The 55,553-nt window shown below is 49.1% G+C and carries 56 protein-coding genes, 1 pseudogene and 1 other annotated feature; of the genes and pseudogenes, 28 read left to right on the forward strand and 29 right to left on the reverse strand.

Features of this window, described 5'->3' with window-relative positions:
- Positions 1-223 precede the first annotated feature (223 nt).
- Genes BS639_RS15265 through BS639_RS24725 form a run of 8 tightly spaced genes read left to right on the forward strand, consistent with a single transcriptional unit; the run spans position 224 to position 4,357 of the window.
- Positions 224-1,072 carry a PrgH/EprH family type III secretion apparatus protein gene (locus BS639_RS15265; protein ID WP_158086935.1) on the forward strand — a complete coding sequence of 283 codons (849 nt, stop codon included), beginning with the start codon at positions 224-226 and terminating at the stop codon, positions 1,070-1,072.
- 11 nt (positions 1,073-1,083) lie between these two features.
- Entirely contained in the window at positions 1,084-1,344 is a 261-nt protein-coding gene (gene sctF / locus BS639_RS15270) for a type III secretion system needle filament subunit SctF (RefSeq protein WP_084983523.1), read from the forward strand.
- Between the two features lie 27 nt (positions 1,345-1,371).
- Complete coding sequence (gene sctI, locus BS639_RS15275) at positions 1,372-1,671, forward strand: type III secretion system inner rod subunit SctI (RefSeq protein ID WP_084983524.1); 300 nt, start codon at positions 1,372-1,374, stop codon at positions 1,669-1,671.
- Positions 1,668-2,390, forward strand: a complete 723-nt coding sequence (locus BS639_RS15280) for an EscJ/YscJ/HrcJ family type III secretion inner membrane ring protein (RefSeq protein ID WP_084983525.1) — start codon at positions 1,668-1,670, stop codon at positions 2,388-2,390. The genes sctI and BS639_RS15280 overlap by 4 nt, the downstream gene beginning before the upstream one ends.
- Positions 2,383-2,943 (forward strand): type III secretion apparatus protein OrgA/MxiK, encoded by a 561-nt coding sequence (locus BS639_RS15285; protein WP_158086936.1) that lies wholly within the window; start codon positions 2,383-2,385, stop codon positions 2,941-2,943. Before BS639_RS15280 ends, BS639_RS15285 begins: the two co-directional genes overlap by 8 nt.
- Complete coding sequence (locus BS639_RS15290) at positions 2,918-3,589, forward strand: hypothetical protein (RefSeq protein WP_139804117.1); 672 nt, start codon at positions 2,918-2,920, stop codon at positions 3,587-3,589. Before BS639_RS15285 ends, BS639_RS15290 begins: the two co-directional genes overlap by 26 nt.
- 25 nt (positions 3,590-3,614) lie before the next feature.
- On the forward strand, positions 3,615-3,830 hold the full coding sequence (locus BS639_RS15295; protein WP_084983528.1) for a hypothetical protein: 216 nt from the start codon (positions 3,615-3,617) through the stop codon (positions 3,828-3,830).
- A complete protein-coding gene (locus BS639_RS24725; protein ID WP_139804118.1) occupies positions 3,824-4,357 on the forward strand; it encodes a hypothetical protein in 534 nt (177 codons plus the stop codon). The genes BS639_RS15295 and BS639_RS24725 overlap by 7 nt, the downstream gene beginning before the upstream one ends.
- Before the next feature lie 98 nt (positions 4,358-4,455).
- Here BS639_RS24725 and BS639_RS15300 read toward each other — a convergent pair whose 3' ends face one another.
- The gene (locus BS639_RS15300) at positions 4,456-6,063 is read right to left on the reverse strand and encodes a hypothetical protein (protein WP_084983529.1); all 1,608 of its coding nucleotides are present in this window, start codon (positions 6,061-6,063) and stop codon (positions 4,456-4,458) included.
- A 91-nt stretch (positions 6,064-6,154) separates the two neighbouring features.
- Positions 6,155-7,588 carry an aminotransferase-like domain-containing protein gene (locus BS639_RS15305; protein ID WP_084983530.1) on the reverse strand — a complete coding sequence of 478 codons (1,434 nt, stop codon included), beginning with the start codon at positions 7,586-7,588 and terminating at the stop codon, positions 6,155-6,157.
- 331 nt (positions 7,589-7,919) lie between these two features.
- Here BS639_RS15305 and spy point away from each other — a divergent pair, with 331 nt between their 5' ends.
- The 4 genes from spy (at position 7,920) to BS639_RS15325 (ending at position 11,823) form a co-directional block, all read left to right on the forward strand.
- Entirely contained in the window at positions 7,920-8,420 is a 501-nt protein-coding gene (spy, locus tag BS639_RS15310; protein ID WP_084983531.1) for an ATP-independent periplasmic protein-refolding chaperone Spy, read from the forward strand.
- A 320-nt stretch (positions 8,421-8,740) separates the two neighbouring features.
- Positions 8,741-10,810, forward strand: coding sequence for a carbon starvation CstA family protein (locus BS639_RS15315; RefSeq protein ID WP_084983532.1), 2,070 nt, complete (start codon positions 8,741-8,743; stop codon positions 10,808-10,810).
- Positions 10,803-11,108 (forward strand): YbdD/YjiX family protein, encoded by a 306-nt coding sequence (locus BS639_RS15320; protein WP_084983533.1) that lies wholly within the window; start codon positions 10,803-10,805, stop codon positions 11,106-11,108. The genes BS639_RS15315 and BS639_RS15320 overlap by 8 nt, the downstream gene beginning before the upstream one ends.
- A gap of 130 nt (positions 11,109-11,238) precedes the next feature.
- Positions 11,239-11,823 (forward strand): GNAT family N-acetyltransferase, encoded by a 585-nt coding sequence (locus BS639_RS15325; protein WP_084983557.1) that lies wholly within the window; start codon positions 11,239-11,241, stop codon positions 11,821-11,823.
- A gap of 10 nt (positions 11,824-11,833) precedes the next feature.
- Here the strand turns inward: BS639_RS15325 and kdgT are convergent, their stop codons facing one another.
- Together kdgT and araD are read right to left on the reverse strand one after the other, a co-directional pair.
- Positions 11,834-12,832: a 2-keto-3-deoxygluconate transporter gene (gene kdgT / locus BS639_RS15330; RefSeq protein ID WP_084983534.1), complete on the reverse strand. Its 999-nt coding sequence runs from the start codon at positions 12,830-12,832 to the stop codon at positions 11,834-11,836.
- Positions 12,833-13,097: 265 nt separating this feature from the next.
- Positions 13,098-13,793: an L-ribulose-5-phosphate 4-epimerase gene (araD, locus tag BS639_RS15335; RefSeq protein ID WP_084983535.1), complete on the reverse strand. Its 696-nt coding sequence runs from the start codon at positions 13,791-13,793 to the stop codon at positions 13,098-13,100.
- Between the two features lie 346 nt (positions 13,794-14,139).
- Between araD and osmB the strand changes: the two genes are divergently transcribed.
- Complete coding sequence (osmB, locus tag BS639_RS15340; RefSeq protein ID WP_055770580.1) at positions 14,140-14,361, forward strand: osmotically-inducible lipoprotein OsmB; 222 nt, start codon at positions 14,140-14,142, stop codon at positions 14,359-14,361.
- Positions 14,362-14,606: 245 nt separating this feature from the next.
- Here the strand turns inward: osmB and yciH are convergent, their stop codons facing one another.
- Together yciH and pyrF are read right to left on the reverse strand one after the other, a co-directional pair.
- A complete protein-coding gene (yciH, locus tag BS639_RS15345) occupies positions 14,607-14,936 on the reverse strand; it encodes a stress response translation initiation inhibitor YciH (RefSeq protein ID WP_055770576.1) in 330 nt (109 codons plus the stop codon).
- Positions 14,937-14,949: 13 nt separating this feature from the next.
- On the reverse strand, positions 14,950-15,678 hold the full coding sequence (gene pyrF, locus BS639_RS15350) for an orotidine-5'-phosphate decarboxylase (RefSeq protein WP_084983536.1): 729 nt from the start codon (positions 15,676-15,678) through the stop codon (positions 14,950-14,952).
- A 211-nt stretch (positions 15,679-15,889) separates the two neighbouring features.
- Between pyrF and BS639_RS15355 the strand changes: the two genes are divergently transcribed.
- Complete coding sequence (locus BS639_RS15355; protein ID WP_055770570.1) at positions 15,890-16,195, forward strand: hypothetical protein; 306 nt, start codon at positions 15,890-15,892, stop codon at positions 16,193-16,195.
- A gap of 17 nt (positions 16,196-16,212) precedes the next feature.
- On the opposite strand, the gene lapB is transcribed toward BS639_RS15355, so the two are convergent.
- The 3 genes from lapB to pgpB all read right to left on the reverse strand — a co-directional run bounded on the left by lapB (position 16,213) and on the right by pgpB (position 18,717).
- The gene (lapB, locus tag BS639_RS15360; protein ID WP_055770561.1) at positions 16,213-17,382 is read right to left on the reverse strand and encodes a lipopolysaccharide assembly protein LapB; all 1,170 of its coding nucleotides are present in this window, start codon (positions 17,380-17,382) and stop codon (positions 16,213-16,215) included.
- A 6-nt stretch (positions 17,383-17,388) separates the two neighbouring features.
- Positions 17,389-17,697, reverse strand: coding sequence for a LapA family protein (locus BS639_RS15365; protein ID WP_084983537.1), 309 nt, complete (start codon positions 17,695-17,697; stop codon positions 17,389-17,391).
- 258 nt (positions 17,698-17,955) lie between these two features.
- Positions 17,956-18,717, reverse strand: a complete 762-nt coding sequence (gene pgpB, locus BS639_RS15370; protein ID WP_084983538.1) for a phosphatidylglycerophosphatase B — start codon at positions 18,715-18,717, stop codon at positions 17,956-17,958.
- Between the two features lie 208 nt (positions 18,718-18,925).
- On the opposite strand from pgpB, the gene ribA reads away from it, so the two are divergent.
- Positions 18,926-19,516: a GTP cyclohydrolase II gene (ribA, locus tag BS639_RS15375; protein ID WP_055770552.1), complete on the forward strand. Its 591-nt coding sequence runs from the start codon at positions 18,926-18,928 to the stop codon at positions 19,514-19,516.
- A gap of 86 nt (positions 19,517-19,602) precedes the next feature.
- Here ribA and acnA read toward each other — a convergent pair whose 3' ends face one another.
- The 3 genes from acnA to topA form a co-directional block, all read right to left on the reverse strand.
- On the reverse strand, positions 19,603-22,278 hold the full coding sequence (gene acnA / locus BS639_RS15380; protein WP_084983539.1) for an aconitate hydratase AcnA: 2,676 nt from the start codon (positions 22,276-22,278) through the stop codon (positions 19,603-19,605).
- A 271-nt stretch (positions 22,279-22,549) separates the two neighbouring features.
- A complete protein-coding gene (gene cysB / locus BS639_RS15385) occupies positions 22,550-23,524 on the reverse strand; it encodes an HTH-type transcriptional regulator CysB (protein WP_055770546.1) in 975 nt (324 codons plus the stop codon).
- A 329-nt stretch (positions 23,525-23,853) separates the two neighbouring features.
- Entirely contained in the window at positions 23,854-26,451 is a 2,598-nt protein-coding gene (gene topA / locus BS639_RS15390) for a type I DNA topoisomerase (RefSeq protein WP_055770543.1), read from the reverse strand.
- Positions 26,452-26,884: 433 nt separating this feature from the next.
- On the opposite strand from topA, the gene BS639_RS15395 reads away from it, so the two are divergent.
- Positions 26,885-27,136 carry a YciN family protein gene (locus BS639_RS15395; RefSeq protein ID WP_055772396.1) on the forward strand — a complete coding sequence of 84 codons (252 nt, stop codon included), beginning with the start codon at positions 26,885-26,887 and terminating at the stop codon, positions 27,134-27,136.
- Positions 27,137-27,228: 92 nt separating this feature from the next.
- Here BS639_RS15395 and sohB read toward each other — a convergent pair whose 3' ends face one another.
- Entirely contained in the window at positions 27,229-28,272 is a 1,044-nt protein-coding gene (gene sohB / locus BS639_RS15400; RefSeq protein WP_084983540.1) for a protease SohB, read from the reverse strand.
- Positions 28,273-28,639: 367 nt separating this feature from the next.
- Here sohB and BS639_RS15405 point away from each other — a divergent pair, with 367 nt between their 5' ends.
- Both BS639_RS15405 and cobO read left to right on the forward strand, forming a co-directional pair.
- Positions 28,640-29,401: a YciK family oxidoreductase gene (locus BS639_RS15405; RefSeq protein WP_084983541.1), complete on the forward strand. Its 762-nt coding sequence runs from the start codon at positions 28,640-28,642 to the stop codon at positions 29,399-29,401.
- Between the two features lie 14 nt (positions 29,402-29,415).
- Positions 29,416-30,006: a cob(I)yrinic acid a,c-diamide adenosyltransferase gene (cobO, locus tag BS639_RS15410; protein WP_084983542.1), complete on the forward strand. Its 591-nt coding sequence runs from the start codon at positions 29,416-29,418 to the stop codon at positions 30,004-30,006.
- A gap of 75 nt (positions 30,007-30,081) precedes the next feature.
- Here cobO and rluB read toward each other — a convergent pair whose 3' ends face one another.
- The 13 genes from rluB to BS639_RS15475 all read right to left on the reverse strand — a co-directional run bounded on the left by rluB (position 30,082) and on the right by BS639_RS15475 (position 42,357).
- Entirely contained in the window at positions 30,082-30,957 is an 876-nt protein-coding gene (rluB, locus tag BS639_RS15415; protein WP_173882102.1) for a 23S rRNA pseudouridine(2605) synthase RluB, read from the reverse strand.
- A gap of 562 nt (positions 30,958-31,519) precedes the next feature.
- Positions 31,520-32,269 (reverse strand): histidine utilization repressor, encoded by a 750-nt coding sequence (gene hutC / locus BS639_RS15420; protein ID WP_084983543.1) that lies wholly within the window; start codon positions 32,267-32,269, stop codon positions 31,520-31,522.
- Between the two features lie 59 nt (positions 32,270-32,328).
- On the reverse strand, positions 32,329-33,099 hold the full coding sequence (locus tag BS639_RS15425) for an enoyl-CoA hydratase-related protein (protein ID WP_084983544.1): 771 nt from the start codon (positions 33,097-33,099) through the stop codon (positions 32,329-32,331).
- Positions 33,096-33,989 carry a 3-hydroxyacyl-CoA dehydrogenase family protein gene (locus BS639_RS15430; RefSeq protein WP_084983545.1) on the reverse strand — a complete coding sequence of 298 codons (894 nt, stop codon included), beginning with the start codon at positions 33,987-33,989 and terminating at the stop codon, positions 33,096-33,098. The genes BS639_RS15425 and BS639_RS15430 overlap by 4 nt, the downstream gene beginning before the upstream one ends.
- 15 nt (positions 33,990-34,004) lie before the next feature.
- Complete coding sequence (locus BS639_RS15435; RefSeq protein WP_084983546.1) at positions 34,005-35,207, reverse strand: CaiB/BaiF CoA transferase family protein; 1,203 nt, start codon at positions 35,205-35,207, stop codon at positions 34,005-34,007.
- The gene (locus tag BS639_RS15440; RefSeq protein WP_084983547.1) at positions 35,204-36,748 is read right to left on the reverse strand and encodes an HAL/PAL/TAL family ammonia-lyase; all 1,545 of its coding nucleotides are present in this window, start codon (positions 36,746-36,748) and stop codon (positions 35,204-35,206) included. The genes BS639_RS15435 and BS639_RS15440 overlap by 4 nt, the downstream gene beginning before the upstream one ends.
- Positions 36,745-37,629, reverse strand: coding sequence for an ABC transporter substrate-binding protein (locus BS639_RS15445; RefSeq protein WP_084983548.1), 885 nt, complete (start codon positions 37,627-37,629; stop codon positions 36,745-36,747). Before BS639_RS15445 ends, BS639_RS15440 begins: the two co-directional genes overlap by 4 nt.
- 34 nt (positions 37,630-37,663) lie before the next feature.
- Complete coding sequence (locus BS639_RS15450; RefSeq protein ID WP_055770511.1) at positions 37,664-38,371, reverse strand: ABC transporter permease; 708 nt, start codon at positions 38,369-38,371, stop codon at positions 37,664-37,666.
- Positions 38,368-39,018, reverse strand: coding sequence for an ABC transporter permease (locus BS639_RS15455; protein WP_084983549.1), 651 nt, complete (start codon positions 39,016-39,018; stop codon positions 38,368-38,370). Before BS639_RS15455 ends, BS639_RS15450 begins: the two co-directional genes overlap by 4 nt.
- Positions 39,019-39,022: 4 nt before the next feature.
- Positions 39,023-40,117, reverse strand: a complete 1,095-nt coding sequence (locus tag BS639_RS15460) for an ABC transporter ATP-binding protein (protein WP_084983550.1) — start codon at positions 40,115-40,117, stop codon at positions 39,023-39,025.
- 342 nt (positions 40,118-40,459) lie between these two features.
- Positions 40,460-41,080 carry an L-threonylcarbamoyladenylate synthase gene (locus BS639_RS15465; protein WP_055770501.1) on the reverse strand — a complete coding sequence of 207 codons (621 nt, stop codon included), beginning with the start codon at positions 41,078-41,080 and terminating at the stop codon, positions 40,460-40,462.
- A 44-nt stretch (positions 41,081-41,124) separates the two neighbouring features.
- A complete protein-coding gene (rnm, locus tag BS639_RS15470) occupies positions 41,125-41,994 on the reverse strand; it encodes an RNase RNM (RefSeq protein ID WP_084983551.1) in 870 nt (289 codons plus the stop codon).
- A 156-nt stretch (positions 41,995-42,150) separates the two neighbouring features.
- Complete coding sequence (locus BS639_RS15475) at positions 42,151-42,357, reverse strand: hypothetical protein (RefSeq protein WP_055770495.1); 207 nt, start codon at positions 42,355-42,357, stop codon at positions 42,151-42,153.
- Positions 42,233-42,334 (forward strand) — a sequence feature (Trp leader region). Its footprint overlaps the gene before it by 102 nt.
- On the opposite strand from BS639_RS15475, the gene BS639_RS15480 reads away from it, so the two are divergent.
- The 6 genes and pseudogenes from BS639_RS15480 to BS639_RS15510 all read left to right on the forward strand — a co-directional run bounded on the left by BS639_RS15480 (position 42,356) and on the right by BS639_RS15510 (position 49,473).
- Positions 42,356-43,918, forward strand: a complete 1,563-nt coding sequence (locus BS639_RS15480) for an anthranilate synthase component 1 (RefSeq protein WP_084983552.1) — start codon at positions 42,356-42,358, stop codon at positions 43,916-43,918. The two genes, BS639_RS15475 and BS639_RS15480, sit on opposite strands and share 2 nt — an antisense overlap.
- Position 43,919: 1 nt before the next feature.
- Positions 43,920-45,523 (forward strand): annotated as a pseudogene (trpD, locus tag BS639_RS25125) (bifunctional anthranilate synthase glutamate amidotransferase component TrpG/anthranilate phosphoribosyltransferase TrpD).
- A 3-nt stretch (positions 45,524-45,526) separates the two neighbouring features.
- Entirely contained in the window at positions 45,527-46,891 is a 1,365-nt protein-coding gene (trpCF, locus tag BS639_RS15495) for a bifunctional indole-3-glycerol-phosphate synthase TrpC/phosphoribosylanthranilate isomerase TrpF (protein WP_084983554.1), read from the forward strand.
- Positions 46,892-46,914: 23 nt separating this feature from the next.
- Positions 46,915-48,105 carry a tryptophan synthase subunit beta gene (trpB, locus tag BS639_RS15500; RefSeq protein ID WP_055770478.1) on the forward strand — a complete coding sequence of 397 codons (1,191 nt, stop codon included), beginning with the start codon at positions 46,915-46,917 and terminating at the stop codon, positions 48,103-48,105.
- The gene (trpA, locus tag BS639_RS15505) at positions 48,105-48,911 is read left to right on the forward strand and encodes a tryptophan synthase subunit alpha (protein ID WP_084983555.1); all 807 of its coding nucleotides are present in this window, start codon (positions 48,105-48,107) and stop codon (positions 48,909-48,911) included. The genes trpB and trpA overlap by 1 nt, the downstream gene beginning before the upstream one ends.
- 247 nt (positions 48,912-49,158) lie before the next feature.
- The gene (locus BS639_RS15510; RefSeq protein ID WP_055770465.1) at positions 49,159-49,473 is read left to right on the forward strand and encodes a BON domain-containing protein; all 315 of its coding nucleotides are present in this window, start codon (positions 49,159-49,161) and stop codon (positions 49,471-49,473) included.
- 94 nt (positions 49,474-49,567) lie between these two features.
- Here the strand turns inward: BS639_RS15510 and ompW are convergent, their stop codons facing one another.
- The gene (gene ompW, locus BS639_RS15515; RefSeq protein WP_055770463.1) at positions 49,568-50,203 is read right to left on the reverse strand and encodes an outer membrane protein OmpW; all 636 of its coding nucleotides are present in this window, start codon (positions 50,201-50,203) and stop codon (positions 49,568-49,570) included.
- A gap of 282 nt (positions 50,204-50,485) precedes the next feature.
- Between ompW and BS639_RS15520 the strand changes: the two genes are divergently transcribed.
- On the forward strand, positions 50,486-50,851 hold the full coding sequence (locus BS639_RS15520) for a YkgJ family cysteine cluster protein (protein ID WP_055770460.1): 366 nt from the start codon (positions 50,486-50,488) through the stop codon (positions 50,849-50,851).
- A 63-nt stretch (positions 50,852-50,914) separates the two neighbouring features.
- Here the strand turns inward: BS639_RS15520 and BS639_RS15525 are convergent, their stop codons facing one another.
- Positions 50,915-51,967, reverse strand: a complete 1,053-nt coding sequence (locus tag BS639_RS15525; protein ID WP_228779620.1) for a glycosyltransferase family 9 protein — start codon at positions 51,965-51,967, stop codon at positions 50,915-50,917.
- A gap of 288 nt (positions 51,968-52,255) precedes the next feature.
- On the opposite strand from BS639_RS15525, the gene BS639_RS15530 reads away from it, so the two are divergent.
- From BS639_RS15530 to yciA, 3 genes are all read left to right on the forward strand, one after another.
- Complete coding sequence (locus BS639_RS15530; protein ID WP_055770457.1) at positions 52,256-53,008, forward strand: YciC family protein; 753 nt, start codon at positions 52,256-52,258, stop codon at positions 53,006-53,008.
- 120 nt (positions 53,009-53,128) lie between these two features.
- Positions 53,129-53,677 carry a septation protein A gene (locus tag BS639_RS15535; RefSeq protein WP_055770455.1) on the forward strand — a complete coding sequence of 183 codons (549 nt, stop codon included), beginning with the start codon at positions 53,129-53,131 and terminating at the stop codon, positions 53,675-53,677.
- Between the two features lie 162 nt (positions 53,678-53,839).
- Positions 53,840-54,280, forward strand: a complete 441-nt coding sequence (gene yciA, locus BS639_RS15540; RefSeq protein WP_055770452.1) for an acyl-CoA thioester hydrolase YciA — start codon at positions 53,840-53,842, stop codon at positions 54,278-54,280.
- A 93-nt stretch (positions 54,281-54,373) separates the two neighbouring features.
- Here the strand turns inward: yciA and BS639_RS15545 are convergent, their stop codons facing one another.
- A complete protein-coding gene (locus BS639_RS15545) occupies positions 54,374-55,411 on the reverse strand; it encodes a YrzE family protein (RefSeq protein ID WP_084983556.1) in 1,038 nt (345 codons plus the stop codon).
- Positions 55,412-55,553 lie beyond the last annotated feature (142 nt).

Genomic DNA, 55,553 nt, shown 5'->3' on the forward strand with positions numbered 1-55,553 from the left:
AGTTATATTCTAGCCAGTAGTTTTTTTTCTATCTTGATGGAAATATGATGTTGAAATTTATAGCATTTCTAACTCCTTTTGATTTATCACCACCTGCCACAATTAAAACTGATCATATTTGGTCATAATGAAATCATGATCTTCTATTCCTTTCTAACTATTCTATTTTCATCTGCTTAATCGGCACTAGGAAATTACTTTTATAATGATCAACGAGAGGGCTTTGAAGCCACTTCCGCAAAAGAAACTTACATTACGTCTTATGAGCAGTCCATTATGTGGTTGTGAATTCGAGCTGGTTGAAGGTGTAGCAACGTTTGTTGTAGCACCCGCTCGCGTATTAGAAATTAGCTCACACGAAGGTAATAACACTTTTATTATCCCAGCAGAACAGGGGGGTGTTAATTTTGAAATTATCAATAATGGTGACCCTCACGTATCGTTTAGAAAACTGGGAGATCCAGACACCTCAATCAAACATGAGCCTTTCAACAGTTTAATCTCCATCGGAAGCTTGGACTTTATAGTCAAAGATAATGACGAAGCTTGGGATTTTAATATCCTAAAAAAAAACAAAGCAACTGAACGAAAAACAAACAAAAAATATTCTATAAAAAAACCTAAAGTAATAAGCTCTATCTTCGTAGTAATGATAATTTTTTTTGCTACTTCATTTTTTTTGAAAGGTGAGAGCAATGGTGCATTAAAAATGGCCAAACTCGATATGAAACTTCAACGTAGTTTACCCATAGATAAAAAATACGCAAACACGACACCTTCCACTGAAGGATCTCTACTCAGCGCCGATGATGCAGAAATGAGATTACGTGCCATGTCAATTAATTATAAAAGGCAAAATGACAACAGTAAGGTGCTATTTATAATTTCTGGAATTTTGAACGACGAAGATCTACAGCAAATAAAGTTACTTAACATTTTTTATTTACAGCAACATGTTAAATTTGCCGTTAACTTGAAGGATGATCCTACAGTAAACACGTCATATAAATATGGCGGTAATAGTTATGTTAAAGTTAACCCTAATCATTGGTCATTTAATAACCTAAAATAATGGAGAGTAAAATGTCGGATAAGATCACACCCACAGGTGAATTTATCATTGGTATGTCAGAAAGATTTAATACAGCAGCAGTTCCTCTTCGCGCAAAGGTTGAAGAAACGCTTACGGCTTTAGCTGGCGATAAAAGTGACACGTCAAATCCAGTTCTTCTTGCTGATTACCAGGCAGCACTATCAGCCTACACGCTGTTCTGCAATGCGCAATCAAGTACTGTAAAAGCTTATAAAGATATTGCAGCAGCAACTATCTCTAACTTCCGTTAATATGAACTTTGATAACAAGGATTTTTTATGTTAGTACCACAAGCGCTAGGCAGCCTTAATGCTCGCCGTGGTGATATCAATAATTTAGATAATACTCAATTAACATTAGACCAGCAATTGATTTCTGTTTATGCAAATAATGCTGAGAAATTCAATGCCCAAAAACAACATGTATTAGGCCAATTGAGCAGTGTTAATTCACCCAGCTCTCCCGAACAGCTGTTTTCTATTCAGCAGCAAACAGCGGATTATAATATTGAAGTCTCACTGATTAGCGCACTGACCAGAAAGGCTACCAGTGCTGTCGAGACGTTGCTGCGTGCATGAAAGCTCAATATTTTATACTTGGATTATCCATTTTTCTCCTTATGGGATGCAGGCAGCAGGAACTGCTGAAAGGCCTTGAACAGAGGCAGGCTAACGAGGTTATTGCTCTTTTACAGAGAAATAAAATAGATGCTGAAAAGAAGGATATAGCCAAAGAAGGGTATCGTATTTCTGTTGATCCTAAGGATTTCAGCACGTCAGTTGACCTTTTGCGAATCTTTAATCTTCCTTCAAAACCCAGGATGGAAATTGCACAAATGTTTCCTTCAGACTCACTTATATCCTCTCCCCTGGCCGAAACGGCCAGGTTATACTCGGCAATTGAGCAACGCCTGGAGCAGTCACTGCTAGCCCTTGAGGGTGTAACTTCAGCACAGATTCATGTTAGCTATCACTTTGACTCAGGGAGTAATGGAAGAAAAAAAGATCCTGAGCACGTTGCGGCACTAATAAGCTATGACCGTAATATAGACTCAACCTTGATGATAAGTGATGTAAAAAGATTATTGAAAAATAGTTTCAACAATCTCAATTATGACAATATTTCTGTCGTACTAACGCGATCACCTACGCCATTGCCTATTGCGCCTATCGAAAAAACAGCGTCATCACCTTCAGGGCTGTATTGGTGGCTCGCCATTCTACCTATATTACTTACTGCAATTGCTGGCTATAAATTTTGGCAAAGATTTTCAGTAAGAGATGGATCAAATGGCTGAGGAAACTTTTTTACAGAGAATATTGTTCGACCCTTGCGGATGGATTCATCCTGGACGCTTTGTGCTGCCCAAGATGTTGAATTCCGCTGGCTGTCAGAGTGTATTTAATACTTTGCTGATTCGACACTATAAGTTGTCTGTTGATGACTTTAAAATCAGAGCAGGTTCTATCACTGAAATGATGGTAGAGAATTGGCTAATTTTGCCTCACGTTGTCTTCTTGTTAGCCTGTAAACAGTATCGTGCTCCCCTACTTTACCAAGGGGAGTTTCGAGATATGGAAAAACATGTGCAAGACTTTTGTTCTCGCCCATCAGCTAACGAACAGCCAATTCGTATATGTCAGCCTGTAACGCTAGATATACTTATGGCTGGTAGCTTGCAGATATTGATGGGGTTCAATAAACAAATCCCGCAGTCATTAATACAGAGAATTCCATTATTATTCGATGAAAAACACCTGCAGCTAAATTCATTTAATTTTCTATCAGAAGTCTCTACTATTGACTTCAAACTGGCTATTCAATATGCAAAAAACCATTATCTGCCCTAATATGATTGAATCTATTGAAGGTGTACTAATCCCAGGTTCTGATTTAAAAAAGAGGGAAAGAGTTGAGAACATATTGAAGCAGGCGAAACACAATGCATCAAAAATAATCAAAGAGGCTAATATTCAGGCGCAAACCATCCGTGAGTCAGCCCAAAGTGCAGGATATCAAGCTGGAATAATACTGTCGATAAATTCTGTTGCAGATTTTATTGGTAATAACCAGTCGATTTATTTGAAATTCTATACTAAAACTCATGAAAGTATGCAAAAAAATCTTCGTCATGCGCTGAATAGTCCTGAAATATTCCCATTGCTTCTAGAACATTGGTTGGCTGATGTAATCCCCGACGAAGAGCATTCCACGCTATTTTTGCTGGTACCTAAAATGGCTCTCAAGCAACAAAGCGAACTTTCATCTTACATAGCCTCTCTATGGCATGGTAAGGTTGTGATTGAACAACACACTGATAATCGTTTTGTTATTAAATACAAGAATGATCTCGCCGAGTTCTCACCCGATGTGTGGGTTGAACAACAGAGAATACAGGCTGATTTTTGTCAGCAGCTTGAAAAAGATTGTAATAGTTTGTCTAGCAATTCAATCCAACAACTCCTGAATGACCTCGCAGTGAGATTAGTAAAATAAAATCAACTTATTCACAGGAAAAACAATGTTAACTATCAGCATAAATACTATACATAGTGGGGACTCCCCTTCAGCAAGGCCGATATCTTTAACAGAGAGAATCGAAAATACTCCTTCCCCCAAATTTACATCTGAAGAAATTTTAAAAGCGCGCAAACAATTTAATGAGTTTATTTTCACTCAAATATCAACTGAGTTCGAGGAGAGGATGAATGAAGAAAAGGACTCAATTTCGTGGTAAAAGAAAATGTTAATTCAAAAAATAAATCGATTTTCAAAGCAGTCATTTTTTTGCTTTGTTTTTCTTCTGGCTGTACTTCAACAGTAAGTCCCTCTCCTGCGACTTCTATTAACTCTACACCGCATTGTATTAGCGGCGTTGACAGCCTTGATAGTAACCCGCAAAATCTTTATCATGTTATGTTGGTGTGTGTGAATGCCAATAATTATCAACAAGCCGTACTTCTCTATGCCAAAGCCGGCACATTAACTTGGTATTATTCACTTAAAGAGGATAGCGAATCGAACAGAATAAGGCATAAAACCCTCCTTTCCGAGACGCTCAGCTCACTCAATAAAAGCCAAAAAGAAAAACTTACGCAAGCTTTAGGCGATAATTTAAATATATTAACAAAGAGAGAGTTATTATGCTCCAGAATCGTTTTGCCGCAAAAATCGACCGCTACCAACACTGAGAGTTTTCGTCAAGATTATTGGGATAAAGCTAAAAAAGGCTATCTTCATTGTCAAAATATCGTAAGGGGATAGTTATATATTTATGTTGTAAGCGTGACTGCCTAATGTATCTCATAGACAGTCACTCATATTTTTACTTCTTCAAACCTTATATTCGTTAGAGTTAATCATTAAACAGTTGTTACATCACTTAATGGAAAGAATGCGCCTTTGTTAACCACTGACGACTTTCGGTGCCGCATTTCCATTCCGTTCATTGGGTTAGAGTCGAGCGTTGTATCCAGCGCTTGTTGAGTAGCAACCGGATTATGCTTTTTAATATCATGCTCAACGACAAATCCAGAATTTAGACGTTGCATTGAAAGATAGTTTAGAGTACCAAGGTAAGGGACTTCTATATTTGTGTTTACAGAAAAATCAATCCCTAATGTTAAAGGTTCTATAATATCCACAATATAATCTGGCTCAATAACTTTTATCATTTCACAAAATACTCCTGTAACATCTGCTCCCGCAATACAACATGCTTTAACCGTTGAGGCCGTGGCGCCTAGGGCTAATGCGGAATAACCTGTCGCCATTGCCCCCGCTGCACGTAAAGCAAGTTGAACCATGTAACGCGTCGTTCCGGATTTATTGCAGGGAAAAACAAACTGCCTTACCGTGTCTGCGCCCACCTTTAGCTGTAAATCTAAGGGAGTTGACAATTTATCGCCGGTAACATTAACTGCCGTCTCAAGCCTGTTGACCAATTCAATTACATAGTGAGCTTTTTCACAATGCCATCCCTCGATACTTCTATTCACCGGGATATTTAGTCCAAAGTGGTTTACTCGCAGTGCCGTCGCAGCGAGTTTTATATTTATGGGTAACTCCATATTTTTTGTAATATCCATACTGGTGCCTATGCCCGCCTCAAGGTGAACAAAAGGCTGAATAAATATGTTTTCAATCGGCTTACTGTTAAATAATTTCTTTATTACGCCTCTGGAGGGAAGCACGATTTGTATCTGAATGCCAGCTTTGGAGTAGGCACCTGGTATTTCCGGCACTGAGGTCGTTAACGCAAGTTGCTCTAATAATAATGGGGTCCTAAAATGTGCTCCCTCTTTCATTATATAAAGTAACGATTTAGTTAGCGAACTCGGATTAAGGTTTGATATTGCTGAGTTAATTTCAATTCTTGATAATTCATACAATCTTTTTTTATCATTAAATTTCTTGCCTAATACTTCAAAATCTGACATTTGTTTAAGCTGAGCTTCTGAATACTCCGGGGTGATGTCTTTTTTCTTATTGTTGTTATAATCTGAGTTTTGAGTTTGTAAGTTATCAATTTTAATCTTCTCTTTTTCATACAGCAAACTTACCTTATCCAACATTTCCTTATACTCAATGCATATCATATATAATCTAGATAAATTATTAAACTCTTCACACTCCAAAATATCCCTCAATTCCAGTTGTACATTTTCAATAGATTTCTCAAAAGCACCTAGCGTCTCATTTACTCTACTTTGATAATTTTTGGTTAAAATTTGTTTTGCGTCATTACATAGGTGAATGCACATATCAAAAGGACGTAGAAGTGTAGATATCAAAGATTTTTCACCTTCTGACATTTTCTCTATGATATTTTCCGGGGGTGCGTCGGGATCCTGATAGTTAATTGTTAAACCAATTTCATTTTCTCCCTCACTCCTTGACCGGTTTTGTTCGTGGGGGTGGTTTTCAATAGAGTGCAATTGGCCGTTAGATACTACGTTATCAATTTTCATTAGTTTACCTTATCGTTTTATTTAACTAAATAGCACAGGCTGGCCTATTTTAATTTTATAAAACGCTCTTTTAAGGCAGTTAAACGAATATTCACAGCGTTGAAGATTGTTTTTTTCTCGATTTTTCCGAATGAACCAAACTAGCCAGCGTCAGCAGAGCTTTTTCAGCACGCGTGTTCCACTCAAAAGAAGTGTTTAGGCGAAGACAGTGGCGATAACGGTCATCTACGGCAAACATCGTGCCGGGAGCGACACTGATCCCCTGCCCCAGAGCCAACTGATATATTTTTGTCGCATCGATATTTTCACCTAAGTTTACCCATAAAAAATATCCCCCTTTAGGTTGACTTACCGTTGTGCCTACAGGAAAACTTTTTATTATCATATTGCGCATCGCGGTTTGACGAAGTTCAAGCTGCCGTCGCAAACGTTTTAAGTGCGCATCATAACCGCCCTGGTGTAAAAAATCGGCCAGTGCCAGCTGTATTGGAACGCTAGCCGAAAGCGTGCTCATTAACTGCAGTCGTTGTATACGCGATGCATAGGCACCTGCTGCAACCCAACCCACCCGAAAACCGGGTGCCAGACATTTCGAGAAAGATGAGCAATGTAAAATTTGCTGTCGATAAGACGACATTTTTAAAGGAACAGGCCGCTCCCCGTTAAAATAGAGCTCGGCGTACACGTCGTCTTCAATGAGAGCAACCTCATTTTCTTGCAGAATCTCAACCAATTGCTGTTTCTTTTCTTCCGCCAGCGTACTGCCCAACGGGTTTTGAAAGTTTGACATCAACCAACAGGCTTTTATTGGGTAAGTGGCTATTGCCTGCTTCAATGCCTGTAAATCGATGCCGTGCTGCGTATCCATCGGGATAGCCACCGCCTTCAATTTACGACGTTCGATAGCTTGTAAAACCCCATAAAATGCGGGAGATTCAATTGCGACCCAATCACCCGGTTGAGTCACCACCTGTAGACTCAACCCAAGAGACTCCATTGCCCCTGAAGTAATTACAATTTCGTCAGGTGTAACGTCAATACCCTGCTGGGCATAACGTTGGGCGATATTTCGGCGCAGTTCTTCATTACCGGGCGGCAGGTTGGCAATAGCACTGTGAGGAGACATACGTCGCACCGCGCTGGCGAGTGCGCGCGCCAAACCAGGCTGAGGAAACAGCGTAGGGTCAGGAAAAGCAGAGCCAAAAGGCACAATATCTGGATCCTGACCCGCCTTAAGAATGTCAAAAATAGCGTCGTTAACGTCTATTTTCTCGGCAGCATGCAAGAGTTGAGGTATTTCTCGAGGCGTCTCGCACGCCGCGACGTAATAGCCGGACTGGGGCCGTGAAACAATAACGCCCTGGCTCTCAAGTAATTGATAGGCTTGCAAGACAGTCATCAGACTAAGCCCAGACTGCCTGCTGCTTTCCCTTAAAGAAGGTAGCTTCTCAGTGGGCAGCCAGACTTGCGCCTCTATTTGTCGGCGAAGCGTCTGTGCCAACTGCTTATATCTCGTGACAGTCATGATTTATCGCTTACTGTTATCGTTTATTTTACTGTGCCGCCAGGCCGTTAATAAAGGCATTTTATAGCGAGATTCTGCGTAATGCGCCTCTTGATATCACATCGTATTTCAGCCGTGCTGCCCGTAGGCTTACGAATTCTAAACACTTTCTCCACGATCGTCCGAAATATGACATGCCTCCTTGCAGTCTTTTACAGTACCTCGCACTACTATTCAATTAACCCGTTAGACTGTATTTCGTCAAGTCAGTAGGGTTATGTCCCGCTGAATGAACGCAACAACACTAGCTGGTTTAGAATCTGGCTATAACAGAACAATGAGGAATTGAATTATGCGCAAACTTACCGCAATGATTGTGGCTTCAACTCTGGCTCTTAGCTCTGCTTCTTTTGCCTTTGCTGCAGAAACGACTCCTGCGACCGGCGCACAAGCACAGACTCAGGGCAAAATGGAACATCACAAAGGCCCACGTCAATTTAATCCTTTCGCCGGTTTGAACCTGACAGAACAACAGCGCACCCAAATGAAAGCACTGTGGAAAGACTCAGGTATGCATCACGATCGCGGCGAAATGAAAAAACAGATGGATACCTTGCACGGATTGGTGGCGTCGAACAACTTTGATGAAGCCAAGGTGAAAGGCGAAATTGACCAGATTTCTCAGGCTCAGTCGGCTCGTATGCTTGAGCGTGCGAAGATTGAGAACAAGATGTACAACCTGCTGACTCCTGAGCAGCAAAAGCAGTTTAATGAAAACTATCAGAAACGTGCCGAGAAAATGGCTGAACACCATCGTGAGCACAAAGCGGATGCAGCTAAACCTGCAGCCTGATAGTCAATTCATCTATGACCTTTAATTCTTAAGTTTCATCTATCAATGAACCGGCCTCTCTGGCCGGTTTTTTTTTGCAAAACTGTGCGCGACAGCGCTGTTAACTCCCCCCTTCCCTACGTGCTTCATGTAAAGCGTTTGCTGCATCACACTTCTGATTTTCAATTTCACTTAGTGGCTGTGAAACGGCGTTTTTTAAGCTGTAATCTTCAATGACTGCAAGCAGTTACCTCTGAAAGAAATGGATCGTCTATTTCTCGCCTTGCGTATTACACAAACAATAGCGACCACAAAGGCCGCACATTGAGGAGTTGTATATCATGACGAACGTCAAGTCCGGAATTATCTGGCTAGCGGTGGCGTTAGTGGGAGCCTTTGCTTTTGGCATGTTGGCACTTAGCCGTGGCGAACACGTCAATGCGGTATGGTTGGTTATCGCCGCCGTTGCCTGTTACAGCATCGCCTATCGTTTCTACAGCCTGTTCATTGCAAAAAAAGTTTTTGGTCTGGATGACCGACGTGTGACACCCGCTTTACGCAAAAATGACGGATTGGACTATGTTCCCACCAATAAATGGGTGCTGTTCGGCCACCATTTCGCAGCCATCGCGGGTGCTGGCCCTCTGGTTGGCCCAATTCTGGCGGCACAGATGGGATTTTTACCCGGCACTATCTGGATCCTGGTAGGTGTTATGCTGGCCGGTGCGGTTCAGGATTTCCTGATCCTCTTTATTTCAACTCGCCGCGACGGTCGCTCTTTGGGCGAAATGGCCAAGCAAGAGTTGGGGCAGTTTGCGGGTGTAGTGACCATGCTAGGCGCGCTCGGCGTGATGATTATTATCCTCTCCGCTCTGGCTCTGGTCGTCGTTAAAGCGCTTGCCGACAGCCCTTGGGGCTTGTTCACCATTGCCGCGACTATCCCTATTGCGCTGTTTATGGGGATTTATATGCGCTTTATTCGCCCTGGTAAAATTGCTGAAGTCTCAATTATCGGCTTTGTGCTGATGATGTTGGCAATTATCTACGGCGGCAACGTGGCGCAGGACCCGTATTGGGGACCGTTCTTTACGCTGCACGGCACGACGTTAACCTGGGTACTGGTTATCTATGGCTTTATTGCCTCCGTGTTGCCGGTCTGGTTGCTGCTTGCACCGCGTGATTATCTCTCCACCTTCTTAAAAATTGGCGTTATTTTGGGATTGGCAGTTGGGATTATTTTTGCCATGCCTGAGATGAAAATGCCTGCCGTGACCAAGTTTATCGACGGTAGCGGTCCCGTGTTCTCTGGTGGCCTGTTCCCGTTTCTGTTTATTACCATTGCCTGTGGCTCTATTTCGGGCTTCCACGCTCTGGTCGCCAGCGGCACCACACCGAAACTTATAGAGAAAGAGAGTCACATCCGCTTTATTGGCTACGGCGCGATGTTGATGGAATCATTCGTGGCGATTATGGCGCTTATATGTGCCTCGGTAATCGATCCCGGCGTCTATTTTGCCATGAACTCACCGGCGGCCTTAATTGGCACCACGGTTGAAACAGCCTCACAAGTAATTAACAGCTGGGGATTCGTGGTAACACCTGAAATGCTCACTGTCATTGCCAGAGACGTTGGCGAACAATCCATTCTCTCTCGTGCAGGCGGAGCCCCAACATTCGCCGTAGGTATGGCGCATATTATCAGCGACGTATTTAACAGCCGCGCAATGATGGCGTTCTGGTATCACTTTGCCATTTTGTTTGAAGCCCTGTTTATTCTGACTGCGGTTGATGCTGGTACGCGCGCCTGCCGTTTTATGGTGCAGGACTTGGTCGGCGTGGCCATCCCTTCACTGGCAAATAACCGCTCCTGGATAGGTACTTTTGCCGGCACCAGCGTGGCCGTTGCGGGCTGGGGATTCTTCGTTTATCAAGGCGTTGTCGACCCTCTTGGCGGTATTAATACCCTGTGGCCGCTGTTTGGTATCGGAAACCAGATGCTGGCTTCCATGGCACTTATCCTCGGAACCGTTGTACTGTTTAAAATGAAGAAACAGCGTTACGCGTGGGTGACTATTTTGCCGACAGTGTGGTTGTTTATTACCTCAATGACCGCCGGTTGGCAGAAAATGTTCCATGAAAATCCGTCAATTGGATTCTTGGCTCAGGCCAATAAATTTTCTGCCGGTATTAACAACGGTATGATTATCAAACCGGCTAAAACACTGGCAGACATGCATACCATTGTAATTAACAATCAGATCAATGCGGCACTGTGCGGTTTCTTCATGCTGGTTGCCGTCACTATGCTGATTTCAGCTTTCTTTGTCATTCGCAGAGCACTAAAATCTCCGACTCCAACGGTGCACGAAACGAGCCCGCTGGCCACTCAACGGGAGGCTCGTCATGTCTAGTCATAATTTGCCCTATCGCGTTACGGTGCGAAGCTCGATGACAATTATTCGCTGTCATCCGCTGGAATTTCACCCGCCTCGCCCTGTTAATCTGCGTCAGTGGATAAAGTTCATCGGCAAAGGCGTTGCACAAAGCTTTCGACTGATGGTGGGCGTGCAGGATTATCCAAACTATGTGCGCCATATGCACCTACATCATCCTGAGCAGACACCGATGAGCGAAAAGGAGTTTCACCGTTATTGTCTTAACGCCCGCTTCCCCAGCGAAGCAGGCAAGCTTGGAAAGTGTCCTTGTTAATAAACTCAGCAACTCAGCTGCATATGATTTCTGAGAAAGTTGTGATTTATTGATCCCCCATACGCCTGTATTTGTTTACAGGCGTACTATCGCCACATCCCTCAGTCCGTACAGCCAGATGATGATTCCAATGAACGTTAACTTAGCCACGGTTCGCCCCGCTACGCCCGCCGATGCAGTGGACGTTATCGACCTGATTAGTTTCGCAGACGAGAATGCGTTGTTGTATTTGACTGGGCAATCAGATTTGCAGCACGCCAAACAGATCTATCGGCAAGACTTTGCTCGTGATGACGTTTATTTTAGCTATCTTTTCACTCAAGTATGCTTCGTTGATGGCAATCTGGCGGGTTGCATCTTGGCCTTTCCCGGCTTCCTAGAGTCGACCTTTATGACTCAGTCAACGAGGCCGCTTGATGATGTCAGAGAAGCGGAAGATGATGAACTCTATATCGACTCTTTAGCTATTTATCCTGCGTTTCGCGGGCAGAAGCTATCGCGCCATTTGATTGATGCAGCAGATTTTTTGGCAAAAAAATATCAGCTGAACAAGCTTTCCCTACTGGTCGATGACGCCAAACCCCACCTAGAGAGGATGTATGAGGGTTATGGTTTTGAAACGGTCGGGACTCTTACGCTTGACGGCGTTAAGCACAAAAAAATGACGCGGGTTATTAATCCGATGCTTTCAGGGCTGCGAATAGAGCAGCCCTGAGTAATGACAATTATTTAATTCTGGCCATTTGGTCTTCGAGATTAACCTTGCCCTTAACCGCCCGATTTTTAATTCGCCGCGACCACATCGCAGTCAGGATAGGTACCAGGACCGACGTCACGATGACCGAAGTGGCAACCAGCGCCGTGGCGGCTGGAGCAACGGCCTTAAACTGAGGCACCATTTCTGCAATCAGCACGGGTGTTGCCACCGCGGCTCCCGCCGAGCTAGAGGCGGCAATTCCCGCAGTTCCATCACCTCCACCAATAAATTTGTCGGCAAGCATCAGTGGAATACCGGTAATAACGATAACCGAAAGCCCCAGCAGCACGCCTAACAGGCCGGTTTGTGCTATAACGGTCAGGTTGATGGTATTACCCAAAGCAAAGGCAAAGAATGGAATCAACGTTTGTACTGCCTTACCAAAGAATTCTCGCAGTTCGGGGTCAATATTGCCCAGTGCAAAACCGACCAGGAATGGCAACACTGCACCGACAAACACGTGAGGCTCAAATGAGGCAATACCCGCAGTCCCAAGAATAACCATGGTCATTAGCGGCCCGGACTCCAGCGACATCAGTACAAATGCCCCAGCTTCTTCCTTCGAGCCGTATTGCTGCATGATTGAGGCATATAATCCGCCGTTAGTCATGTCCATTGAAGCCACCAGCGCTAGCGTAGACAGACCGGCAAAAAAGCCGATTTCGACGCCGTGTTCAGGAATAAATCGCGAAGCCAGTGCGGCAACCAACCAGGCAACGGCAATTTTTGTCACCACCAGCGTGCCAGATTTACGCAAAACCGTGCCGGTCGCACTGAGTTTAATGGATGCTCCCATGCAAAAAAACCACACTGCCAAAATAGGCACCGTGCCGGTAATCAGGCCATTGCTGAAGGAACCTAAATATTTGCCGGAATCAGGGGCAAAAGTATGACAGAGCGCGCCGATAAACAGCGGAACCAGCATCATCCCACCGGGGACTTTTTCGATTGCACGTTTGATATGCATGTTATACCCACCTAGTCAGTAGAGCATCAATTGAGGCGAACGAGCCGAGGGATCGGCTGAAAAGCGAAAATAAACTCGCTGCTGGGCGCTAAATTAAAGCCTTATTGATTTAATAAAAGTGATCAAACATACAAAAATGAAACACTGTTTCTTTTTTAAAGGTCTGTAGTTTCTTTTTTGTGAGGCGGGCAAAAAAAACCGCATCTTGAGAGATGCGGCGTTGAGATAATGCAAACAGACGTCTTAAATGGCCCTGATTCAGGAGTTATTGTCCGTAATATGCCGTTTTACCGTGCTTACGTAAATAATGTTTATCCAACAGCGACTGCTGCATTTTGCCAAGCTGTGGCGTTAGCTGCTGCGAAAAAATGCCCATATACGCCACTTCTTCAAGTACAACAGCATTGTGAACTGCGGTATCTGCATCTTTTCCCCAGGAAAACGGCCCGTGAGAATGCACCAGCACCGCCGGAACGTCTTGAGCCGAAAGCCCACGATCGTTAAAGGTTTCAATAATCACTTCACCGGTCTGCCATTCGTAACGGCCAGCAATTTCCTGCTCGGTCATTTTACGCGTGCAAGGAATGGCACCGTAGAAATAGTCGGCATGCGTGGTTCCCCAGGCGGGTATATCCAACCCTGCCTGTGCCCAGATGGTGGCGTGTCGGGAATGGGTGTGAACTATGCCGCCAATTTGTGCGAAATGCAGATAAAGTGCCCGGTGGGTATCCGTATCTGAAGACGGTTTTTTACTGCCTTCGACCACACGGCCAGTCTCAATCTCGACCACAACCATATCGTCTACACGCATTTGCTCATAGTCCACGCCGGACGGTTTGATAACCATCAGTCCTTGCTGCCTGTCGAGCGCGCTGACGTTGCCCCAGGTAAATGTCACCAGCTTATGAAGGGGCAGAGCCAGATTGGCTTCGAGTACTTGTTCTTTCAATTGTTTAAGCATCGGAATGTCCTTAATGGGCGCTTTGCCTATTTTCGGAGCACTCGGCGTTGGTGGGTATGGTGAAAATAGCTAAAGAGTAAGCGAACTCCTGCTGCAATCGCAAAACTGTCAGGTGGTGGGCATAACAGAATCGAGGCGATTGCACAGTGGAAAGAAAGTATTGGCCATCTATTTTAAATAAAAATCAAAGTAGCCTTTTGTGCTGTTACTTAAGAGCGTTACAGTGAATTAAGACTATTTACCTGTTCGTGGAAGACAGTTCACAGTAATTTATGTTAATCCCGCGGAGAAGCCAGTTATTAACTATACTTAACAATGAAATTTAGTGAGATCCTTTCTGAGGAGAATGACAATGCAATTAAATAAACGTATTGCCAGTGTTGGATTAGTGCTTGTAATTGTGATGTCCGTGAGTGCGTGTGGCAACATGTCTCACCGCGGCCGTAATACCGCTATTGGTGCGGGTGTAGGTGCTCTTGGTGGTGCAGTTCTTACCAACGGCAGTGCGCTGGGTACCCTCGGTGGTGCTGCAGTCGGTGGTATTGTTGGCCATCAGGTAAATAAATAAGAAAACAATTAAATAACACAGTAACTTAAAGCAAATTAATTCTAAGCGCTTATCTGAAATTTAATCTTTCACCCATTAAATCTCTAAGCCCGCCGTTCCCATTTTTAAAATAAATGGGAACGCATAATTGAATTTTATTTTATAACAATCTGCTGCTTGTTAACTTATGCGGCAGATTGTTACTTTGCTGAACGGTTACTTTACCAGAGTGATATCGCTGTTTTGAAAATGCTGCGCGCGAGTTGTTAACCTCCCGCTAATTTTACTTTCATCCCTTTCGCTTCAAGCAACAGTTTTAACAAATCCCGTTTATCACCCTGGATTTCAATCACGCCGTCTTTAACTGCGCCACCGCAGCCACACTTCTTTTTAAGTTCGGCGGCCAACTTGTCTAACTCAGCGTCGTCAGCGTCAATACCCGAAACAAGACAGACGCCCTTGCCCTTTCTACCGCTAGTCTGGCGCTGAATACGCACAATTCCGTCGCCCTTTGGCCGTTCAATCTTGGCTTTTGGCTCGTCAATTCTGCCGGAGTCGGTGGAGTAAACCAGGCGGCTATTATCATCATTTTTCATGAAATCGTCCCCTTTAGGCCAAAGATGCGCGAATATCTCGCAGCGTTTGCGCGGGGTCGGCGGACTGAGTAATCGGTCGGCCAATCACCATGTAATCCACACCTGCTGCCTGCGCATCCTGCGGCGTCATGACGCGGCGTTGGTCATCGGCGGCGCTTCCCGCTGGGCGAATGCCGGGTGTCACCAATTTAAACGCCTGACCCAGGCTATTTTTGAAACTCACGGCTTCCTGAGCGGAGCAGACAACGCCGTCCAGGCCGCAGTCGCGTGTCAGCGTTGCCAGACGCAGTGCATAATCCGCAGGGCTAAGGCTGATGCCTAGGTCAGCCAAATCGCTGGCTTCCATGCTAGTCAGTACGGTTACGGCAATCAGTAAAGGCGCGTCTTTGCCAAAAGAACTCAGCGCGTTTTTAGCCGCCGTCATCATACGCGCGCCCCCGCTGGCGTGAACGTTGACCATCCACACACCCAAGTCGGCGGCGGCGGTAACCGCGTGGGCTACGGTGTTAGGAATATCGTGGAATTTAAGATCCAGGAATACATCAAAATCTCGAGTTTGCAGGTCTCTTACCAGTTCTGGACCAAACAATGTAAACATCTCTTTTCCGATTTTCAGACGGCAATCGCGCGGGTCGATACGGTCAACAAAATCCAATGCCGCTGACTTATTTGCGTAATCCAGCGCGACTACAATAGGTGATGATTTCAAGTCGTTGTTATGAGGGTTATTTTCAGACTTCATTTCTTCCACCTTTTGCATTTTTTATAGGAAAGGACATCAGGACAAAATTCTGACGCACGCATTCTACATGGCATCCGTCATAAAGCCCAGCCGATCGTTTGACGACGATTTAGTGACGGAATCGTTACATTTTTATGAATTTTTTATGAATGGGTAGACAGCAGCATTTAGCTGACTTAGTTTGATGTTTTATTATCAGGAAAGCTTAAATATGAGTGAGATAACGACGTTAACCATTAAAATCCCGGCAGAGCTCAAGGAGCTTATCAAAAATGCCGCCGCTGATGCACAACATTCTTTAAGCGCAGAGGTCTGGGCCCGTCTAGAAAAAAGCTTTGCCACTCACGATGAAAAACCAGTAGATGATAAAAAAGGGAAAAAAGTCGTAAAAGCAGAGGAGCCAGAGATTGAAGTAGATAACCAGCATTTGGGTGAACATACCGAACCGGCACTCACCCAAAAAGAGCTCAAAAAATTGCGTCAACTGCTCAGTAAAGCGCCTAACAAAAAAAAATAACCGACTCTCTCCCTCTATTATTGTCCGTCAAGACCGCGAATCGGTTTTACCGTTGCCCAGGCGCGGCATGACGGGCAATGCCAATACAGCGAATGCGCAGTAAACCCACACTTGTGGCACCGATAGCGTGGTTTGGTACGGATTTGCTCGCCCACCATGTCTCGCAGCAGCACCAGGCTCTCTTTAGCACGACCATCTTCAGCATCCGCCAAGTGATAATCCATCAGGTGGTGAAATACGCGCATAGTGGGATGCCGCTGGAGCTGGCGGTTGATGTAAAGCTGTGCGACCTCGCGCCCCTCTTCCTGCTGCAAAATCTCGGCCAGCATTAACTCTGCGGTGGCACCGGTGTTTTCATCGACGCAGCGTTTTAGAAACTCCGCCCACTCCAGTCGATTATCCAGATGTTGATAGCATTCCTGCAGCATTGGCAGTGTCTCGCTCACCACCTCTTTGTCCTGCTCAAGGACCCGCTTGAGTGCATCGGCGGCTTTTGCATATTCGCTCTGGGCCAGCAGAATACGACCCTGCATAATCGACACGCGCGCACAGAGCTTGTCAGCTGACGCTGCTTTTTTAAGCAACCCGCTGGCTTTGTCTAAATCATCACCGGCCATCGCCTGCAAGGCAAGCTCGCAGTAAAAGTGCGCAATTTCCTGACGTTTATTCTCTTTACCCTGCTTAACCAGTTTCTCGGCAACATCAATCGCACTCTGCCAGTCGCTGGTTGCCTGATGAATAACCAGAAGCTGCTGCAACGCAAACAGTTTGAAGTCTTCTTCTTTGACCAACTGGTTAAACATTTCTTCTGCGCGGTCATAAAAACCGGCTGCCATGTAGTCTCGACCCAGTTGCTGAACAGCCAACAGGCGCTGCTCGAAGGTCAGCGATGCGCTTTCCATCAGCGATTGGTGAATACGAATGGCACGGTCAACTTCGCCACGGGAGCGGAAAAGGTTACCCAGAGTCAGGTGCGCCTCAACGGTGTTACTGTCCTCTTTCAACATATCAAGGAACAGGTCTACCGCTTTATCTTGTTGATTGGAGAGTAAAAAGTTTACCCCTGCCACATATTCACGCGATAAACGGTTGGCGCTTTGCTGTTTATCCTGTTGTGAACTTCTGCGCCCCATATACCAGCCGTAAGCGGCGGCGACGGGCAATAACAGAAACAGCAGTTCTAACATAGAAGATTATTCCTTAGTGACCGGATACTGCTGCACCGCAGGTTCGGTCGTTGCCGGAGCAATTTGCTGCTCCAGACGCTTGATTTTTCGCTGCGCACGGCTGAGCGAAAGACGCACCCGCAAATAAAACAGACCGCAGATAATCCAACCCAACACAAAACCGGTTGCAAAAAGCACCGCCAACAAAGTCGATATGCGGTAATCGCCCTGTGCCAGTAAATAATTAAAGGTCACTACTTGATCGTTATGGGCACCCAGAGTGATTGAGATCACGACGATGACCAGCACGAACAAAAAAATCAGCAAATATTTCACATTCATTCCTGTAATGCCGGAGAGTCCGGATAAATTATGCCAAAAACTGACGTCCTGACCTAATAAGTTAGCATTTCCCACCGCAGCTGGGAAATTTTGAGACCGGATTATGCCGAGATTGAATAAAGTTCGTACAGTCAGAAAGCTCGAGTCAGGTAAAAGATCTTTACCCGACCTAAATCAGTCCTTAATCGGCCCAATGATGTAAAGCCATAGTGGTTATATGGGGACAGGGAAGCAGAATTAAAGCCCGTAGCATTATTCAGGCTCACGACTTTGGATCTCTTCTTGCTCCTCAGGCGGCGGTGCAAAAGGTCCGCACAGCCTTTGTGCCAGCCAGCAGGCCAGCGTCACTAGCACCCAACTGATGCCCACCGAGGCCATAAGATCCCTCGGCCAGTGCATGCCGAGCAGCAGACGACTGCCCATAACCAGCGATGCCCAAACCAGCAACGCAGCCGCGGTTTTATAGTGCCGACGTGGCCACAGAAGTCCTACGCCTAGCAGAGCCCAACTGGCGGCAAACATAGTGTGCCCAGACGGGAAAGAGAATCCGGTATCGGCCTGCCAGCTTTTTCCCAGCCAATCGGGTATTTGTGCGTTGCCCTGCACTTCATTTTTAACCTGTAGACTGCGGGCTTTCTTTTTTTGTTCATAAAATGCCGTAACGTCCATTGACTGCGTTTTACCAAGCCATTGCACGTAAGGCCTCGGCTCTTGCACTTGGCGTTTAACGTAGCTTTTTACCCCTTGACCTGTCAGTACCGCTGCGCTTAACAGCACCACCAAAACAATGGCAGGTTTAATACGATAGCGTAGACACCATAGAAACCAGAGGCACAGCACAATATTGGTCAGCAGGCCCCACGGAGCACTAACCGTCTCGGTTATGGCATAAAATGGGCGTAAGATAAGGTCACTCATGCCTGGGGTCCAGGCCCATCCGCTTAACCACACCAGCGCGGGCATCAGTAACAGGAACAAAGCTGCACTGCACGTCCTTATAGCGATTTGAAGCATTGTATGACCCTAATATCTAAAGATTCATGAAAATGAAATGTATAATGCGCATTCTACGCAGCGGCCTGCAACGCAGTCCAGCCGGGAATGATATACTTGTGAGTATGGTTATGTTCAGGAGTCGGCTTATTTTTACTGGTCAACCTGACTATCTCTACGTAGGATGCGCCACAAGAATTAAGAATATTTGCAGGTTTTGGAGAGTAACATGCAGCTGAAACGGGTGGCAGAAGCCAAACTGCCAACGCCATGGGGAGATTTTCTGATGGTGGGTTTTGAAGAATTGGCAACCGGACACGATCATCTGGCGCTGGTTTTCGGTGACATTACTGGTGAAACGCCGGTGCTTGCACGCGTTCATTCAGAATGTCTGACGGGTGATGCGCTGTTCAGCCTGCGCTGCGACTGTGGTTTTCAACTCGAAGCGGCATTGAACAGCATCGCCGAAGAGGGCCGTGGTATTTTGATGTATCACCGTCAAGAGGGCCGCAACATTGGCCTGCTGAACAAGATCCGCGCCTATGCGTTACAGGATAAAGGTTATGACACGGTTGAAGCCAACCATCAGTTAGGGTTCGCTGCCGACGAACGTGACTTTACCCTGTGTGCCGATATGTTCAAACTATTGGGCGTTGAGGCTGTTCGCCTGTTGACCAACAACCCTAAAAAGGTCGAAATTTTGACCGAAGCGGGGATCAATATCGTTGAACGTGTGCCGCTCATCGTTGGCCGTAATCCGAAAAACGAGCACTATTTGGCGACCAAAGCGGCAAAAATGGGCCATCTGCTGGATAAGTGATTTTTACTTAATCAGACGAAAGCCAAAGAAAAAGCACCGAAATTTCGGTGCTTTTTTTATACCTCCGACAGCTGGAACCTGCCGTGTTAAAGCATTTTACGGATCACGTAGTGCAGAATGCCGCCGTTTTCAAAGTAGGTCAGCTCATTGCCGGTATCAATTCGGCTTCGCGCGTTAATGACTTCTTTTCTGCCATCTGCGTAGGTAATGTGCACCGGCACGTCCTGACCCGGCTTCAGCGTTTGCATACCACTCACGCTAATGGTTTCATCACCCTGCAAATTCAGCGTCTTGCGCGTCACACCCACCGGGAACTCCAGCGGCAAAATCCCCATACCAATCAGGTTGGAACGGTGAATACGCTCAAAGGATTCGGCAATAACCACGCGAACGCCGAGCAGCCTCGGGCCTTTCGCTGCCCAGTCACGGCTTGAACCCGAACCATACTCTTTACCGGCAATCACGGCTAATGGCACATTGCTCTGCTGATAGCGCATTGCAGCATCGTATATAGCCAATTGGTCACCGGAAGGAATATGCCGGGTTACGCCGCCTTCAACACCAGGCACCATTTCATTACGAATACGAATGTTGGCAAAAGTCCCGCGCATCATCACCTCGTGATTACCGCGTCGTGAACCGTAGGAGTTAAAGTCGTTGGGCTGCACGCCGTGCTCACCAAGGTAACGCCCCGCTGGACTCTCTTTCTTGATATTCCCCGCCGGTGAAATATGGTCAGTGGTCACTGAGTCAGCCAGAATCGCCAGAATGCGTGCATCTTTGATGTCTTGAATCGGATCGGGTTCGGCCTTCATGTCGCTAAAGAACGGTGGATGACGAATGTAAGTCGAATCCTCCTGCCAAGCATAGGTCGGTGTGCCTTCAACTTTGATGTTCTGCCAGTCTTTATCGCCGTTAAACACCTCAGCATATTCCTTGTGGAACATCTCAGTTTTAACCTGCTCAACCGCTTTGGCAATTTCGTTGGACGTCGGCCAGATGTCACGCAGATACACAGGGTTGCCCGCCTGGTCTTCACCTAACGGGTCGTGAGTGAGATCAACCGCCATATTGCCCGCCAACGCATAAGCTACCACCAGCGGCGGAGAGGCCAGCCAGTTGGTTTTGATTAACGGGTGAATACGTCCTTCAAAGTTGCGGTTGCCCGACAACACGGCACCCACCGTTAAGTCGCCCTGCTTAATCGCCGTTTCAATCGGCTCAGGAAGCGGGCCGGAGTTACCAATACAGGTGGTACAGCCGTAGCCCACCAAGTTGAAACCTAATTTCTCAAGCTCGGGCATCAGCCCGGCAGCATTGAGATATTCGGTCACCACTTTGGAACCCGGTGCCAGCGACGTTTTAACCCAAGGCTTGCTTTTCAACCCCTTGGCGGCGGCATTTTTAGCCAGCAGCCCTGCCGCCATCAGCACACTCGGGTTCGAGGTGTTAGTACACGAAGTAATCGCGGCAATCACCACAGCACCCGTCTTAAGTTGCAGTGCCTGATTTTTATAATTGAAATCTACGCTGTCGCTATGGGTCGCTGAATTGTTACCCAGCTCAAGCTCGGTGGCAGCCTTGAAGGCCTGCGGCACGTTGGGAAGCGCCACGCGGTCCTGCGGACGTTTGGGTCCGGCAAGGCTCGACTCGACCAATGCCATATCTAACTCGAGGGTACTGGTAAAAATAGGCTCATCGCCTTTCTCGCGCCACAGCCCCTGCGCTTTGCTGTAGGCCATAACAAGTGCAATCTGCTCGTCGCTGCGCCCACTGAGTTTCATATAGCTGAGCGTTACTTCATCCACTGGGAAGAATCCACAGGTGGCGCCAAACTCTGGGGACATGTTGGCTATAGTTGCGCGGTCCGCTAGCGGTAAATCCGCCAGACCATCGCCATAAAATTCAACAAATTTACCCACAACGCCGTGTTTGCGCAGCATTTGGGTGACAGTCAATACCAGGTCGGTGGCAGTGATGCCCTCACCGAGCTTACCGGTCAGCTTGAAACCCACGACGTCAGGAATAAGCATCGATACCGGCTGTCCGAGCATGGCAGCTTCTGCTTCGATACCGCCGCAGCCCCAACCTAACACGCCGAGGCCGTTAATCATGGTGGTATGGGAGTCGGTGCCTACCAGCGTATCCGGATAAGCCACTTCTCTACCGTCCTGCTGCTCGTGCCACACGGTCTGGCCGAGATATTCTAGGTTCACCTGATGGCAAATACCTGTACCAGGTGGCACAACGCGGAAACGGTTAAAAGCTTTCTGCCCCCAGCGGAGGAAAATGTAACGCTCATGGTTGCGCTCCATTTCGAGCTTGACGTTTTCACCAAACGCCGCACGATCGCCAAACTCGTCGACAGTAACCGAGTGGTCAATAACCAGGTCAACCGGCGTTAGAGGATTCACCTGATTCACGTTGCCGCCAAGCCGCTCAACGGCCTGGCGCATGGCGGCAAGGTCAACCACGGCAGGTACGCCAGTGAAGTCCTGCATGAGCACGCGGGCAGGACGATAGGCTATTTCTTTATCGGCATGGCCGGTTTTTTGCCAGTCAACGATGGCCTGAAGATCGTCTTCAGTAACGGTATCGCCATCGATGTTACGCAACAAATTTTCAAGCAATACCTTCATGGATTTTGGCAGCCGGTCGATATTGCCAAGGGTGGCAGCGGCTTTCGGCAAGCTGTAAAAGTGATATTCCTTATCGAGGTTTGCCAGCTTATCCTGACTATTCTTGCGAAGATCGGACGACATAGCTTCTCCTTTTAACGCACTTTTTTAGTATGTTACTTAAACATTCAAGTTTAACTGACGAGAAAGACCCGCCAGACGGTAGGTGTTCTTATAAAGATAACACAGATTATAATTAACATTTTAATAACAACACAAAGTGTTAACTTAAGGAGTGGAAAGCTGCTTTGCCGGAAGGTTTATAAAGGGGATTGAATTTGAAATTGAGAACAATCTTACTCAAGCCGAAGGCCGCATCAGTGCTGCCTTCGGATAAAGCGATGAACGGCAGAGGTTATTTGTGTGGCAGTTTAACGTCTTTGAACAGCGCTTCAATGTCTTCGTTTGAACGCAGCGCAATAGCGCTGTCCACCACATCACGCGTGAGATGCGGCGCGAATCGCTGAATAAAATCGTACATGTAGCTGCGCAGGAAGGTGCTGCGACGGAAGCCGATTTTGGTGGTGCTATGGGTGAAAATATCGCTGGCATCGACAGTGACAAGGTCAGGATCCTGCACGGGATCAACTGCCATACTGGCAATCACACCAACGCCAAGACCCAGTCGTACATAGGTTTTAATGACGTCAGCGTCGGTTGCGGTAAATACGATACGTGGCGTAAGACCTGCGCGGTTAAACGCGGTATCCAGCTCTGAACGCCCGGTAAAACCGAAGGTATACGTCACTATCGGATACGACGCAAGCTCCTCGATGGTCACCTTGTCTTTACCTGCTAATGGATGATCTGGCTGAACCACAACCGCACGGTTCCAATGGTAACAAGGCAGCATAATGAGGTCATCGTAGAGGTGCAGCGCCTCGGTGGCGATGGCAAAGTCCGCATTGCCTTTAGAGACGGCTTCAGCAATTTGCGTTGGCGAGCCCTGATGCATGTGCAGAGATACACGCGGGTAGCGTTCAATAAAGCCCTTGATGACGTTAGGAAGGGCATAACGCGCCTGTGTGTGTGTCGTTGCCACATACAACGAGCCTTTATCTGGATAAGTGTGTTCACCGGCTACGGCTTTAATCGCATCAACTTTAGACAGCACCTCACGGGCGATACGGATAATTTCCTGTCCCGCAGGTGTAACCTGTGTGAGATGTTTACCGCTGCGGGCAAAAATCTGGATCCCAAGTTCATCCTCAAGCATGCGTACTTGTTTGCTGATGCCTGGCTGTGAGGTGTAGAGGCCTTCTGCCGTCGAAGAGACGTTCAGATTGTGATTAACAACTTCTACGATGTAACGCAGTTGCTGCAATTTCATATCTTATACCATCCTAGTTTTAAGCCCTGGCTACTTTCTTCACTCTCGTTGCTGGCAGAAAGGAACGGGGATCTCTTTATTGTATGGGCCGGTATTATTGGAGCCGGTTAATTCTAATAATGCATAAAAAGAATAGTTTATATAACAACTGTATCATTGTTCAATCAATTTTATCCGCTGCAAGTCTAGAAAAAGCTTAAGACTTCATAACACCGCGCGGTGAACATGATCCCGGCAATAAAGTCTAACGGTGATTGACCTTATTACCATAAAAAAACCAGCCATGGCGGCTGGTTTTTAAGTTTATTTTAACCTCAGGCGGCAAAAGCTTATTTTTTGCCTTCAACCCACTTGCCGTCAACGTAGAACGCTGACCAGCCAGTGGCTTTACCGTCTTTCTCGGAGGAAACGTATTGCTGCTTGGTCTTACGACTGAAACGCACCATAGACTTGTTGCCTTCTGGATCAGCGACTGGCGCATCGGCCAGATAGCTCAGTTTTTCAGGCAAGCGGTCTTTGAATCGCAACAACTCTTCCACTAACGGTGCGCGGGTTTCGCGTGATTTAGGGAAAGTATTCGCCGCAAGGAACACGCCAGCCGCCCCATCACGCAGCACGAAATAGGCATCAGACTTCTCGCAAGACAGCTCAGGCAGCGGAACGGGATCTTCCTTTGGTGGTGCAACATCGCCGTTGCGCAAAATCTTGCGCGTGTTTTTACAGGTCTCATTGGTACAACCCATGTATTTACCAAAACGCCCCAACTTCAGGTGCATTTCAGAACCACACTTGTCACACTCAACGATTGGACCGTCATAACCTTTGATGCGGAACTCACCCTCTTCGATTTCGTAACCATCACATTCTGGGTTGTTACCACAGACGTGCAGTTTACGATGGGTATCGATCAGGTAGCTGTCCATGGCTGTGCCGCACTTGGTACAGCGACGACGGGCACGCAGCGCATTAGTTTCGGCATCATCCCCCTCGAGGATGTTGAGAACTTCCGATTCCGGCACCAGGTTAATGGTAGTTTTGCAGCGCTCTTTCGGGGGTAAAGCATAGCCCGAACAGCCGAGGAAAACGCCGGTAGTCGCGGTGCGAATACCCATCTCACGGCCGCAGGTCGGACAATCAATGCTGGTCATCACCATCTGGTTAGGACGCATTCCGCCCTCTTCCGGATCTTTCTCGGCGGTTTCAAGCTGTTTGCTGAACTGAGCGAAGAAGTCGTCCAGAACGCCTTTCCATTCGGCCTGATTGTTAGCAACCTGGTCCAGCCCGTCTTCCATGCGTGCGGTGAAATCGTAGTTCATCAGCTCGCGGAAGTTATCTTCCAGACGATCGGTGACGATCTCGCCCATCTTCTCGGCATAAAAGCGGCGGTTCTCAACATGAACGTAGCCTCTGTCCTGAATAGTAGAAATGATCGACGCATAGGTGGAAGGTCGGCCAATGCCACGCTTTTCAAGTTCTTTAACCAGAGACGCTTCGCTAAAGCGCGCAGGCGGCTTGGTGAAATGCTGAGTAGGCAACAGCTGTTGCAGCTCAAGCGTACTCCCCACTTCAATAGGCGGCAGCGTGCGGTCTTCGTCGCCTTTACGCAAAGCTGGCATCACGTGAGTCCAACCGTCAAAACGCAGAGTACGGCCTTTGGCACGCAGTGAATAATCACCGGCCTTGACTGTCAGCGTGGTTGAATCGTACTGCGCTGGCATCATCTGACAGGCAACAAACTGACGCCAGATAAGCTGATACAGCCTCTGGGCATCGGCTTCCATATCTTTGAGTTGCTCAGACACCACGCTCACGTCAGAGGGACGAATGGCTTCGTGCGCTTCCTGCGAGTTTTCTTTGTTGCTGTACAAATTCGGCGCTTTCGGCAGATATTTGGCACCGAAGTTGTCGTTGATATAGCCACGCACCATTTCTACAGCGTCTTTGCTCAGATTGGTTGAGTCAGTACGCATGTAGGTAATGTGACCGGCCTCATACAGACGCTGGGCCATCATCATGGTCTTTTTCACGCCAAAGCTCAGACGCGTACTGGCCGCCTGCTGCAGCGTAGAAGTAATAAAAGGTGCACCCGGCTTGCTGCTTGTCGGTTTGTCTTCACGATCGACTACGTCGTAACGCGCTTTTTCAAGCAAAGCAACGGCAGCGTGAGTCTGTTCACGGTTAACCGGTTTGAAGGCTTTTTCGAGGTGATGAGTCACCTCCATTTGCAGCGCAATACTCTCTTTAGACTGGAGGTCGGCGTGCAGCTCCCAATATTCTTCGGGAACGAAAGCCTTGATCTCTTTCTCGCGCTCAACCACCAGACGCACGGCAACGGATTGAACGCGTCCTGCCGAAAGCCCACGGGCAATTTTTTTCCACAACAGCGGGGAGACCATATAGCCCACCACGCGGTCCATGAAGCGGCGTGCCTGCTGAGCATTGACGCGATCAATATTCAGTTCGCCCGGTTTTTCAAACGCCTGCTGAATGGCGTTTTTGGTAATCTCGTTGAAAACAACGCGACTAAAACGCTTATCGTCACCGCCAATCACTTCCCGCAGGTGCCAGGCAATGGCTTCCCCTTCGCGGTCAAGGTCGGTTGCGAGATAGATGTGGTCTGCTTTTTCCGCGAGCGCTTTTAGCTCGGCCACCACTTTTTCTTTGCCGGGCAGTATTTCGTACTGCGCTTCCCAGCCGTGGTAGGGGTCAACACCCATGCGATTAACAAGGGCCGTTTTCTCATCCTTTTTTACTTTTTTCTTTGTCTTTTCTTCGGTTGAGTCAGCGCTTTTTTTAGTCGCAGAACCGCTGGTTGGCAAATCGCGGATATGACCGACGCTGGACTTAACCACGTAGTCATTTCCTAAATATTTATTAATCGTTTTGGCTTTTGCCGGGGACTCAACTATTACGAGAGCTTTGCCCATAATTACCTTTTACCTAAATTATTCTTCTCGGAAAGAAGATTTTGTCTTGTTTATGCCGCGGCACATTTAATGTCTTTTTTTATATTGCGGCACTGAGTCAGGAGATCAACCATTTTTTTTCACCCTTCCCAACTGTCCTCCAGAGGCACAATCCAATAAAGTCTTGCGGATTGGAACCCGGACAGGGGTAAGGAAATCGCAATCATGGCACTTGGCAACCTTCGAGCGTAAACAAATAATTCCACCCTAAGCCAGAAAATGCCACACTCTACCTGATAAAAATTGCCACGCAACCTAATTAGCACGTAAATGCACTTTCTGCCAATCTGAACATTATATGCGCAATGTCAACAGACCTTGCCCACAGCGGGATTGCGGTCTTGTCATCGGCAGGATTACAATTAGATTAATGATTATTGTGAGAGGCACTTTTATGCAGACCCACACTGTGGCAATAAGTTCTGATGCACTACTTATAGAAGCAAATAAAGTTATTCGCCAGCATGAAGATTATCTCCAGGGAATGATAGCAACAGAAGTTGAACAAAAAGGCGAAGTTTTGGTTTTTCGTGGAGAATTCTTCCTCGATGAACAAGGATTACCCACCGTAAAAACAACTGCCGTCTTTAATATGTTTAAACATCTGGCCCATCTTTTTTCAGATAAATACCACCTGCAAAAATAGTTTATTTTTTCGTCAATACAATACGTCTATACATTAATAAAAAGACCTATTTTAGATGATAAAAAAAGGGACCAAAGTCCCTTTTAATAAACTCACAAAAGAGGTTTTTCGCCCCGCTGCAACCAGCGCAAAAACAGCCGATCCGCGCTTTCTGCTGCGCTACCGGTAAAGCGATCCATCATGCGTTTACGACGGGCATAGCGCACCGAGATAACTTCATGATTTTTCATTTCGGCGATCAGCAAATCGTCGCTGGTGCCAATCGCATCAACCAGACCTTTTTCTCGCGCCTGCGTTCCAAACCAGTGCTCACCGGTCGCCACAGAATCTATATCCAGAGACGGGCGATGTTCGTGCACGAACTCTTTAAACAACACGTGAGTTTCATTCAAGTCTTCACGGAATTTCTCACGGCCTTCCTCAGTATTTTCGCCAAACAGCGTTAAGGTACGCTTGTACTGGCCGGCGGTGTGCAGCTCAACGTCAATATTGCTCTTTTTCAGCAAACGGCTGAAATTGGGAATTTGTGCGACTACGCCGATAGAGCCAATAATGGCAAAAGGCGCAGCGACGATACGGTCGGCAACGCAGGCCATCATATAGCCACCGCTGGCGGCTACTTTATCAACCGCCACCGTCAAGCGAATGCCAGCCTGAGTTAACCTAGCCAGCTGCGAGGACGCCAAACCATAGCCGTGCACGACGCCACCAGGGCTTTCCAGGCGCAGTAGCACTTCATCCTGCGGGGTGGCAACGGCAAGAATCGCCGTGATTTCTTCACGCAGCGAGGTCACTTCGTGCGCGTCCATGCTGCCTTTAAAATCGAGCACGTAAATACACGCCTTGCCTGGTGTACCGCCCGTTTTTGCCTGCTGTTTTTTAAGTTTAGATTCGGCTTTTTCTTGTTTTTTGAAGGCTTTAATGCTGATTTTTTGCTCAGCGGGTGTCAGGCGCGCAGTACGCATCTCACGCTGCATTTCACGATATTCTTCACCTAAATCCGTCAGGCGAAGCTCACCTTTGCCTGATGATTTACGCTGGCGGAGTCCGACAAACAGCACCACGAGAGCGCCAATGGCCACCACAATTGTGACAATTTTGGCTAAAAACAGCCCATACAGAGAGAGTAAATCCACAAATACCGCCTTTTAACATTCTGATAAGATACAAAGTTCATTCTAGACAATCGTTGTCAATGCGTCTTGCCTGAAAGGGCCCTGAAAACCAAGAGACACTGCATTTTCGCGTTTATTGCGTAAAGATGTTTAAACATGATGCGTCTGTGATTCAATTTTGTTACAAATGATCTGCAACAAAGTGGGTTAATCATTGAATGTCATGTCCATTTCAGGCATATAACAGCAATTATTAATCCATTTTTAAGAAAATTTCTGTCAATTCGTTTATTCACGGTTGAGGTCATTGCTCCCTGTAAACGAGTTGTATTGATGCGTTGAAGGCCTTTGCCTCCGCGTCCCGACACCTTATATAGAGGACATTTCCGTGCACTATCATCCTAAATCTGACTTGCTCCGCCAACGTATTATCCTGGTCACTGGTGCCGGTGACGGCATTGGTCGCGAAGCCGCACTGACCTACGCCCGCTTTGGTGCGAAGGTTATTTTACTCGGCCGCACGGAAAGCAAATTGCTCAAAGTTCAGCAGGAGATTACCGATAGAGGTCTGCTTCCAGCCGAGGTTATCACACTTGATTTGCTGCACGCCTCTCAGCAGGACTGCCATCAGGTCGCAGAACGTATCGCCCAATGGGTGCCTCATCTCGACGGCGTGCTGCACAACGCAGGCCTGCTGGGCGAAATCGTTCCGGTTAAAAATATCCAACTTCAAGACTGGCATGACGTGATGCAGGTTAACGTTAATGCGGCCTTTATGCTGACGCAAAGCCTACTGCCTTTGCTGTTAAAATCTCACAGTTCCTCTCTGGTCTTTACCACCTCCAGCGTGGGGCGCGAAGGCCGCAGTGGCTGGGGGACCTACGCGGTGTCAAAATTTGCCACCGAAGGGTTAATGCAGGTGCTGGCCGATGAGTATAAACAGACCAACTTACGCGTTAATTGCATCAATCCGGGTGGAACACGCACCAGTATGCGGGCATCGGCGTTCCCGAAAGAAGACAGTCAGAAACTCAAAACGCCGGCTGATATCATGCCACTTTATCTTTACTTAATGGGTGATGACAGCCGCCGTAAAACCGGCATCAGTTACGATGCACAGCCCGGCCGTAAACCCGGTGCAGCCGAATAAGTCGAGTAAAAAAGATGAGCACAGATCGCCACCAGCAGCGCCAGCAGAAACTAAAAGAACAGGTTGATGCCCGCATCGACGCTGCCAAAGAAGCACGCGGCATTTTGATAGTCTTGACCGGCAACGGCAAAGGTAAAACAACCGGCGCTTTCGGCACCGTGACTCGCGCAGTAGGACACGGCCAACGCGCGGGCGTTATTCAGTTTATCAAAGGTGAATGGCCCAACGGCGAGCGTAATCTGCTAGAGCCGCACGGCGTTGAATTTCAGGTAATGGCGACCGGTTTTACTTGGGAAACGCAGAATAAAGAGACGGATACCGTAGCCTGTCAGGCCGTTTGGCAGCATGGAAAACGCATGCTTGCCGATGCCTCGCTAGAGTTAGTGGTGCTCGATGAACTGACCTATATGGTCAGTTTCGGCTACCTCGACCTGCAGGAAGTGATTGATGCACTGAATGCAAGGCCTTCGCACCAGACGGTCATTATCACCGGACGAGGCTGTCATCGAGAACTGCTTGAGCTGGCCGACACCGTCAGTGAACTGCGTCCAGTAAAACACGCCTTTGATGCAGGAATTATGGCCCAGCAAGGCATTGACTGGTAACCTCGTTGCTAAGAGACGGACCAAAAAAAACCGCAGCTTCTGGCCGCGGTTTTTGTTTTGATCAAGCTTGCGGTATTAACGCTTGGCCGGACCGTTGCTGCGACGAGATGGCGCAACCTGCGTGTGGCGTTTAACCGCACGGCGGATCTGATTGGCTTTAACACGACGACGATCGCGCTCGACCGGCATCTTGCTTACCGTCTCTTCGTTCATTTCAACTAACTGACGCAGATAGTTGATGTCCGGCAGATCCAGCTCTTTATAACCGCCGCGAGGCAGGCCTTTAGGCAGGTTCAAGTCACCGTAGCGAACGCGGATCAAACGACTAACCTGAACGCCGACGGCTTCCCACAGACGACGAACCTCGCGGTTGCGGCCCTCGGTCAGCGTCACGTTATACCACTGGTTCAGCCCTTCTCCACCCTGGTATTTAATGGTGCGGAAAGCAGCAGGGCCGTCTTCAAGCTGCACGCCACGGCTCAGCTGTTTAATTTTTTCATCGTCAATCTGACCAAATACGCGCACAGCATATTCGCGTTCAACTTCACGGCTTGGATGCATCAGGCGGTTAGCCAACTCACCGTCAGTGGTGAACAGCAGCAGACCTGAAGTGTTGACGTCGAGACGGCCTACGGCAACCCAGCGTGAACCGCGCATTTTTGGCAGCCTGTCGAACACGGTCGGACGGCCTTCAGGATCGCTGCGAGTACAGAGTTCGCCTTCTGGTTTGTAGTACGCCAGTACGCGGCAGACGGTGTCCTGAGCTTCAATGATTGACAACACGTGGCCATCAAGACGGATCTTGGTGCCGGCCGTCATTTCAACGCGGTCGCCGAGGGTAGAAATTTTACCGTCAACGCTGACGCGTCCAGCCTGGATCATCGCTTCAACTTCACGACGAGAACCATGACCTGCACGCGCGAGAACTTTCTGCAGCTTTTCGCTTTGCAGACCTTCGCCATCGTCGACAGAGTTCTTGGGCTTTTCGTATTTCGGTGCGTCATCGACTTCTTCATCGCTGACTTTTTTAACGATCAGGGATTCACTGCGCGGCTTGTTAGTGCGCGGCTTATCGCCCTGTGGTTTGCCGTTACGCGGCTTGTCGCTGCGTGACTTGTCGGTGCGAGCATTGGCTGCACCTGATTTCTCCGCCGTGGACTTTCCACCGCGGGCAGTTTCTATACGGGATTTTTCGGCGCCGGGCTTTTTGCCGCGCGGCTTGTCTGAATCGCTGCGCGACGAGCGTGGCTTATCAGATGAAAATTTATCGTTTCTTTGCTTATTGGAATTAAACTTCTCGCTCATTGAGCAGCCTCTTTTGTCGCCTTCACAGGCGTCATTGTCTATTCTACTTTCAAAAAGTTACGGCAATTTTGGCCCTAACTCTATAATCTGTCACACATTATTGAGTCAAACATGCCACTAAAAGTGTCACGCCTGACGCTGCGCAAGCGAGCATATTACATCAATTTTAAGCTAAAAGATTCCTCTAAAACCAACGGGATTTACTGACTTACTTTTGAAATCGCCCAAACATTTTATAACGTCCACCCGGATAGAGCAGTCGTGCGCAGGTCACGACTTTTTCCTGATGCCAAGTGCGGCGCAGTATTTGCAAGCAGGCTTCGGTGTTGCTGATTTTCAGCAATCGCTGTTCTTCGTCATTGGCGATGACTGCTTCAACGGTATGCTCACCCGCCGTTAAAGGCGCTAACTGTGAAAGATAGGCAAATGGCGTAGTTTTGGTGAAGTCCTGCTGCAAATAAAGCGGCGCGACTTCCGGGTTAACCACCCTGTCTTCCAACTGTACCGGATTATCATTTTCATAGTGCACAATCACCGAATGAAACAATTGACTCCCCGGGCGGAGATTGAATTGAATCGCCTGACTGTCGCTGGCCGTTTGTTTTTGCACCCGTAAAACCCGCGAGGTGTGAAAATGCCCGCGGCTCTTTATTTCATCTGAAATATTACTGACTTCAAGCATCGGCGTGAATGCTTTAATCTCATTAACGAAAGTGCCGACACCTTGTAAACGCAGCAGATATCCTTCAGTGGATAACTCCCGCAGTGCACGATTAATCGTCATCCGGCTAAACCCAAGCTCAGAGACCAATTCACTTTCGGACGGCACGCGCTGATGTGGCTGCCAATGCCCGTGAAGGATCTGATTGATAATGCCCTGCTTAACCTGCTTGTAGAGCGGAGAAGGTTCATCACTGGTCTCTGCAATCACCTCTGATAACGTTTTATTTGCTGACATTATTCTCACCTTCCGTTGTGCACTGCGAGCGCTTCGCGAATACGTTGTTCACTGACAAATCAGTCGCCCGTAAATTTCCCCTGCTCTTTCGCCGACAGCGCTCTCATACCTTCGTTTCTGTCTTCACTGGCGGCAATTAGCGCCGAAAGCGAACGCTCGTAGCTGACACCCGCCGTTAAACTCATATCAAAACTGGCGAGCACGGCGCGTTTTGCCATCATATTTGCCAACGGCGAGGCACGGCAAATGTTCTGAGCAATTTTTAATGCCTGATTTATCAGTTGGTCTGGGGCAGTAATCCGGCTAATTAAACCAAACGACAGCGCTTCATCGGCATTTAATTTACGTCCCGCGAGGATCATTTCCATTGCCAGAGATTTTCCGACCGCTTTCACCAGCCTCTGGGTGCCTCCCGCACCGGGAATAATACCAATTTGCGTTTCCGGTAAGCCGAAAATGGCGGTCTCATCGGCAATCACTATATCGCACAACAGAGCCAACTCAAGGCCACCGCCCAATGCATAGCCGGATAACGCCGCAACGATCGGGGTATTCATGGCCGCAATGCGGTCCCAATTTTCACTAAAACCGCTGGTATAGAGTGCAATTGCCGAGGCGGTTGCCAGCGTTCCAGTATCGGCTCCGGCGGCAAATGCGCGCGGAGATCCGGAAATAACTACCGCACGGGTGAATTTATCGGCATCTAGCTCAAGCAACGTGTTCAATAGTTGAGTGAGCATCTCTGCGCTGAGGGCGTTTAATTTCTCGGGTCGGTTGAGGCCGATGTGCGCGACCCCCTGATGATGCTCGCAGGTGATAAACTCACTCATGATTTTTGCATCCCGTTGATTGAGCGAACGGTGGCGTTGCGGTGCTGCAGGCCTTGCTCGATGTCTTCTGCGCTCCAGCGGTAAAATCCCTCTCCACTTTTAGTCCCGAGTTTTCCCTGTTCAATTCGCTGCAGCAGCCACGGCGGCAAAACATCTTCATTGGACAACTCAGATAATAAAATTGCGGCCACGTTCTTCACCGTATCCAGCCCCGCGAAGTCCATCAGTTTAAGTGGACCCATTGCCGACCAGCGCGGAGCCAGCGTGCTTTGCACCGCGAAATCGACATCTTCAATGCTGGCGATCCCGGCGGTAACCAGATGCAGAGCCTCGCGCAGCATGGCGTACTGTAGTCGGTTGACAATAAATCCCGGCGCTTCCTTATTAATGGTCACCGTTTGCTTGTCGAGCAGCGCGCAAAGGGCCTTGGCCTGCTTACGGGTCTCTTCGTGTGTTTCAGGACCGCAGACAATTTCAACCATCGGCATCACGTCTGCGGGATTGAACCAGTGCAAACCAATAAATCTGGCGGGCGTAGCCAAGACTTTGGCAATCTGCCCCACCGGCACACTGGAGGTATTGGTGGTCAGCAAGCAGTCGTCGCTGACGTGTTTTTCAATCTCTTGAAACAGCTGCTGTTTAAGCGTCAAAACCTCCGCAATGTTCTCGGAAACAATTTTTGCGCCCTGTAAACATTCACGTAAAGAGGTGGTGAAGATGACGGACGAAGCCAGCCCTGACTGAATGCTGTCGATCACTTTTTGCGCATTGTGCAGCGATTGCTCCGTGCGCGAATAAAGAGAAACCTTAAAGCCCTTGGCGGCGAATACGGCGGCGATCCTTGCCCCCATGGTGCCCGCACCAATCACTGCGATTTGCATTGATTCCATTGACTCTATCCTCACCTAAATGACGCCCTGCTGCTGAAGTTTATCCATCTCCGCCGTTGAAAGACCAAGCCTTTCACCGAGGATTTCACGGGTATGTTCACCCAAACGTGGGGGCATTAAATCGGGTAGCTCAGTCATGCCGCTCATTTTTACCGGCTGCGGTAAAATAGTCACTTCACCGGCAACCGGATGAATAACCTGATGTAATAATCCCCGTTCGACCACGTGCGGGCTTTTCAATACTTCATCCAGTCCCCAAACCGGCGCGGCAGGAATACCAAATTGGTCGAGTAACGCCAGCGCTTCAACGATTGATTTATCGTGTAACCACGCTTCAATCAGCACCCGCAGTTCGTATTGATGTTTGAGCCGCTGCGGATCAGTGGCAAAACGTGCGTCTTGCGTCAGCTCGGGTTTGCCGATGGAATCGGCCAGACGACGGAAAAGGCTGTCATTGGCTACCGCGATCACCAGATAGCCATCGGCGGCGCGATAGCTGTCCATCGGTGCGCTGATCGGATGCGAGTTGCCCAAGCGTCCGGCTAACGGCATTCCGCCCAGCAACTGGGTCAGCGAAACCATTTGCATCGAGACCATGGCATCGAGCATGGCAACATCAACGTGCTGCCCCAGGCCAGTTTTGCCGCGTTGCAGCAGCGCCGCCAGGATCCCCCATGAGCAGTAAAGACCAGAGACCACGTCGCCAATTGCGTCCCCCACCCGCGTCGGTTCGCCGTTTGCCCAGCCTGTGACCTGCATGATGCCGCCCATCGCCTGGATCACGTGGTCATAGGCGGCCTTGTGTGCCAGCGGCCCCTGCTGACCAAAGCCGGAAATACTGGCGTAAATGAGCTTCGGGTTGATCTTGTTAACCGCGTCGTAGTCGAGGCCGAGACGTGCAGTCACGCCGGGACGAAAGTTTTCGACCAACACGTCAGCGCTCTCGATAAGCTGCTCTAACAGGGCGCGGCCTTCGGGCGATTTCAGATTCAGCGTCAGGCTTTTTTTACCGTGATTAAGCAACATGAAATAGGTGCTTTCGCCGTTGAGATGCGGCGTAAAAGCGCGGGAATCGTCACCGGTTTCCGGCATTTCAATTTTGGTGACTTCCGCGCCTAAATCATTGAGCAAAGAGGCGCAGTAAGGACCGGCCAGCACGCGTGAGAGATCCAGAACCTTCACCCCTTGAAGCGGACGAGAAGCGTTGTGGGTGGTCATGCTGATTCTCCATTGACGGCTGTCGGGAAAATAATCGGTTTGAGTGCCTGATAAATGTCCCCTTGCTTAATCAACTCGCGCACGGCCAGCATGTCCGGGTACATTTCTGTGTCACTTTGCCTGAACGCCACCCGTTGACGAACCCGCGCAAGCACCAATTCAGTTCCGGCAGAGGCGCGCAGCGGTCGGTGAAATTCCACCGCCTGAGTGGCGCATAAAATTTCTATCGCCACGATATCAATCGCATTTTCAACGGCATCAATTGCATTGCGAGCCGCCGTAACGCCCATGGAAATGTGGTCTTCCTGTCCGGCACAGGTCGAAACGGTATGCACGCTGGCAGGAGCCGCCAGCGCCCGATTCTCACCGGCCAGCGCCGCAGCGGCATAGGGCGGGATCATCATGCCTGAATTCGCCCCGCCGTCGGCCACTAAAAAGGCGGGTAAACCGCTCAGATGACTGTTGGTAAGACGATCGGATCGCGCCTGCGAACCGGTGCTCAGCTGTGCAATGGCAATGGTCAGCGCGTCGAGACACAGTGCCACCGGCGCGCCGTGTCCATTGCCGCCAGGCAGCACGTTAAGCTCGCCGTCTTCAATCATAAACACCGGGTTGTCAGTGACTGAGTTAACCTCGGTGGTCAGTATTTTCTGGCAATAGCTCAGCACATCGCGCACCGCACCGTGGATTTGCGGAATACAACGCAGGCTCAGTGCATCTTGCACTCGGAAGTCGCGATACTTGTCGAGGATCTCGCTGTCGCTAAGTAAACATCGCAGTATGCGCGCCGTTTCCTGCTGCCCCTTGTGCGGGCGCAGTGCATGAAGACGTGCATCATATCCACGAATGTTACCCTTCAACACTTCAAGGCTCATGCCTCCGGCAGCATCGGCCACAGGAACCAGCGCACTTAAGGATCCTGCGGCCAGACAACCCAGCGCGGTAATTTCATAGGTTCCACTGACCAACGCATGCCCTTCACGCGGGCCGGGGATGCGTACGGCAATCCCCGCCCGTTCCAGCGCCTCTCTTGCTGGTAAAAGTTCGCCCAGATAGTATGATTTCCCATAGCCGAACACCGACAGCCCGATATGTGCGGTGGCTATCAGATACCCCACCGACCCTTTAGCGGGTGACCAGGGAACCACGCCTTTATTGAGCATCTCGGCCATAGTTTGCACCAGCGAGGGACTCACGCCGCTAAACCCCTGCAACAGTGATTTAATCATCACCGCCATCATAGCTCGGACTTCATGCTGCGCCAGAACCGGCCCAATACCGCAGGCATGACTTTTCAACATGTTGAGCTGAACGTCAGAAATCTGCTCAGGGGATAAACGCTGGGTAACCAAATCCCCCACGCCGGTGGTCAGCCCGTAGATCACTTTATTGTCTGCAATTGCCTGGCGGATTTTTTCATGAACGTTCAGCATGCCATCCAATGCCGACGCCTCAAGCAATACCTCGGCGCCGTAGGCAATTGCAGCAATCTCGCTGACTGAGGTTTCGGCGGTACCTAATGTGACGGATTGAGTCATTATTTATCCAGACCGTGTTGAGTCAGCCACTCTTTAGCGACGACGTCGACGCTCACGAAATTAGCCAGCTTGCCGTTCATGTCGATCAGGTCGCTGGTGGTCAACTGTTTGGAAACGGCGTTAAGGGTTTGTTCAACCACAGCGCTGTCTTTGTCTTTGGCAATCAAAGGTACGATGTTTTGCGCAGGGAACAGGTGCTTGGAATCGGTCAATGCCACCAGATTTTTAGTTTTCATCGCAGGGTCGGTTGAGGTCATATCTGCCGCCTGAATCTGATTATTGGTCAGTGCTGACAGGGTAAGCGGGCCCGCAACGTCAAGAACTTTAAAATTTTTAAAAGTAAGGCCGTAGACTTCGTTCAGCCCCTTCACACCTTCACGACGGGTTTTCCACTCTGCCGGGCCACCCAGCACGAGGGTTTTAGCAACCGGTGACAAATCACTGATGTCTTTCAGATTAAATTTCTTCGCCGTTTTCTCGGTGACGGCCAGCACATCGCTGTCTTGGGCTGAAGAAATCTCGAGCATCTTTATTTTTGCGGGCAACGCTTTCGCCAGCGCGGCCGCCACATCTTCAGGAGCATGCGCCTGCGCTTTCTCGTCGAGATAGCTCAGCGTTGCGCCGCTGTATTCGGGGATCAGATTAATCGAACCGTCGAGCAACGCAGGCATGTACACTTCACGGCTGCCGATGTTTAGCTTGGTTTCTACTTTCACGTGTTTAGCTGCCAGCGCCTGCTGATAAATGGTGGCAATCAGCTGGCTTTCCGGGAAGTCTGCTGAACCGATAATTATTGTGCCTGTGGCTTCAGCGGCAAAAACTGCCGGGGCATGAACGACAACGGCTGAGAACAGTGCAACGGTGAGCAAATTTTTCAATTTCATTTTGTCAGGCTCCGATAATGAATTATTAGATGGATTAACTGTTCGATAAAGAAGGTGTTTTCCGACGACGGCGTTGCCGCTGCCGTATTCCTGGTGAGACCATTAAACGAATTAAAAAAGAGAATAAAACATCAACCAGTAACGCTAAAATTCCAACCATTACGGCACCCGAAACCATTTGTGGGTAATCATTCTGGGCGCGGCCGTCAATAATCAGACGTCCTAAGCCGCCGAGAGAAACATACGCGGCGATGGTGGCAGTCGAGATTATTTGTAATGCAGCACTTCTAATACCGGATAATATGAGCGCCAGCGCACAGGGAATTTCAACCGTAAGCAATAATTTCCACGGTGAATATCCCATGCCAATAGCCGCGTCTATTATCGAGGGGTCAATGGCCCTGATTCCCGAGTATACGCCCATCATTATCGGTGGCAGCGCAAGCACAATCAGTACGATAAGACACGGAACAATAAAGGCCAGATCCGATTCAAACACCGGACCAAAAATAATGACCAGTAGAATAATCAGACCAAATGACGGCAGTGCGCGCATAGCATTGGCACTGCCAATTAATAAGGTTGCCCCTTTACCTGTATGTCCAACATAACAACCGACGGGAAAAGCAATAATGACCGCCGCGGCCAACGCTTCGACGCTATAGATCAGATGCTGAAAAATAAGCATCAATAAACCATCGTCGTTTAACCAATGCGCAGAGTCGAGAAGCCAGCTAATCATTTCGCACTCCTTTTCGGTTGCCAGCGGGTCATTTTATTGCCGGTACGCAGGACAAGGTTGTCCAGCACCAAAGCCAACATAATGCACAGAAAAATACCGGCGATAATCGGCGTCAAGAAATGCAGTTGAAAACCCTGAGTAAATAACGCACCCAGCTGTGGCATACCCACCAGCGCCGATATGGATACAATACTGACGTTAGACACCACAACCACCCGCATCCCTGCTGCAATCACCGGCACTGCCAACGGCAGTTCAACGCCGATAAACCGCTGCACGGGACGGTATCCCATCGCGGTCGCCGCCTGATGTGTTTCGGGCGGAACAGAATCCAGCCCGTCGCAAACGGTGCGAATAAGGAGTGCAAAGGCATAAATTGTTAATGCAACCACGACATTAACGGTATCGAGAATTTTGGTACCCAGCAGCCCAGGAAGTAATACAAATAATGCCAGAGAAGGAAGGGTATACAGCAGCCCGATTATATTAAGGATACCGTCTTTAAATTTCCCGCAGCGCTGTAGCAACCCGCCCACTGGAATAGCCAAAGCCAGGCCAATAAATACCGGTACAATAGACAAATAGATATGCCATCCCAGCAGCATTACTATATTGTCCCTTTGCTCAAACAACCAATCGAAGCGCATGGCATTACCTCATATTGGACGTGTGAGTAAGCGAAAATGCCTGTTCGATATTAGCAGTACCGATAAATCGCTGATTTTCGTCAACGACAATTCCGCGCTGGCAGGGGGAGCTGAGTATTGAATCCATTAATTGCCGCAAAGTGCCATTTTTAGGGGCAAAGGTGCTGCCAAGATTTATGTCCTCGGCTTCAACGGTCAGTTTATTGCTGTTAACGTCGAACCAGCCGAGTGGAATATTATTCTCGACCACTAAAACCCACTGTTCATGACCCGCGATTGCTTTCGCATCGCTGACCGAAAATCCTGTCGTAATCATCTTCTCTTTATTGAGCCGGATATTTTCAGGAATAGCGTCAAAAGACAGTTTACGGTAGCCGCGATCGCGGCCGATAAAGTCTGCAATAAAGGTATCTTCAGGCTCGTTTAACAGCTTAACCGGCGCGGCAATCTGTGCCAGACGACCTCCCGGTCGAAACACCGCGACCTGATCGCCTAATTTCATCGCTTCATCAATATCATGAGTCACCATGATGATTGTTTTACCGATTTCACGCTGCAAACGTAAAAACTCGTCCTGTAACTGCTCACGCACCACCGGGTCGACGGCGCTAAAAGGCTCGTCCATCAGCATAAACTCAGGATCTGAAGCCAGTGCGCGTGCAACGCCTACCCTTTGCTGCTGACCACCGGATAACTGCCACGGATAGCGTTCTGCCATTGCGGTTGAAAGTCCCACCAGCTCTAAAAGCTCCAGGGACTTTTTACGCGCCGCCTGCCGCGTTGCCCCATTGAGCAGCGCAGTGACGGCGATGTTGTCTTGAACCGTTTTGTGGGGAAACAGACCGGCATTCTGAATGACATAACCAATCTTGCGCCGAAGTTTAACCAGGTCCATCCCTGCCGTGGATTGCCCGTTAAGCAAAATAGATCCAGAAGAAGGCTCTATTAACCGGTTGATCATCCGAAGTGAGGTCGTTTTGCCGCACCCCGAAGGCCCTACCAGCATGGTGATTTTTGCCGTCGGGGCGCTGAACGACAACCGGTCTACCGCCACCGTCCCGTCTGGGTAAAATTTGCTTATGTTCTCAAATGAAATCATGAAGTTTCCAACCACATTACGGAGTGTTTTAACAGAGCATCTGCATCGCATCATCATGCAGACCTAACATGTACTAACTTGTATGTACAACCAATGCAAACAAGATGCCAATTTCATTGAAGGTGAGAATGTAGGCGGAATCACTGGGTGTAATGCTTCGAAATGGGGTATGAAGAGAAAACCGTGGAGGGATATTTTTGCACTATTAATACGCAGCACGCACCAGTTCAGTGCTCGGAATTAACTGCACACAGAAAAAACATGATGTTTAAAACACAGTAAATAAAACGGGCAGTCACATTCAATGACTGCCCGCCAGAACACTTATACGTGGGAATGAGGCTAGAGAAACGGCGCCGGGTCGCCTGCGCCTTCACGCACCACTTCGGGTACGGAATCGGTGAGATCAATCACCGTCGTAGGCTGCTGGCCCAGCGAACCGCCGTCGATAATCAAATCAACCAGTTTACCGATTGAATCTTTAATCTCTTCCGGATCTGACTCGGCGAAGTCATTGCCAGGCAGCATCAGGGTGGTCGACATCAACGGCTCACCCAGTACGTCGAGCAGCGCCAGGGCTATCGGATTTGACGGCACCCGCAGGCCAATCGTTTTCCGTTTTTCACTCATCAAGCGACGCGGCACTTCTTTAGTCGCTTTGAGAATAAAAGTGTAATTCCCCGGCGTGTTGTTTTTGATTGAGCGAAACGCCGTATTATCAACATAGGCATAGGTCGACAACTCAGACAGATCGCGGCACACCAAGGTAAAGTTGTGGTTGCCGTCGAGCTGGCGAATGCGGCAGATACGCTCCATAGACGCTTTATCTTCAAGACGGCAACCCAAGGCGTAACCGGAATCGGTCGGGTACACAATCACCGACCCTTTGCGCAGCATGTCAACAGCCTGATTAATCAGGCGTGGCTGCGGATTTTCTGGATGGATATAAAAGTACTGACTCATAATAAATCCTCTTTACTCCTTGTTGGCGAGTGTAATAGAACCCTTCAGCTGGTCGGCCAATCGCGCCACACCGGCTCTACACCAGCCGGCAGCCACAGCTTGCGGCCCAGTTCTATCCACGAGCAGGGTTGATGAAAATCTGAACCCTGCGACGCCAGTAAATTATAATCTCGGGCAAATGCCGCATGCTGCGTGCGCTCGTGCGGCGCCTGCTGACATTGCGCAACTTCCATCGCATCGCCACCCTGTGCAGCGAAATAGGCCAACAGGCGCTTGAGCCACTTGGTTGACAGCTCATATCGCCCCGGATGTGCGACGACGGCCTGGCCGCCAGATTGATGAATCACATCAATCGCTTCTTCTATTGTACACCACTGAGGCGGAACGTAGCCGGTATTGCCCTTTGCGAGATACTTTTTGAATACTTTGGCGATGTTGTCGGCCGCGCCTATTTCGACCAAATAACGGGCAAAGTGCGCACGCGTCACCGCACCGCCGTTGGCATGTCGCAGCGCCCCTTCCCATGCACCTTCAATGCGCGCTTTTGCCAATCGACGGCCAATTTCCTGCGCCCGCTCAACGCGCAGCTGTGCCTGTTTTTCAAGCAGCGTAACCATCGCGGGATGTTCCGGGTCAATGCGCAGGCCAACAATATGGATCTCGTGGTTCTCCCATAGAGTCGAGATTTCAACGCCGTTAATCAGCTGTAGAGGCAGTGTCTGCTCTGCGATTGCCGCCGCTGCTCGCGCCAAACCGTCGGTGTTGTCGTGGTCGGTAATCGCTAAAACGCCGACGCGCATTTCTACCGCCCGCGCCACCAGCTCCTCGGGAGTCAGGTAACCGTCAGATGCCGTAGTGTGACTGTGCAAGTCATAAAGCGTGAATGCAGGATTGTCGGATAAACTGGAAGTCATAGTAATTGCGGATAAACCTATTATAGAAAACTGCCACTATCATAACCCGTAAGCCACATTGGGGTTACCGCAATCTGGCATTAAGGTCTAAATCGAGAGAATACTGAAAAAGAAGGTTGACTTTAGACCCATGAACTAGTTAACTAGTACGCAAGTTCACAGGAGACTGTGACAACCGAATTCAGGCAAGCACAACTTACAAGAGCGACTGATGATGAAAAACAACATGACTTCTTCAAACAGCTGGTGGCGCGCCTCCCCTTCGCGGGCGGTGTAATTGCGCATAGCTGTCGTCAGACGCTGCAGATACCCGAAGCCCGCATAATGCGGGCTTTTTTGTGGATAAATTTTAGGAATAATCATGAGTAATCAACGATATAAACTGGAACTGTTGACATCACAAGGAAGTCACCGTGGTGATCCGACAGCAATTTTCCACCAACTGTGTGGTGCACGCCCCGCTACGTTGCTGCTAGAAAGTGCAGAAATCAATACTAAACAAAGCCTTAAGAGTCTGCTGATTGTTGACAGTGCCCTGCGCATCACGGCTATGGGTCGCGTGGTAAACATTCAGGCGCTGACCGTCAACGGTGCCTCTCTGCTGCCGCTGCTGGATGCTTCACTGCCGAAAGACGTCATTAACACCGCACGTCCCAATGGCCGTGAACTGACCTTCCCGGTTATCGATACCCTACAGGATGAAGACGCGCGCCTGCGTTCCAAGTCCGTATTCGACGCGCTGCGCAATGTGCTGAATCTGGTTGAGTCACCTGTAGAAGAACGCGAAGCTATGTTCCTCGGCGGCCTGTTTGCCTACGATTTGGTTGCAGGCTTTGAAGATTTGCCTCAGCTGCGCGCCGATCAGCGTTGCCCAGACTTCTGCTTTTATCTGGCAGAAACGCTGCTGGTGCTCGACCATCAGAAACGCACCAGCCGTCTACAGGCCAGCCTGTTTACGCCTAATCAGGATGAAAAACAGCGTCTGGTTGAGCGCCTCGAGCAGTTGCAGCACCAGTTACAGCAGCCTCCACACGACATCCCTCAGCAAACTGTTCAAAACATGCAGCTAAGCTGCAATCAGAGTGATGAGGTATTTGGCGGCGTCGTTGAGCAGATGAAAGTGGCGATTCGCGCAGGAGAAATCTTCCAGGTCGTGCCTTCACGCCGCTTCTCCTTGCCTTGCCCTGCTCCGCTGGCGGCCTATGAAACACTGAAGAATAGCAACCCAAGTCCTTATATGTTCTTCATGCAGGATAACGATTTCACTCTGTTTGGCGCCTCGCCTGAGAGCGCGCTGAAGTATGAAGCCACCAGCCGTCAGATTGAAATCTACCCTATCGCAGGGACTCGCCCTCGCGGACGCCGCGCAGATGGTTCTCTGGATGCCGACCTCGACAGCCGCATCGAACTCGAAATGCGCACCGACCACAAAGAACTGGCCGAACATTTAATGCTGGTTGACTTGGCGCGAAATGACTTAGCGCGCATCTGCGAACCCGGCAGTCGTTACGTCGCCGACCTGACTAAGGTTGACCGCTATTCCGTGGTGATGCATCTGGTTTCTCGCGTAGTGGGCACTCTGCGTGCCGACCTCGACGTGCTGCATGCCTATCAGGCGGTAATGAACATGGGAACGCTGACCGGCGCGCCAAAAGTGCGCGCCATGCAGCTGATTGCAGAATCTGAAGGCTCTCGCCGCGGCAGCTACGGCGGTGCAGTCGGCTATTTAACCGCCCACGGCGACTTGGACACCTGCATCGTTATTCGCTCTGCCTACGTTGAAGACGGTATTGCTACCGTGCAGGCAGGCGGAGGCGTGGTACTGGATTCTGTACCGCAGGCCGAAGCAGACGAAACCCGTAATAAAGCCCGTGCCGTGCTGCGCGCCATCGCCACAGCCCATCATGTTAAAGAGGTGTTTTAAGATGGCCGACATTTTACTTATCGACAACGTAGACTCATTTACCTACAACCTGGTCGATCAACTGCGCTCAAGCGGCCACCACGTGGTGATTTATCGTAACCAGATCCCGGCCGATATCATCGTTGAGAAACTGAGCCAGATGGAAAAGCCGGTGTTACTGCTTTCGCCGGGCCCGGGTACACCTTCCGAAGCAGGATGCATGCCGGAGTTGCTGCGCCGCCTGCGTGGGCAACTGCCGATTATCGGTATCTGCCTTGGCCATCAGGCCATCGTTGAAACCTACGGCGGACACGTCGGTCAGGCGGGTGAAATTCTGCACGGTAAAGCCTCTTCTATTACTCACGACGAGCAGGGCATGTTCGCCGGAATGAACAACCCGCTGCCGGTGGCGCGTTATCACTCGCTGGTCGGCAGCCAAATTCCTGAAGGATTGACCGTAAACGCCCAGTTTGGCGAGATGGTGATGGCGGTTCGTCACGACGCTGACCGCGTATGCGGATTCCAGTTCCACCCAGAATCAATTCTAACCTCTCAGGGTGCCCGTCTGTTGGAACAGACATTGGCCTGGGCTTTGGCGTAAGGAGAACAGTCATGGAAACGCAAAATATCGCAGGTATTCTGGAAAACCTTTACCAGGCACAGCCGATGACTCAGCAAGAGAGCCAGACCCTGTTCAGTGCTATCGTCAGGGGTGAACTTGACCCCGCTCAGTTGGCCGCAGCGCTAATCAGTATGAAAGTGCGTGGCGAACAACCGGCAGAAATTGCCGGTGCTGCCAAAGCGTTGCTGGCCGACGCAGAGCCTTTCCCGCGTCCAGACTATAAGTTTGCCGATATCGTGGGGACCGGCGGCGACGGTACCAACAGCATTAATATCTCCACTGCCAGCGCTTTTGTGGCGGCCTGCTGCGGTGCGCCGGTGGCCAAACACGGCAATCGCAGCGTATCAAGCCGTTCAGGTTCGTCAGACTTGCTCGCCGCTTTTGGCATCCGTCTCGACATGCCGGCAGCAGAATCACGCGCGGCCTTGGATGACCTAGGCCTTTGCTTTCTGTTCGCGCCGCAGTATCACACCGGTTTTCGCCATGCGATGCCGGTGCGTAAAGCGCTGAAAACTCGGACGCTGTTTAACGTTTTAGGCCCGCTGATTAACCCAGCACGTCCACCGCTGGCGCTGATTGGTGTTTACAGCCCGGAACTGGTGCGACCTATCGCAGAAACGCTGCGCACCCTCGGCTACGAGCGTGCGGCGGTGGTTCACGGCGGCGGCATGGACGAGGTCGCCATCCACGCGCCAACCCAGGTAGCCGAGCTTAAAAATGGTGAGATTGTCACCTACGAATTGACCCCGCAGGACTTCGGATTAGACAACTATCCAATCTCTGCACTGTTGGGCGGAGAGCCCGAAGAAAACCGTGACATTCTTGCACGCTTGTTACAAGGTAATGGCGACCCGGCCCACGAAGCCGCCGTTGCCGCCAACGTGGCAATGCTGTTACGACTTTTTGGTCATGAAGATTTAAAATTAAACGCACAGAAAGCTTTGGCAGTAATGCGCAGCGGAGAACCTTTCCGACGCGTTACTGCATTGGCAGCAAGAGGATAAGTGATGCAGCAGGAAACCGTGCTCCACAAAATTGTTCGCGACAAAGAAGTTTGGGTTGCGGCACGTAAAGAACAGCAACCGCTGGCCAGTTTTCAAAATGAAATCAAACCAAGCCAGCGCGGCTTTTATCACGCGCTGCAGGGTGCCAGAACCGTCTTTATTCTTGAGTGCAAAAAGGCCTCTCCGTCCAAAGGCGTTATTCGTGAAAACTTTGATCCAGTAGAAATCGCGGGTGTGTATAAAGACTTCGCATCGGCTATTTCAGTACTGACCGACGAAAAGTATTTTCAGGGCAGCTTTGATTTTCTGCCTTTGGTAAGCGCCGCAGTGACTCAGCCAGTGCTGTGCAAAGATTTTATCATTGATCCTTACCAGATTTATTTGGCCCGTTTTTATCAGGCCGATGCCATTTTGCTGATGCTGTCAGTACTCGATGACGAACAGTACGTTCAGCTTGCCGCCGTGGCACACAGCCTGAATATGGGCGTATTGACCGAGGCCAGCAATGAAGAAGAACTCGACCGCGCGGTGCAGCTTAAAGCCAAAGTGGTGGGCATTAACAACCGCGATCTGCGTGACCTGTCTATTGACTTACAGCGCACTCGCGAGCTTGCTCCGCGTGTTCCGCACGGCGTAACGGTGATTAGTGAGTCGGGCATCAATGACTACGCACAAATTCGTGAACTGAGCCGTTTTGCCAATGGATTCCTGATTGGCAGCGCCCTGATGTCTGAAAGCGACCTCACCAGCGCCGTTCGACGCGTGCTGTTAGGTGAAAACAAAATTTGCGGACTGACACGCCCGCAGGACGCCAACGTCGCCTATAAGGCCGGTGCAATTTACGGGGGACTGATTTTTGTTGAAGGTTCTCCGCGCTTTATCGACAGCACTCAGGCGAGACAAGTGCAAAGCGGCGCACCGCTGAAATATGTCGGCGTATTCCGTGACGCAGAGGTTACTGCCGTTGCCGACAAGGCTAAAGCGTTAAACCTGTTTGCCGTGCAGTTACACGGTGAAGAAGACCAAAGTTATATTAATTACCTGCGCGAAATTCTGCCGCAGAGTTGCCAAATCTGGAAAGCGCTGAGCGTCAAAGAGTCGATTCCTGCCCGCGACCTAAAGCACGTGCAGCGTTATGTACTCGACAACGGCAAAGGTGGCACGGGTCAACGGTTTGACTGGAGCAAGCTGGCCGGCGAAAAACTCGATAACGTGCTGCTGGCCGGTGGGCTGGGCGCAGATAACTGCGTAGAAGCCGCTCAGTTGGGCTGTGCCGGACTGGATTTCAATTCTGGCGTAGAACGCGAGCCTGGCATTAAAGATGCGGACAAGATTACCGCCCTATTCCAGACGCTGCGCGCTTACTAAATTAGTGTATAGGAAGAAATAATATGACGTTACTTAATCCCTACTTCGGTGAATTTGGCGGCATGTATGTGCCACAAATTTTGATGCCAGCGCTGGTGCAGCTTGAAGAGGCCTTTGTGACAGCCCAGAGCGACCCAGAGTTTCAGGCTGAGTTTATCGATCTGCTTAAAAACTATGCCGGTCGCCCTACTGCCTTAACACTTTGCAAGAACTTGACGGCAGGCACTAAGACTAAACTTTATCTTAAGCGTGAAGACCTGCTGCACGGCGGCGCGCACAAAACCAACCAGGTGTTAGGTCAGGCTCTGCTGGCAAAACGTATGGGTAAAACCGAAATTATCGCCGAAACCGGTGCCGGTCAACACGGCGTAGCATCGGCGCTTGCCTGTGCCCTGCTCGGTTTGAAGTGCCGTATTTATATGGGTGCTAAAGACGTTGAACGTCAGTCGCCTAACGTATTCCGCATGCGTTTGATGGGTGCAGAAGTTATTCCGGTGCACAGCGGCTCAGCGACGCTGAAAGATGCTTGTAATGAAGCGCTGCGCGACTGGTCTGGCAGCTATGAAAAAGCACACTATATGCTTGGCACCGCCGCAGGCCCGCACCCTTATCCGACTATCGTGCGCGAGTTCCAACGGATGATTGGTGAAGAAACTAAAGCACAAATGCAGGAGCGCGAAGGTTGTCTGCCAGACGCCGTTATCGCCTGCGTGGGCGGCGGTTCCAACGCAATTGGCATGTTTGCCGACTTTATCGACGACGAGACTGTAAAACTGATTGGCGTTGAGCCAGCCGGTTTGGGTATCGAAACCGGACAGCACGGCGCGCCACTCAAACACGCACCGGTGGGGATCTATTTTGGTATGAAAGCCCCGATGATGCAGACGTCAGAAGGTCAAATCGAAGAGTCCTACTCGATTTCTGCCGGTTTAGACTTCCCTTCCGTCGGCCCACAGCACGCATTTTTGAACAGTATCGGCCGCGCTGAATACGTATCTATCACCGATGACGAGGCGCTGGAAGCATTCAAAGAACTGTCTCGCAGCGAAGGTATCATTCCTGCGCTGGAGTCTTCTCATGCGCTGGCTTATGCCCTTAAAATGATTAAAGAAGAACCGCAAAAAGAACAGATTTTGGTCGTAAACCTCTCTGGCCGCGGCGATAAAGACATATTTACCGTTCATGATATTCTGACTGCCCGGGGAGAAATCTAATGGAACGCTATCAACAGCTTTTCAAGCGTTTAGAGAGCCAAAAAGAAGGCGCATTCGTTCCCTTTGTGACGCTGGGTGATCCGAATCCTGAGCACTCATTGGCGATTATCGACACACTGATCGAAGCCGGTGCCGACGCCCTTGAGCTGGGTATTCCGTTCTCGGACCCGCTGGCCGACGGCCCAACGATTCAAAATGCCAACCTGCGCGCCTTTGCCTCCGGTGTAACGCCAACAATTTGTTTTGGCATGCTGGAGAAAATCCGTCAAAAGCATCCCACCATTCCTATTGGTTTGCTGATGTACGCTAACCTGGTGTTCCACAACGGCATTGACGCGTTTTATGCACGCTGTGCCGAAGTGGGCGTTGACTCGGTTCTGATAGCAGACGTACCGCTTGAAGAGTCTGCACCGTACAGATCCGCAGCGTTGCGTCACGGAGTGGCGCCAATCTTTATTTGTCCGCCAAACGCCAGCGACGACCTTCTGCGCGAAATTGCTTCGCACGGCAGAGGTTATACCTATCTGCTTTCCCGCGCTGGCGTAACCGGCACGGAAAAACGCGCGGTTACGCCGCTTAATCACCTAGTTGATAAGCTGCGTGAATATAATGCTGCACCGCCACTGCAAGGCTTTGGCATTTCTGAGCCTTCACAGGTTAAAGAGTCATTGGCCGCAGGCGCAGCGGGCGCAATTTCAGGCTCGGCGATCGTACGTATTATTGAAAATAATCGAGATAATCCTGCAGAAATGCTGGCTCAGCTGTCACGATTTGTCACTGACATGAAGGCCGCAACCCGCAGCTAACGGATCCAGAGTTACATACCGCCTCACGGCCCCTGTCATCCTGTGACCGGGGCCTTTTTTTTAACAAAAATTTTTAACTTTTTTACCTTTCGAAATTGGCGATCCCGCACTTTTGAACCACACTTAATTTGCTGATTGTTTATTATTTTTAATCAGGCACTTGTCTATGCCAGATTAATTATTTACCGGATAAGTTACTTAGGTGAACTCATTAGTTTCTGATAACAAATTGCATGGAGAGTAAAATATGAAGCTATTAAAAAGTCTTTCAGCTATTTGCATGGCGGCAGTGGTGGTAACAGCTCTCGCGGCCTGTGCGCCAACGGCAAAGCAGGAAGGAACGGGTGGCTATCTTGATGACACCGTAGTGACGACTAAAGTTAAGTCTGCCCTGCTGGCGGATAAAACAATCAAGTCGCGTGAAATCAGCGTCGAGACCTTTAAAGGCCGCGTGCAGCTAAGCGGGTTTGTTACTTCTGCGTCAGAAGCAAGCAGGGCCGTTACCGTCACTAAAGGCGTAGCTGGCGTACGTTCCGTAGAAAACGACACACAGATTAAGTAATGATCTGATCCTGCACGTTAAGGCAGTCAATTGATCAGTATTTTGAAAGGCGTCGCGATGACGCCTTTTCTTTAGGCTCAGTTCACTGCGGTTATTAGAACTTATAGCCCACGGCAAACATAAAGACCCAAGGATTTAACTGGGTGCTGACCGACTGCTGCTCGCCACCGGCTTTGAACCTGGCAGTGGTATCAATATCCATCCACCACACCGACGCATTTAGCAGCCAATTTTTATTGATGTTGTAGTCAACACCCGCCTGCGTTGCCCATCCCCAAGAATGCTTCATGCTCAGGTCAGTTAAACCGGCGTCTGAACCCGTTTGATTGAAACGTGCATGGTAGAAAGTGGTGTAGTTAACACCGAGACCAAGATACGGCCGCAGTTTGTCTTCTTTACTGCCAAAGTAATACTGCGCCATCAACGACGGCGGCAGTTGCCTTACCGTGGCGATATCACCGATGCCATTGAGACCGATTTTATGCCTAAACGGCGTAGCGGCCAGCAATTCTGTGCCAATGTTATCGGTCCACATGTAGCCCAGCGTCAGACCGACCTGCGTATTGTTGCTGGCGTTAAATGAACCTAGCGAGCCTAAAACACTTGGTGAATTCGCCGAAGGTCTTACCGTTGCACTCCCTACGCGAACGATGACATCCCCGGCCTGATTGGCACTGGCTACCGTTGGCAAAACGGCTGCTGCGAGCAGTGCCCAATGTGCTGCTTTCATTATCCATTCCCTCGTTGTGGTTATTTGCGGGTATTTAGCCACACTCCGCAAAAGATTTACCGTAGCGAGGTCAGGTTTTTATATGAAAATTGATGTAATTGCACTTTGTTAAATTAATTATAACCCATTAATAACAAAGGGATTGATCTAGATCAATTAATGGTTTTTTTCGCAGCAATACATATCCACAAAATACCTGTTGCGGAAAATATGGCGAGTGCGTAAGTTGCTCACTCACTGTTTGTTTTTGGTTTTATGTTTCCGTTCTCGGTAGCGTCCAAAATGAGCGATATTAATAATCCGTGCGTATCCTGCGGCGCCTGTTGCGCCTATTTCCGCGTTTCATTTTATTGGGCTGAATCTGAAGAGGCTGGCGGCGTCGTCCCGCAGGCATTGACAGAGCAGATCACTCCCTTCTTAAGCTGTATGCAAGGCACCAATGCCCGTTCGCCGCGATGTGTGGCGCTTGAGGGTGAAATTGGTCAATCGGTTTCATGCTCCATCTATCTGAACCGTCCAACGCCTTGCCACGAGTTTGACCAGTCAGGATTAAACGGTGTGACGAATGAGGCCTGCGACCGTGCACGCGCGCGATATGGACTGCCTCCTTTAGTAGAAGCGATCTCGTTGGCGACATGTGTCATTTAGGGAGTAAGAGGATAAATTTAGACAGTAAAACGCCGGAATGCTCCGGCGTTTATTTAATGAGGATTAAGCACAGAGGTCCTGATCTGTGGTCATAACTTTGATGCGCAGACCAATAAACTGGTTATAGACTTCGTCGACTTCCAGCAGTCCAACATCGTCAGATGGACCTTTAAGTACTGCGTTAGGCACTTTCCACGGCCCCCAATAATCAGCATCGCTATTGCCAAACAGGGCAACCACCGGCTTTTGCACGCCCGCAGCGATGTGTAAGGCACCGCCATCACTGGTAATAATCTGATCGCACAGCGACATCGCTGCCATAAGCTCGCGAATACTAAAGGTCGGCAAGGCAATCAAATTAGTGTCTCGACAGGCGTCAACGATTTGCTGAGCTTTCTTGTCATCGCCAGGATGTTCGGGGTTATCGTCAGCCCCAGGAGACCAGAACAGCACTATCTGGCAATCCTCATGCGCCGACAGTCGCGTGATAAATTCAATGAATTTCTCAACCTGCCAGCGCTGCTGCGGCTTGCGAGAGCTAATTTGCACGCCATAAACCGGTTTATCGCGACTGATACGGAATTTTTCCGCCATGTCATTAATTTCACGTTTGGAAACGTACAGCTCGAGTGGCCCCGGCGCTTCGCTAATGCCCAAAGGACTTGCCAGTGCATTCAGCTCCTCGACGATGTGCCGACCTTTAACACTGACAATCTTGTCAGTGACGCAATCCGGTCCGTTAGCACCCATCGCAATAATACGTTTTGCACCGGACATTTTCGCCCACTGAAGCGGACGCTTGTCGGTGCTGCCCACGATCGCCACGTCGTAACCGGCAAAACGAATAGCAAGAATCGTTTTCAGCCGTTGGAAATAGACGCCAAGCAAGGTTTGCCCAGGCTTACGGTGGTGAGATTTGCAATAAAGGTGAACTTTGCCAATATGCGGGTTCCCTTCTAATACGTCTTTATTATAGGTATTAACCAGCAAATCAAGCTTGACGGTTTGTTGCCCTGCAAGCGTTGCAATAAGGGGAGTTGTTAAAATCAAATCACCAATATTGTCACGTCTAATCAAAAGAATTTTCATATGCGCAGCTAAGGTAAGTAAACTCATTGCATCCTAATTTAAAAAAATAAACAAGCAAGCCTCTTTACGCAAAAAGAGCGATTTTTCATTTATTTATCTTGCAATTGAATTTTTTTTCAATGTCATTGTCCGTATATTTATTCTTTATAAATCGGGTTATTAAACCTAAAGCGGGCCATTACCCTGCTGTGTGAAATTCGAGCAAGCGTAATAGTTCGTAAGTACAGAGTTTGCAACGATTGCCGGGGTGCCAGCGCGGTGATTACAGGGTACAATCCCGGTTCGGAAACATTTTAGATACCCCAAGGAGCATTCATGCCTATCACGGCCAGTACGTTGTACCGTGACAGTTTCAATTTTATGCGTAACCAACTCGGCAGCATTTTGCTTTTGGCCCTGTTGACCGCATTTATTACCGTCATTTTGAACCACGCTTTCACACCGGGCGGCGATCAGCTTAGCCTGCTCACCAGCGGCAGCGACGCTCTTTCCGATACGGCGGGCATGAGTATTCAGGAAATCATCCAGTCGATGACGCCTGATCAACAAATGGTGCTGCTCAAGGTTTCAGCGGCGGCGACGTTCTCTGCGCTGGTAGGAAACGTGCTGCTAGTGGGTGGAATGCTAACCCTGATTCAGCAAGTCTCGGCGGGCGGGCGGACAAGTGCCCTGCGTTCGATTGGCTCTGCGGCACCTATTCTGCCGCGTCTGCTGGTTTTGATGCTGCTGTGTACCATTGTTGTGCAGCTGGGTTTGACCCTGTTTATTGTTCCAGGCCTGATCATCGCCGTTGCCGTTTCTCTCGCGCCGATTATTGTATCGACTGAAAAAATTGGCATCTTCAAGTCGATTAAAGTGAGTGCCAAATTGGCCTTTGCTAACAGTCGTGTGATTATTCCTGCAATCATGCTGTGGCTGGCGGCCAAAATGCTGGTTCTGCTGGCGGTAAGCCACCTGAAGTTTCTCGGTCCTGAAGTGGCCACGGTGGTGTTAAGCGCAGTGAGCAATTTGATTTCAGCCTACCTGCTGATTTATCTGTTCCGCCTTTACAGTAAATTGCGCAGCTAAGAATCGATTTAAGATAAGTAAACGGGGGCGCACTGACGCCCCTTTTATTTATAGCCTGCATTTTGAAGGCACATAAAGGATACGGTATAGTCAGCTCTTACCTATAATATGGAATGAAGTATGAAGCAGCTCCTTGATTTTCTTCCCCTGGTTGTTTTTTTTGTTTTTTATAAGCTTTACGACATTTATGTTGCATCCGGCGCGCTCATTGCCGCCACAGCGCTGGCACTGATTTTTACCTGGATCAAGTACCGCAAGGTTGAAAAGATGACCTTGATTACCTTTGTTATGGTGGCTGTGTTTGGCACTTTGACGCTGGTGTTCCACGATGACCTGTTCATCAAGTGGAAGGTCACTGTTATTTATGTGCTGTTCTCTGGCGCACTGCTGGTCAGTCAACTGATTTTGAAGAAACCGCTAATTCAGCGGATGCTGGGGAAAGAGCTGACGTTACCCGATGCAGTCTGGGGCAAACTGAATATCGCATGGGCAATCTTTTTCCTGCTCTGTGGTCTGGCCAATATTTATGTGGCCTTCTGGTTGCCTGAAAACGTGTGGGTTAACTTCAAAGTATTTGGTCTCACCGTTCTGACTCTGGTATTCACGCTGTTAAGCGGCATTTATATCTTCAGACACATGCCTGAAGAAGAAAAAGAAGAAAAAAAATAGTCGTTCCCCAACAGTTTTCGACCTGCAATAGTGCGGCAAGCTAATACATTCTCGAGGGTTTACTCAGGTAGGCGACTGGGGAGATAGAGCGAAACCGCAGTATAGGCAGATTCAAAAGTTAGAGGGGATGCATTCTAAATTTTCAATGTGAAGCCCATCGATATGAACGATAAACATAAGTTACCCAATGGCGAAATGGTGTTACGTACATTGGCAATGCCTGCAGACACCAATGCAAATGGCGATATTTTCGGCGGTTGGTTAATGTCTCAAATGGACATGGGCGGCGCAATCCAGGCTAAGGAAATAGCCAAGGGTCGCGTAGTCACGGTTCGCGTTGACGGCATGACATTTCTGAAACCCGTAGCGGTGGGTGACGTCGTTTGTTGCTACGCGCGCTGTATTAAAACCGGCAACAGCTCAATTACTATTAACGTTGAGGTGTGGGTTAAAAAAGTCTCTTCTGAGCCGATCGGTCAGCGCTATATTGCTACCGAAGCGGTGTTTACCTACGTAGCCGTGGATGAAGAAGGTAAATCACGTAAATTGCCTGACGGTCGCAGCAATTTCAGCGTTGATTCAGCCGGCTCAATTGACGACTAAATAACTCATTTTCCTGCCCGCTTTCTCTATTATTTGCGGTCGATGACTCGACCGCAAATAATCCCATCAGTTAGCTTCATTAATGCTAAAAACTTAGCGTTTTAGATTTCTATCGGCCACCGTGCTATCGGTATAGATCACGCGATGAGTTTGAGTACGCAGTCCCAACTCACCTGCAAATCCAGCCACTACACCACCAATCACCAGTAGAACAAAGGCAAACCAGCTGGCCTTAGATAGCTGAGCCGCCGCTTTGTCTGCAACTTCCCGCGCTTTCTGCTCTGCATCGGCCTTCAACTGCTGAAATTTCTGATAAGCCTGAGCATAAGCCTGCTGGGCTTTGTCCACGATTTGGTCAGCCTCCTGGTCGGTTTTGCCAGTGCGTGCTTTGATAATATTTTTCAGCGCGTCACGGTCAGCCGCCTGCAAAGTGCTGTCGCCACGCTCAATAACACCACTGAGCCACTGCTTGAGGTCTTGATCAGGCGCCTGCGAACTGCCTGACTGGGCGGCCGCCTCTGCCTTGTTAGCCTCGCCCTGAGCCTGTCGTTGCAGGTTTTCAGGCTGTAGTTCAGGTTTTCCGGTTTGGCGCAGCGTGGTGGTTAACTCATTTTGCAAATCGTCGAGATTAATATTGGCCTGCTGTAGCTGATTTTTTACCATTCCACCGGCCTGCGGCACGGCGCTGGCAATGCCGCTGCCAACGGCTTTAAGGCCTTCACCCGCCACGTTCATCGCGCCGCCGATGGCGCTGCTAAACAGCATGGCAACGATATAGGCGGAAATAAGCGTCACTACGCCCCAAGAGAGCACGCCGTGAAATGCCCCTTCTCTGCTTGCCAGACGGCCTGCAACATAGCCGCCAACCGCATAGGAGATAAGCACGTTAGCCAGCATCCAGATTAATGCGCCTGTGCCCAGCCCATTCAGTGGATTACTTTCCTGTAGGGGATCGACGGTCGATGCGCCGATTGCCGTCCCGAGCATGGACAGCAGCATGTAAGTCACTATGGCTAAAATAACACCTGCAAATACGGGCCCCCATGAAATTCGCTTCAGCAAATGGGTACGGTATGCGTCCGCAGAAACTCCATCAGGAGATGGATAAAGGGTGGGTTCATGATGCGTCATAATTATTTCCTCTATAAATTAATGACCTAAAGCAACAGTTCTCGATACACCCCATTGATGACCAGACTAGATCATTTAAAATCGGCAATGGATATGCATTGATAGTACATAGAGCGTGATCGTCAATAATTTATGCTTACTT

The sequence above is a fragment of the Rouxiella silvae genome, from assembly GCF_002093625.1.
GTDB classification, from domain to species: Bacteria; Pseudomonadota; Gammaproteobacteria; order Enterobacterales; family Enterobacteriaceae; genus Rouxiella; species Rouxiella silvae.

What these genes read in the sequence shown, in the direction of transcription:
- sctF (WP_084983523.1), top strand. Translation starts at nt 1,084, where the DNA reads ATGTCGGATAAGATCACACCCACAGGTGAATTTATCATTGGTATGTCA.
- sctI (WP_084983524.1), top strand. Translation starts at nt 1,372, where the DNA reads ATGTTAGTACCACAAGCGCTAGGCAGCCTTAATGCTCGCCGTGGTGAT.
- BS639_RS15280 (WP_084983525.1), top strand. Translation starts at nt 1,668, where the DNA reads ATGAAAGCTCAATATTTTATACTTGGATTATCCATTTTTCTCCTTATG.
- BS639_RS15285 (WP_158086936.1), top strand. Translation starts at nt 2,383, where the DNA reads ATGGCTGAGGAAACTTTTTTACAGAGAATATTGTTCGACCCTTGCGGA.
- BS639_RS15290 (WP_139804117.1), top strand. Translation starts at nt 2,918, where the DNA reads ATGCAAAAAACCATTATCTGCCCTAATATGATTGAATCTATTGAAGGT.
- BS639_RS15295 (WP_084983528.1), top strand. Translation starts at nt 3,615, where the DNA reads ATGTTAACTATCAGCATAAATACTATACATAGTGGGGACTCCCCTTCA.
- BS639_RS15300 (WP_084983529.1), bottom strand. Translation starts at nt 6,063, where the DNA reads ATGAAAATTGATAACGTAGTATCTAACGGCCAATTGCACTCTATTGAA.
- BS639_RS15305 (WP_084983530.1), bottom strand. Translation starts at nt 7,588, where the DNA reads ATGACTGTCACGAGATATAAGCAGTTGGCACAGACGCTTCGCCGACAA.
- spy (WP_084983531.1), top strand. Translation starts at nt 7,920, where the DNA reads ATGCGCAAACTTACCGCAATGATTGTGGCTTCAACTCTGGCTCTTAGC.
- BS639_RS15315 (WP_084983532.1), top strand. Translation starts at nt 8,741, where the DNA reads ATGACGAACGTCAAGTCCGGAATTATCTGGCTAGCGGTGGCGTTAGTG.
- BS639_RS15320 (WP_084983533.1), top strand. Translation starts at nt 10,803, where the DNA reads ATGTCTAGTCATAATTTGCCCTATCGCGTTACGGTGCGAAGCTCGATG.
- BS639_RS15325 (WP_084983557.1), top strand. Translation starts at nt 11,239, where the DNA reads ATGAACGTTAACTTAGCCACGGTTCGCCCCGCTACGCCCGCCGATGCA.
- kdgT (WP_084983534.1), bottom strand. Translation starts at nt 12,832, where the DNA reads ATGCATATCAAACGTGCAATCGAAAAAGTCCCCGGTGGGATGATGCTG.
- araD (WP_084983535.1), bottom strand. Translation starts at nt 13,793, where the DNA reads ATGCTTAAACAATTGAAAGAACAAGTACTCGAAGCCAATCTGGCTCTG.
- osmB (WP_055770580.1), top strand. Translation starts at nt 14,140, where the DNA reads ATGACAATGCAATTAAATAAACGTATTGCCAGTGTTGGATTAGTGCTT.
- yciH (WP_055770576.1), bottom strand. Translation starts at nt 14,936, where the DNA reads ATGAAAAATGATGATAATAGCCGCCTGGTTTACTCCACCGACTCCGGC.
- pyrF (WP_084983536.1), bottom strand. Translation starts at nt 15,678, where the DNA reads ATGAAGTCTGAAAATAACCCTCATAACAACGACTTGAAATCATCACCT.
- BS639_RS15355 (WP_055770570.1), top strand. Translation starts at nt 15,890, where the DNA reads ATGAGTGAGATAACGACGTTAACCATTAAAATCCCGGCAGAGCTCAAG.
- lapB (WP_055770561.1), bottom strand. Translation starts at nt 17,382, where the DNA reads ATGTTAGAACTGCTGTTTCTGTTATTGCCCGTCGCCGCCGCTTACGGC.
- pgpB (WP_084983538.1), bottom strand. Translation starts at nt 18,717, where the DNA reads ATGCTTCAAATCGCTATAAGGACGTGCAGTGCAGCTTTGTTCCTGTTA.
- ribA (WP_055770552.1), top strand. Translation starts at nt 18,926, where the DNA reads ATGCAGCTGAAACGGGTGGCAGAAGCCAAACTGCCAACGCCATGGGGA.
- acnA (WP_084983539.1), bottom strand. Translation starts at nt 22,278, where the DNA reads ATGTCGTCCGATCTTCGCAAGAATAGTCAGGATAAGCTGGCAAACCTC.
- cysB (WP_055770546.1), bottom strand. Translation starts at nt 23,524, where the DNA reads ATGAAATTGCAGCAACTGCGTTACATCGTAGAAGTTGTTAATCACAAT.
- topA (WP_055770543.1), bottom strand. Translation starts at nt 26,451, where the DNA reads ATGGGCAAAGCTCTCGTAATAGTTGAGTCCCCGGCAAAAGCCAAAACG.
- BS639_RS15395 (WP_055772396.1), top strand. Translation starts at nt 26,885, where the DNA reads ATGCAGACCCACACTGTGGCAATAAGTTCTGATGCACTACTTATAGAA.
- cobO (WP_084983542.1), top strand. Translation starts at nt 29,416, where the DNA reads ATGAGCACAGATCGCCACCAGCAGCGCCAGCAGAAACTAAAAGAACAG.
- hutC (WP_084983543.1), bottom strand. Translation starts at nt 32,269, where the DNA reads ATGTCAGCAAATAAAACGTTATCAGAGGTGATTGCAGAGACCAGTGAT.
- BS639_RS15425 (WP_084983544.1), bottom strand. Translation starts at nt 33,099, where the DNA reads ATGAGTGAGTTTATCACCTGCGAGCATCATCAGGGGGTCGCGCACATC.
- BS639_RS15430 (WP_084983545.1), bottom strand. Translation starts at nt 33,989, where the DNA reads ATGGAATCAATGCAAATCGCAGTGATTGGTGCGGGCACCATGGGGGCA.
- BS639_RS15435 (WP_084983546.1), bottom strand. Translation starts at nt 35,207, where the DNA reads ATGACCACCCACAACGCTTCTCGTCCGCTTCAAGGGGTGAAGGTTCTG.
- BS639_RS15445 (WP_084983548.1), bottom strand. Translation starts at nt 37,629, where the DNA reads ATGAAATTGAAAAATTTGCTCACCGTTGCACTGTTCTCAGCCGTTGTC.
- BS639_RS15450 (WP_055770511.1), bottom strand. Translation starts at nt 38,371, where the DNA reads ATGATTAGCTGGCTTCTCGACTCTGCGCATTGGTTAAACGACGATGGT.
- BS639_RS15455 (WP_084983549.1), bottom strand. Translation starts at nt 39,018, where the DNA reads ATGCGCTTCGATTGGTTGTTTGAGCAAAGGGACAATATAGTAATGCTG.
- BS639_RS15460 (WP_084983550.1), bottom strand. Translation starts at nt 40,117, where the DNA reads ATGATTTCATTTGAGAACATAAGCAAATTTTACCCAGACGGGACGGTG.
- BS639_RS15465 (WP_055770501.1), bottom strand. Translation starts at nt 41,080, where the DNA reads ATGAGTCAGTACTTTTATATCCATCCAGAAAATCCGCAGCCACGCCTG.
- rnm (WP_084983551.1), bottom strand. Translation starts at nt 41,994, where the DNA reads ATGACTTCCAGTTTATCCGACAATCCTGCATTCACGCTTTATGACTTG.
- BS639_RS15480 (WP_084983552.1), top strand. Translation starts at nt 42,356, where the DNA reads ATGAGTAATCAACGATATAAACTGGAACTGTTGACATCACAAGGAAGT.
- BS639_RS15475 (WP_055770495.1), bottom strand. Translation starts at nt 42,357, where the DNA reads ATGATTATTCCTAAAATTTATCCACAAAAAAGCCCGCATTATGCGGGC.
- trpCF (WP_084983554.1), top strand. Translation starts at nt 45,527, where the DNA reads ATGCAGCAGGAAACCGTGCTCCACAAAATTGTTCGCGACAAAGAAGTT.
- trpB (WP_055770478.1), top strand. Translation starts at nt 46,915, where the DNA reads ATGACGTTACTTAATCCCTACTTCGGTGAATTTGGCGGCATGTATGTG.
- trpA (WP_084983555.1), top strand. Translation starts at nt 48,105, where the DNA reads ATGGAACGCTATCAACAGCTTTTCAAGCGTTTAGAGAGCCAAAAAGAA.
- BS639_RS15510 (WP_055770465.1), top strand. Translation starts at nt 49,159, where the DNA reads ATGAAGCTATTAAAAAGTCTTTCAGCTATTTGCATGGCGGCAGTGGTG.
- ompW (WP_055770463.1), bottom strand. Translation starts at nt 50,203, where the DNA reads ATGAAAGCAGCACATTGGGCACTGCTCGCAGCAGCCGTTTTGCCAACG.
- BS639_RS15520 (WP_055770460.1), top strand. Translation starts at nt 50,486, where the DNA reads ATGAGCGATATTAATAATCCGTGCGTATCCTGCGGCGCCTGTTGCGCC.
- BS639_RS15525 (WP_228779620.1), bottom strand. Translation starts at nt 51,967, where the DNA reads ATGAGTTTACTTACCTTAGCTGCGCATATGAAAATTCTTTTGATTAGA.
- BS639_RS15530 (WP_055770457.1), top strand. Translation starts at nt 52,256, where the DNA reads ATGCCTATCACGGCCAGTACGTTGTACCGTGACAGTTTCAATTTTATG.
- BS639_RS15535 (WP_055770455.1), top strand. Translation starts at nt 53,129, where the DNA reads ATGAAGCAGCTCCTTGATTTTCTTCCCCTGGTTGTTTTTTTTGTTTTT.
- yciA (WP_055770452.1), top strand. Translation starts at nt 53,840, where the DNA reads ATGAACGATAAACATAAGTTACCCAATGGCGAAATGGTGTTACGTACA.
- BS639_RS15545 (WP_084983556.1), bottom strand. Translation starts at nt 55,411, where the DNA reads ATGACGCATCATGAACCCACCCTTTATCCATCTCCTGATGGAGTTTCT.